Source organism: Flavobacterium sp. W22_SRS_FK3 (genome assembly GCF_052113665.1).
Lineage (GTDB): Bacteria > Bacteroidota > Bacteroidia > Flavobacteriales > Flavobacteriaceae > Flavobacterium.
In genome coordinates this window covers 230,687-288,357 of the sequence record NZ_JBGQOF010000004.1, presented here as the reverse complement: position 1 = coordinate 288,357, position 57,671 = coordinate 230,687, and the positions used below count along the sequence as shown (strand labels likewise).

Below are 57,671 nucleotides of genomic sequence, written 5' to 3'. Positions count from 1 at the left end.
TTTGGGTCGTGAATCCGTTACAGGGTTTGTGGCTTCCGGGTGGCGTTGAACATCAGGTTACTTTTCAGAAAGACGTTAACTATTATAGCGTTTTTATCGATCCGTCGGCAATGAAAGAATTACCTTTAAACAGTTTTTCTTTTGATATTTCGATGTTTTTAAAACAGTTGATTTTTAAAGTAATTTCTTTTGGAACCAAAGGAAATCTAACTACTTCACAAGGAAGAATCATCGATGTTTTTCTAGATGAATTAGCTTTAATTCAGCCAAGCAAAACTTTTTTACCTACAACAAATCATGAAAGATTACAAAAAGTAGTGGATCTTTTACTCAATGATGTTGCCAGTAAAAATACGATAGAGTATTATGCCGAAATTTCTTTTATGAGCACCAGAACTTTATCCAGATTATTCATTAAAGAGTTGGGAATGAATTTTAGCGATTGGCGCACGCGTTTAAAATTATTGGAAGCCATAAAACGTTTAGGCGAAAAACAACCCATAAAAGAAATAGCACTCGATCTGGGTTATGAAACGGCCAGCGCTTTTATTTATATGTTTAAAAAACATTTAGGTACGACACCTTCTAATTATATTTTGGAGGATTAAAATTAGAAGTAAAAAAATAATTAGGTAGTTTATGAAGCAAATATAATGAGAACGCTTTCCTTTTAAGGAGGCGTTTTTTTAGGCATGATCACAAATGAATTGGATTATGACAGAGCTCTTATTGCAGACAGAAAATTAAGAATCCTTGCCAAGGAAGATCTTCATTTTAAAAACCTAAGAACAAAACTTCGTAATCTGATTGAAAAATATGAAAATGCAGAATGGAGTAATGTTGACAAAATTGACGATGCTAAACTGTTAGAAAGCGACAAATCGGAGCATATTGCTGAATTAGAAAGAATATTTCTGGAAAACAGAAAACAAGCCATCAGAAAAAACTTAAGGAATTTGATTTAACTCAGGAAAACCTAGGTTCCATTTTGGGTCATAAAAGCAAGACGCATATGTCAGAACGTATGAACGGTATTAAACCATTTACTTTAAAAGATTTAATTATTATCAATAGGTTATTAAAAATAGAAATAGCGATATTGATACCAGTTTTTCTTTCAAAAGAAGATCAAATTAAGGTAAAAGAAGCTGTGATAAAATTGGGAAAACCAAAGGTAAAATTAGCAAGTGAGGATTTAGTTTTAGGGTAATGGATAATAGTTTAACAAGTTTTGAAAAAAAGTCTGCTGCATCAGTTTTTCCAACATCAAAATCGATATTCATAAAATGAGTATGATAATAAATACTTAGGTTCCCAGCTAGTGCGAGCTTCTAGCTCGTACACAAAGTTAATCAACTCAATTCTATCTTTTTTAAATTAATTTTAGTTCAACATAGTTTCATTGATATTCGAAAATGCTCCTCCAAACCGAGAAGCATTTTTTATTGCCAAACTTTTCCAAACCACTGAATGATAAATCTGACAACAAATTACGACTTCAATCAAAATTCATTTAAAATTTGATAAATTGTATAAAAAAATACACATAAAATTATCTCCAAGATATATTTTGAGTTAAATGAAGTTGTTAAACATGACAGTACAGGTTGTAAAATGTAAAAATAACACTTATCTTTAGGCCCAAATATCTTTATATGAGAAATCGATTTCCAAATTTCAAAAAATTATTTGTTTTTATAGTTTTATTTTCTTCAGCACTTGTATTTGCTCAGGAAAATAAGGCTGCTACCTGGATTTGGTATCCAGGCGATTTCGAAATTTGGTTAAGCAATAAAATGCAGGTGAGACGTACAGAACGCGAAGCGGTATTTCCACCACTTTGGCAATATTACAGTCCTTATGCACTGGTAACTTTTCAAACAGAAGTTGATATTCCGGAACTGGATGAGGTAAAAATCTACTCTGAAGGACCTTTTCAATTACTTTTAGACGGTGTTCAGGTTTACGGGCAGCCGAAATCGATAAAAATTCCTGCCGGAAAACACAAGATTTCCTTTAAAGTGTATAATCAGGAAGTGTTGCCTGCCGTTTATATTTCTGGTCAATATGTTAAATCGAATGCCTCTTGGCAGGTGACCAACGAAGATAAACTTTGGATTGATGAAACTGGAAAAGCTCAACAATCCGGTACACCATGGGTACCTGTTGGTTCCTGGAATTTTAATTCCCCGGAAAATAAACCTTCAGGTTTTAGACTAACAACTAAACCTTTGAGTGCTAAGAAAACAGAAAAAACAGGTGCTGGTCAGTTGGTAGATTTTGGTAAAGAAACTTTTGGTTATATTAAAATTCATGGACTAAAAGGAAAAGGTAAAGTAGCGCTTTATTATGGTGAATCCCGTGAGGAAGCTTTGGATCCTGCCAAATGCGAAACATTAGATCATTTATCTTTTGATGGAAAACAGCCTGAAACTTACACGCATGACGGATCGAAAGCTTTCCGTTATGTTCAGGTACAGGCAGACGCGGGAGTGAAATATGATTCGATATCGATGCTGTATGAATATTTACCATTGGATTATCGTGGCGCATTCAAATCTTCAGACCAGCAATTGAATAAAATTTGGGATGTCTCGGCGTACACAATGCATTTAACAACTCGTGAATTTTTTATAGACGGAATTAAGCGTGACCGCTGGGTTTGGTCTGGCGATGCGTATCAAAGTTATTTAATGAATTATTATTTGTTCTTTGATTCGGCTTCCGTAGAACGAACCTTGTTGGCACTTCGTGGTAAAGAACCTGTGACGGCTCATATTAATATCATCATGGATTATTCGCTATATTGGTTTGTAGGTGTTTACGACTATTATTTACACACGGGCGATACGAAATTCATCAAAACATTTTATCCACGAATGAAATCGCTTATGGATTTCTGCTTGGAAAGAAGAAATAAAAACGGATTCCTGGAACCATTAGAAGGCGATTGGGTTTTTATTGATTGGGCAGACGGATTACCTAAAACAGGTGAAGTTAGTTTTGAGCAAATGCTATTAGCGAGAAGTTTAGAAGCCATGGCAGTCAGCGCTGAAATTGCAGGCAAAAATGAAGATCAAAAAGAATATCAAAAATTAGCAGATGATTTAAAAACTAAATTATTTGATGTGTTTTGGGATAAAAAAGAAAATGTTATGAAGCACCAGCGTATCAATGGTAAAATGCAGAATATTGTCACCAGATACGCTAATATGTTTGGCATTTTCTTCAATTATTTTGATGAAGAACAGAAACAAAGTATAAAAAAGAAAGTGTTGCTCAATGATGATGTACTACAAATTACAACACCCTATATGCGTTTTTATGAGTTGGAAGCCTTGTGCGCTATGGGAGAACAACATTATGTGTTGAAAGAAATGAAAGACTATTGGGGCGGCATGTTAAAAGAGGGAGCAACTTCCTTTTGGGAAGAATACAATCCAAACAAAAAAGGAGCGGAACATTTAGCAATGTATGGACGTCCTTACGGAAAAAGTCTTTGTCACGCCTGGGGTTCCAGTCCAATTTATTTGTTGGGAAAATACTATTTGGGTGTAAAACCAACTGCTCCAGGTTATGCTGAATATGAAATCAAACCAAATTTAGGTGGATTGCAATGGATGGAAGGAAAAGTGCCAACTCCAAAAGGCGAAGTTTCATTGTACGTCAGCAAATCCGAAATCAAAGTGAAAGCGGCTGAAGGCGAAGGTAAGTTAATCATTGAAAGTAAAAGCAAGCCAAAAACAAATTCAGGAACCATTACAACTTTGGCTAAAAATAAATACCAATTAACGGTAAAACCAAATATGGAATATAAAGTAAGTTATAAAGCGATTTGAGTTCTTACTAAATAGTAAATAGTAAATAGTTCTTAGTCCATAGTCTCTAATGTCCAGTTCATTTCGAGGAACGAGAAACCTCCGCGAAAATATTCCGCAAAGATTAGAAATACTTTGCAGGGTTTCTTATCAAGTTTCCTGCTTCGTCGGAATGACAAGTTTGTAGAAATTAAGTTGCCTTTAAAAAATATAAACCATGTTTTCAAAAACGAAAAAATACCACTTTAATCCTTCAACAATAACTTGTGTATTGTTGTTTTTGATGTGCTTTCAATTTTCAGTAAAAGCACAAAATTCGAGATGGCAAGCTGCTTCTTTTGAATTGGTGAAGTCTGACTATAAGACATTCAAGACTACTCAATATGCACATGTTTTTTCGAATAGCAAACACAATGTTGTTAAGCTTGCTCCCGAGTTACAAGGGTTAACAGGAGTTAAACTACCATTTGACAGTTACAAGAACGGAACGAATATCCCTTTGAAATTAAAATTCAAGGAAAATGCGCAATTGCTTATTGGTGTTTTTCAAGAAAAAGACAACAAAGATTATTTTCAAATTTCTGCTGCTGATAATGCCAAATTAGTTTTGGAAAATGGATTGACTGTAACTGGTTTGCCACCGGTAAATGTTTATGCTATTTCATTTTCAAAAGGGGCACACATTATTTTGCCAAATGCAAAAGGATTGTTTGTGGTGTTAGGCGCAGTGAAAAGCAATCAGGATTTGGTTTCTAGAAATGCCGAATTCCCTGACGGGAAATTGTGGAATCCTACCTTTATTATAGAAGCATTTTCAGATGAAAAACCTCTTTTTGATATTATTGGAGGCGAAAATGCACCAGTAATTGATGAAGGTTTTCCGGGGACAGAAGCTATTCAGGGAGGTTTTGAAGGCGGTCGTGTGATAAAAGCAGGTGAAACCTATCATATGTTTCCAACGGAAAGGGCAGGAGAAAAAGGAGTCGATTATTATTACGATCGTGTAAAAACTAAAATTGGTCATTGGACCAGTAAAGATGCCATTCATTGGAAACGAGAATCTACTATTCTACAAGCCAGCGGAACTTATGCTGTTACCGAAGATGATAATCCAATGAACGATCGTCGTGCGGCAATTTGGTCGTATATGCCGGTTTTTAGTGAAAAAGAAAATAAATGGTACGGCTATTATTTGGCTTACACAGTGCACAAAGAAATAGAACCAAATCATTCTTTTGGAAGAATTTGGCGTTGCGAGTCAACGGTAGAAGGCATTGATGGCATTGCAGGACCGTATAAAGATATCGGAATCATTATGGAACCAGGACTGGATTCACAGCCTTGGGAAGGGCGTCAGGGTGTAGCTTCTTTTTTTCCTTATAAAGTCGGCGATAAGTATTTTGGCTTTTACAGCGGTGCATATCCGTTTGCATCTTGGGCCGATTATCCTAAAAGGTCAGGAAAAGGCTGGTTTGTTGCTTTGGCAGAATCCAATAGTTTAGAAGGTCCCTGGACAAGATTGAATAAAGGATTGGAACCGATAAAATCTATTCATCCTTTATTTGTCGAAAATCCGATTGTTAGTCAGTTGCCAAATGGTTTGTACATCGCCATTTTTGATGGAGGTCCTGACGGATGGGGACATCATTTACCGAATATGATAGGATATACACTTTCAAAAGACGGAATCAATTGGGGAGAAGCGCGCTATTTGCCTATAGAAACCAAAGTCGATAAATGGTGGGATATTATGCGAACGCCATTGTGTTTAATCCCCGAAGGAAACGACGTTTACACAATTGTGTACAACGCCATCGATTTGAATAAAAGATTTCATCCCACAGGAATGGTAAAAGTAAAATTGAATAAAGAGGTAATGGAATCGAGATTGAAAGAATTGAAATAGAGCCAAGAGGAAAGAAGCAAGAGAATAGGATAAAGAATAAAGAGAAAAGAAACTTTGCGACTTCGCATTTTGCGAAAAACTATTAAGATAAACCATAAATGAAAAACTCAATTAAGTATCTCATAATTGCGATTACAGTTGCATTCATCAGTAGTTGTGCCACCAAATACAAAAAAAGAGAAATCAACGAAACAGTAATGCAGGAGATTTACAACGAAATCAAAACGCCTTACAAATACGGTTTGGTAATGGTTCCAACCGACAACTCTTATAAAATGGACTGTCCGAGTGTTTTCAGAAAAGACGGAAAATGGTTTATGACCTACCTGATTTACGACGGAAGAGGCTACGAAACCTGGCTGGCAGAAAGTGATGATTTATTAAACTGGAAACATTTAGGTAAAGTAATGTCGTTTTCGAAAGATGAAACCCTTTGGGACGTGAACCAAAAAGCGGGTTATATTGCTTTGCAGGATTACACTTGGGGCGGTTCATACGAATGGAATAAGTATGATGATAAATATTGGATGAGTTATTTTGGAGGAAACACAACTGGTTATGAGGCTGGCGTTTTATCTATCGGAATGGCATATAGTAAAGAATCTCCAACAAAACTGCACGAATTTGAACGTTTGCCCGATCCGGTTTTAACGCCAAAAGACAAAGATGTAAGCTGGTGGGACAATAGTACAATGTATAAAAACAGCGTCATTCGTGACAAAGAGAAATTGACTGGACATAATTTTGTTATGTACTACAATGCAAGAGGTGATAGTTTAAATCCTGCAAAAGGAGCAGAAAGAATTGGAATGGCTGTTTCAAACGATATGAAAACTTGGAAACGTTACGGGAAAAATCCGGTGCTCAACAACCACAGAGGAATTACAGGTGACGCATATATTCAAAGAATCAACAATACCTGGGTGATGTTCTATTTTGGCGCTTTTTGGACGGGTTGGGATCAAGGTGCATTTAACCGATTTGCAGTTTCAAACGATTTAATCCATTGGAACGATTGGAAAGGTGAAAATTTAATTGAGTCATCAGAACCCTATGATAATATGTTTGCGCACAAATCTTTTGTTGTAAAACATGATGGAGTTGTTTATCATTTTTATTGTGCGGTTAACAAAGCTGAACAAAGAGGAATTGCAATCGCGACTTCTAAAGATTTAGGAAAAAGTGAAATGAATTTTGTGGCTCCGCCAGAGAAAAAAGCGAAGAAATAATGAATAAATTTAAAATACTACTTTTTTTAATACTAACAACCTGCGCGATGCAGGCTCAACTCGTTACAGGCGAACCAGCTGGGATTCCTAAAATTCCACAGAAATACACTGATGTTCCTTGGGAAAATCCGATGGTAACCAGCATCAATAGAGCTTCCGCCAGAGCAACGGGCTATTCATATTCGAATGTTGCGGATGCTTTAGAAGGCAATAGAAATAAGAGTCGGATTAAATTATTAAACGGCGACTGGGATTTTAAATTTGCAAAAAACCTGAAAGAAGCGCCTCAAGATTTTTATAAAAAGGAGGTAAAAGGATGGGACAAAATCGAGGTGCCATCTAACTGGGAAATGAAAGGTTACGGAATGGCGATTTATAAAAGTGCTGTTTATTCTTTCCGACCAGTCAATCCGCCGTTTGTTCCTCAGGAGGATAATCCAATTGGGTCGTACCAACGCAAATTTACCGTTCCTGAAAATTGGGATGGAATGACTGTAAGTCTCCATTTTGGCGGAGTCAGTTCAGCTTTTCAGGTTTGGATTAATGGTGATTTTGTAGGTTATGGACAAGACAGTTTCAATTCATCCGAATTTAACATTACACCTTATTTAAATAAAGGCGAAAATATATTATCAGTTCGTGTTTTTCGCTACAGCGATGGTTCTTATTTAGAAGATCAGGACCATTGGCGTTTGAGCGGAATTCAGCGTGAAGTGTACATTATGGCTGAACCGAAATTACGTATCGCCGATTTCTTTTACCAAACCAAATTAGACAAACAATACCAAGATGCCGTTTTCCAATTGCGTCCACGTTTGGATAATTTTACAGGAGATACCATCAAAAATCAGACTTTTGAAGTACAACTATACGATGCTCAAAATAAGCCCGTATTCGAAAAAACATTGGTTCGAAAAGCTTCTGATATTATCAGCGAAGTTTCACCAAGATTAGATAAAGTGCGTTTTGGTTTTTTCCAGGAAACAATCAAAAATCCATTGAAATGGAGTTCTGAAATTCCGAATTTGTACACCTTAGTCATGACGCTCAAAAATCCTGACGGAACTATCAGCGAAGTAAAAGGCTGTAAAATAGGTTTCCGTTCTATTGAATTTTCGAAAGAAAACGGCAAAATGCTCATCAATGGAAAAGAGACTTATGTGTACGGCGTCAATCATCACGGGCATCATCCGGTTCGTGGCGAAGCAGTAAACCACCAAGATGTAGAAGAAGATGTAAAATTGATGAAGAAATTCAACTTCAATTTTGTGCGAACCAGCCATTTTCCAGACGATCCTTATTTCTACGAATTATGTGATAAATACGGTTTAATGGTGATGGACGAAGCTAATTTAGAAACCCACGGATTGGGTGGTTTTTTGAGTAACGACCCGCAATGGACGCACGCTTATATGGAACGTATGACCCGAATGGTAGAGCGCGACAAAAATCATCCGTCTATTGTGATGTGGAGTTTGGGTAACGAAGCCGGAAAAGGACCCAATCACGCTGCAATGGCAGGTTGGACACACGATTATGACATTACACGTCCTGTGCATTATGAACCAGCTCAAGGAAATCCGAGATTGGATGGTTATATCGACCCTTTAGATCCGCGTTATCCAAAAACAGTAGATCATGCACACCGTTTCGAAAATCCACAAGACGAACCTTATGTCGATATGGTGAGCCGTTTTTATCCGGGTGTTTTTACCCCTAAATTTTTAGTAGATCAAAAGAAAGATACCCGTCCGATTTTGTTTGTTGAATATGCGCACTCGATGGGAAATTCTACAGGGAATTTAAAAGAATTATGGGATGAATTCCGTTCAACTCCAAGAGTTATTGGTGGCTGTATTTGGGATTTAAAAGACCAAGGTTTGCTTCGAAAAGATCCGAAAACGGGCCAGGAATATTTTGGTTACGGAGGTGATTTTGGAGAGAAAAAACACGATGGAAATTTCAATATCAACGGAATGGTTTCTGCAGATGGCAGACCTAAATCGGCTATGTATGAAAACAAATGGATTTATCAACCTGCGGTTTCAACTTTAGAAAATAATTCAACTTTAAAAATCCATAACCGTCAAGTAGTTCAAAATTTGAGTGATTTTATTCCGGTTTTGAAAATTTTAGAGAACGGAAATATCATAAAAGAAGTTGTTCTGAAACCGCTTGATATTCCTGCTGGAACTGATTTTGTTTTGGATGTCAATAAATACCTTCCGAAGATGAAACCTGATTCGGAATACTTTTTGAATATTGAATTACAACTTCCTAAAGACGAATTTTGGGCGAATAAAGGATATGCCGTTTCAACCGATCAGTTTTTATTGCAAAAGAAAAAAACGCCAACTGTGATTACAGCTTCTAAAGACAAAATAGAAGTTTCAGAAACGGAAACTGATTTTAAAATTAGTGGAAAAGAATATTCCATTACGATTAGCAAAATGAATGGTGCTTTGACTTCGTATGAATTTAAAAAGGAAAAACAGGTTTTTGCTCCTTTGTTGCCAAATTTTACCAGACCACTTACCGATAATGATCGCAAAGGCTGGAAACCACAAAAAAAATTAAAACAATGGTACACTGCTATTCCGAAATTAAGCAAAGTGACAATGGAAAAATCGGCTGAAGAAATCAAAATCAGCAGTACGTACGAATTAATAAAAGACAGCGCCCAAGTTGAGGTGGATTATTTTATAAAAGCAAACGGAATCATTCAGGTAAATTATAACTTGAAGGCTAGTAAAACTTTACCAAACATTCCAAAAATCGGAATGCAAATCGGTGTTCAAAAAGACTTTGATCAAATATCCTGGTACGGAAAAGGAGAATTAGAAAATTACATCGATCGTAGTTTTGGATTTACTGTTGGGCAATATTCTTTACCAATAGAGAAGTTTATCGAACCGTATGTAAAACCACAAGAGAACGGAAACAGGACCGAAGTAAGATGGATGGCGTTAACGAATGCTTCGAAAAGTAAAGGTCTGTTGGTGGTTCAAGACAGAAAACTGTTGAGCATGAGTGCCTGGCCGTACACTCAGGAAAATTTAGACAAAGCCAAACATACCATTGATTTAATAAATCCCGGATTTATAACGCTAAATATCGACTTAATTCAAATGGGAGTAGGTGGAAATGACAGCTGGTCGCCAGTTGCTGCACCGATAGAAAAATATCAAATTCCTTCGGGAGAGTATGAATACAGTTTTTATCTGGTTCCTTTTGCTCAAGCAAAAAATGGATTGGAGAACAACCTGAAAAAAATTAAATAGCAGTAAAAATATTAAAAAATAATCTGTTAGATCTGCTAGATCTGCGTGCCATAATTTTTCACGCAGATTTAACTGATTCAGCTGATTTTAGAAAAGTTTAATCAATGTTTTCAAAAAGATACCTCTTTCTTCTTTTTCTCTTTGTGGGAATACTTTCCGCACAGGAAACCTATAAGAAAGAAACAAAATCATTTCAGCCCACAATCGAATCCTCAAAATCGTGGGTATATTGGTATTGGATGAAATCGGCCTATTCCAAAGCGGGAATCACAGCCGATTTGGAAGCGATGAAAGAAGCCGGAATTGCAGGAGCATATTTAATGACGATAAAAGGGCCAGACAATACGCCTTTGATCGATCCGCCCGTTTTGCAATTAAGTCCCGAATTTTGGGATATGATTCATTGGGCTTTCGCCGAAGCAAATCGATTGGATTTGAAATTGGCTTTTCACGCTGCCGATGGTTTTGCCGTTGCCGGAGGACCTTGGATTACGCCCGAAATGTCGATGCAAAAAGTAGTGTGGTCGGTTACGGAAATGGAAGGTGGAAAAACAGTAAAAACCAAATTAGCCGTTCCTGAACATTACAAAGAATTCTATAAAGACATTGCCGCTTTTGCGATTCCAATAAAAGAATACGAACTTAATTCGCAAATGCAATTGCCAAAAGTAATTGCTTCTAATAATGTAGACGCTTCTTTTTTGGCTGATAAAACCAAAGAAGGCAATTTTAAATTAGACGAAAAAGGCTGGATTCAATACGAATTTGAAAAACCCTTTACTTGCAAATCGATTGTAATCGAAACCAAAGGCAGGGATTTTCAAGCCCAACGTTTGATCGTAGAAGTTAGCGATGATGGCGTTCATTTTAAATTCCACGAAAGATTAATTGCGCCTCGTCACGGTTGGCAGGATATGGATTTTGCCCACACGCACGCCATAAAACCTATTACAGCAAAGTATTTCCGATTCGTTTACGATCCCGTTGGAACCGAACCTGGTGCCGAAGATTTGGATTTTGCCAAATGGAAACAGAATTTAAAAGTGAGTAAAATTACGCTTTCGAATCAAAGTTTAATCGATAATTTCGAAGGAAAATCAGGGGCAGTTTGGCGATTGAGTCCAGAAACGACAGCAGAACGAATTCCGAATTCTGATTCGTTTCCAAAATCGGAACTTATCAATATTTCAAAACAGCTTGATGCCAACGGAAATTTAAGTTGGAAAGCACCCAAAGGAAAATGGAAAATTATTAGAATAGGACATACTTCTACAGGACACGAAAATGCAACAGGAGGAGCCGGAAAAGGTTTGGAAGTGGATAAATTCAATCCCGAATTAATCCGTTTTCAATTGGATCATTGGTTTGGTGAAGCCGTTCGAACAGCAGGTCCGGACTTGTCTTTGAAAGTATTGAAAATTTTGCATTTGGATAGTTGGGAATGTGGCAGTCAAAACTGGTCTTCGGTTTTTCAGGCAGAATTTCAAAAAAGAAGAGGGTACGATATTGTAGATTATTTACCAGTAATGGCGGGGATTTCAATTGAAAATATTGACACTTCAGAGAAAGTTTTATACGATGTTAGAAAAACCATAGCCGAATTGGTTGCCGATAATTTTTACGGAACGGTTGCTCAAATTGCCAAAGAAAATAAAGTAGAATTTAGTTCGGAAAATGTCGCACCAACGATGATGAGCGATGCCTTGTTGCATTTTAAATATGTGGATTTTCCAAGTGGCGAATTTTGGTTAAAAAGTCCCACCCACGACAAACCTTTTGATATGTTGGACGCTATTTCGGGCGGACATATTTATGGGAAAAATATTATTCAGGCGGAAGCTTTCACCGCTTTGAGAATGGATTGGGACGAACATCCGGGAAATTTAAAAACCCTTGCCGATAGAAATTATGCTTTAGGTATCAATCGATTTTTCTATCACGTTTTTGTTCATAATCCATGGACAGACAGAAAACCCGGAATGACTTTGGACGATATTGGAACTTTTTTTCAAAGAGATCAAACTTGGTGGAAACCCGGAAAAGCATTTTTTGATTATTCTCAACGCGTACAATTGCAGTTGCAAAAAGGAAAACCAGTGATCGATTTAGCCGTTTTTATTGGCGAAGATTTACCTTCTCGTTCTTTTGTTCCCGATCGATTGATGCCTTTTATTCCGAATGTTTTTGGGAAAGCAAGAATCGAAAGCGAGAAAATTCGTTTGGAAAATGAAGGTCAGCCAACTACAAAAATGCCAAAAGAAGTTACGTATTCAAAAAATATGACCAACTTGTCGCAATGGGTCAATTCATTAAACGGTTATCAATACGATTCTTTTAATGTTGATGTGTTGTTGAATTCGGCTAGAGTAGAAAACGGGAAAGTAGTTTTTGAAGGCGGAATGGAATACGGAGCATTGTTATTTCCGGGTAGTCATAAAATGGCACCGAACAAAATAGTTTCTTTGATAGCAGCCGAAAAAATGTTGCAGTTAATTAAAGATGGCGCTACGGTTTTGGTTGGTGATAAACCAACAGCAATGCCAGGATTGCAATTGAAAACTGATAAAGAAAAATGGCAAAATACAATTGATGCGATCTGGAAAGAAAATTCAAAATCCTGGAAAATAGAAAAAGGAACGGTAATTCAATTGCCTTATTTAGGGAATAATTTTTCAGAACTTGGAATATCTCAAGATGTCTTTTTCCCAGAATTGAAAAGAGAAGAGGCGGGAACGATAGCTTGGGCACATAGGAAATCAGCAACCGAGGATATTTATTTTCTTTCGAATCAAATAGAAGCCAAAAGAACTTTACAAGTTTCATTTCGAATTAAAGGTAAAATTCCAGAATGGTACAATCCTGTTACGGATAAAACATTGGCTTTGTCTAATTGGAAAGAAGAAAATGGGCGAACCATTGTGCGTATTTCATTTGCCGAAAACGAATCGGGTTTTGTGATTTTTAAAGAAAAGTCAAATGTAATTGCCAAAGAAATTCAAAATGCATCATTCGAAACAGTTAAAAAATTAGACGACAACTGGCAATTGCAATTTGATTCGGCTTTCAAAGGACCTGAAAAACCATTGCAAATCACGAAGCTTTTCGATTGGAGTACTTCTGAAAATGATAGTATCAAATATTATTCGGGAACGGCAGTTTACACCAAAGAATTTAAATGGAAAGGAAAATCCACAGATAAAATTTGGTTGGATTTAGGAACCATCGCTAATACCGCTGAAGTAAGCATTAACGGAAAAAAGTGTGGTACACTTTGGACATTTCCTTATAAAATAGATATTTCTTCAGCATTAAAAAAAGGCAATAACACAATCGAAGTTAAGGTTACCAATACTTGGGCAAACCGATTAATGGGAGATGAGAAATTGCCAAAAGAAGAGCGATTAACCTGGACAACGGCAAAATACAGATTAGAAGGCAATCCCTTATTGAAAGCGGGATTATTAGGCCCAGTTACTATTGTGAAAGAAAAAATAGAAAATAAATGAAAAATTTTAAAAAAATTATTGCCCTTGTAATGATTATAGCAAGCGTTCAAATGAATGCTAAAATCAAGTTACCTGCTCTGTTTTCGGATAATATGATGTTGCAGCAGCAAACGAACGCGCCAATGTGGGGGTGGGCAGACAAAAACGATAAACTGACTATTACTACTTCTTGGGATTCTAAAAAGTATGAAGTGAAAGCCAACGGCGAAGGCAAATGGAATTTGAATTTGAAGACTCCAATCGCTGGCGGACCTTATACAATCGAAGTAAAACATGAAAAGGAAGTTATTCTCGTTAAAAATGTTTTGATTGGTGAAGTTTGGCTGTGTTCAGGACAGTCGAATATGGAAATGCCGTTGAAAGGTTTTCAAGGGCAACCGGTAAAAAATGGAAACGAAATTATTGTACGTTCAACGAATGCTAATATTCGATTGATCACAGTTCCGAGAGCTACGGTTTTAGAACCAAAAGATGATTTTGAAGGCAAATGGGAAATGGCATCGCCAAAATCGACTTCCAATTTTAGTGCAACGGCCTGGTATTTTGGTTCGCTTTTGCAGGAAGTTTTGAAAGTTCCGGTTGGAATGATTGTGGTTTCGTATGGTGGTTCGAGTATGGAAGCCTGGATGAATCAGGAAATGCTGAAAGATTTTGAAAGTGCCAAAATTCCAACTACAAAAGAAGAATTAGCAAAAGATCCAAATCGTGTGCCGACAACTTTGTTCAACGGGATGCTTTCGCCTGTTATTGGTTACGGAATAAAAGGCTGTATTTGGTATCAAGGCGAATCTAATTATGAAAGAGCTTCCGAATATTCGGCTTTGATGCAAAAAATGGTCGGAAGTTGGAGAGGTATTTGGAAACAAGGCGATTTCCCTTTTTACTACGCTCAAATTGCTCCGTTTAATTATGCGCAATTTCATCCAAAAGATTATTTAGATAAATACAATTCGGCTTATTTGAGAGAAGCACAATTGAAGGCATCGACTCACATTCCGAATTCGGGAATGGCAGTTTTGATGGATGTTGGCGAAGAAAATAGTATTCATCCAATGGACAAAGAAAAAGGTGGAAACCGACTGGCGTTTCTAGCTTTGGCAAAAACCTACGGATTCGAAGGTTTCGAATTTGAAAGTCCGGAATACAAATCGATGGAAATAAAAGATGGTTCAGTAACGGTTTCGTTTGATAATGTCGATAACGGAATCACAGCTTATGAAAAGGAAGTTACAGGTTTTGAAATTGCGGGAGCAGATAAAGTTTTCTATCCAGCTAGAACAGTAGTTCGAAGAAAATCTGTGGTTTTGACTTCGGATAAAGTAAGCAAACCAGTAGCGATTCGCTATTTGTTTAAAGATTTTGCAAAAGCAGAATTGTTTAGTGGTGGCGGTTTGCCAGTTTCGTCTTTTAGAACGGATGAGTGGTAATTTTTAAGTCATAAAGTTGAAAGTCTTAAGTCATAAAGATAGTTTTCTTGAATTAATGATTATAAAACAGGAATAGTTTATAATGAAATACACGATTTACATATTTCTTTTTTTTACGCTTTTAGTCAAAGCGCAAATTCCTACGCTTGATAATTACAACCAAATCTGGACAACTCAAAGTAATAATTCATCCGAATCAATGCCTTTGGGCGGAGGTGATATTGGTGCAAATGTGTGGGTAGAAAAAGGCGATTTGTATTTTTATTTTTCACGAAGCGGCACTTTTGACGAGCATAATACTTTACTGAAATTAGGTCGGATAAAAGTGAGTTTAACCCCAAATCCTTTTAAAGATAACGAAGGCTTTCAGCAGGAATTAGTTTTAAAAGATGGCTATATTTTGATTGCTCAAAAGGATACTAAAATAAAACTTTGGGTAGATGTTTTTAAACCTGTAATTCATTTGGATTTAGAAAGTAAAACACCGCTAAAAATGACGGCCTCTTATGAAAGCTGGCGTTATAAAAACCGAGATTCTAAAGGTAAAGCGAATAATGCGAATTCGTATAAATGGGCTCCTCAAGGCGAAATTGTAACTTTTAAAGATTCAATTGCATTTGAAAATAACGGAGTAAAATTTTATCACAGAAACAAAGAACAAACTGTTTTTGATGTAGCCGTAAAACAGCAAAAAATGGAATCGGTTAAAGGCCAGATGCTGAATCCGTTAGCAAATTTGACTTTTGGCGGAATGATGTGGGGTGACAATTTAAAACCGGCCGGAACTTATGTTGGAAAATATCAAGACACAGATTTCAAAGGATTTCGCCTTTCAACTATAAAGTATTCTAAAAAACATTCTTTAGAAATTCATTTAGAAACAAGTCAAAAAGAGATGAATACTTGGAATTCAGATTTGAAAAATCAAATTTCGAACTATAAAAATAAATCTAAACAGGCAGAAAAAAATACGCTAAAATGGTGGAATAATTTCTGGGATCGCAGCTTTATTTATACACAGAAAAATAATTCAACGGCAAAAGATTCGGTGTATCAGATAGGGCAGAATTATCAATTATTCCGTTATATGCTGGGTGGTAATGCGTACGGAAAATACCCAACGAAATTCAATGGTGGATTGTTTACCGTCGATCCCGTTTTTACGAATCCTGATTTGAATTTTACACCCGATTTCAGAAATTGGGGCGGCGGAACCATGACGGCTCAAAATCAAAGATTAGTTTATTTCCCGATGGTGAAAAGCGGTGATTTTGATATGATGAAATCACAGTTGGATTATTATTTGAGCCTGCAAAAAAATGCCGAATTGCGTTCGAAAGTGTATTGGAAACACGGTGGAGCTGCTTTTACAGAACAATTAGAAAATTTTGGTTTGCCCAATCCAGCGGAATACGAATGGAAACGTCCAGCCGATTATGATCCCGGAATGGAATACAACGCCTGGCTCGAATATGAATGGGACACCGTTTTTGAGTTCTGCCAAATGATGTTGCAACAGAAAGAATATGCCGGGGAAGATATTCAAAAATACAATTCGTTTATCATCAGCTGCCTTCGTTTTTTTGATGAACATTATCAATATCTGGCTAAACAAAGAGGTAGAAAAGCATTGGATGGGAACGGACATTTGATTCTTTTTCCGGGTTCAGGTGCCGAAACTTATAAAATGACAAATAATTCGAATAGCACGATTTCGGCTTTGACGGTAATTTCAGAAAAGCTTTTAAACCTTTCGGAAAAAGATTTGTCCAAAGAAGAAGTGGATTATTTAAAAGTTTTTCAAAAAAGAATACCGCCTTTAAATTTTGGTCAAATAGAAAATCATAAAATTTTACTACCGGCTAAATCTTGGGAAAGAATTAATAATACTGAAGTGCCGCAATTGTATTCTGTTTATCCTTGGGGAATGTATGGTATTGGAAAACCGGATTTGCAAATCGCTTTGAATACTTGGAAATACGATACGGACGCCATAAGATTTAGAAGTCATATTGGATGGAAACAGGACAATATATTTTCGGCTCGTTTGGGATTAACCCAAGAAGCAGCCAAATACAATCTGCTAAAAATGGCGAATTCCGAGCGAAGATTTCCAGCATTCTGGGGACCAGGATTCGATTGGGTTCCAGACCATAACTGGGGAGGAAGCGGTATGATAGGAATGCAGGAAATGCTTTTGCAGGAAGCGAATGGAAAAATTTATCTTTTTCCGGCCTGGCCAAAACACTGGAATGTACATTTTAAATTGCATGCTGGTCAAAATACAACAATAGAAGCGAACCTCGTAAATGGAGAATTGAAAAAGATAAAAGTTTTTCCGAAAGAAAGACAAAAAGATATTATAAATCTGTTAGGGATTTCAATAGAAGAAAAGAAAAAATTATACTAACTATTACCAATCACAATGATAAAGAAATTTATGAGCGCTGCAGTTTTAGCAGTGCTTTTGACAGCAAATGCGAAGGCACAGGGTACCGAAAAACAAACCGTAAAAGTCGATTTAGATTTTGCAGGAAGAAGACTTGAAGAAGTCCATGATAAGACTTATGAATCATGGGTAATCAACGAACAGAGAGAAGCCGAAAAATCATTTAACGGACTCAACTTTAAATTAAAAGGAAACTTTAATTCGAAGTGGTATAAACTTGGAATGAGTGCGCCATTTTACAGCAGATTAGGAAGTGACGGTTTGGTTACAGCCGAAAATTTAGATCTGACTATCACAGGTTTAAAAGAAGGAACACATACGCTTTTGACGTATCATAATGCTTTTGACGTGATTAGAGAAAAGACTTTTTCGCCAATCAAAATTTATGTAAACGGCAAATTAGCCGAAACTGTAAATGCAAGTCAAAGAGCCAATAATCGTATTGATGCGACGATGGCTTATGTTACTTTCAATGTCGATAAATCTCATCAGGCAAATATTCGTTTTGAGATTGATGCCAATTCAAATCCTAATGTGGTGAAAGAAATTGTACTTAATGGATTTGAAATAGATACATCCAATTTAATGAATCAGGCCCGTTCTTCTTTTCCAAAAAGTGGCGACGAGCATGTGGAAGCAGATAAAAAATTAGAGTTGACCTGGGAAGCTTCAAAAAATGCAGTGGCACATCAGTTGTATTTTGGTGAAGACGAAAAATCTTTGGCAGCAGCTAATGAAAATTCGAAGGAATACAAAGGGAAATTTACTCAAAACAAACACGAAGTTTCTAATTTATACAGCGGTACAACGTATTATTGGAGAGTTGATGCCATTGATAACAAAGGAACGGTGACTCCGGGAAATGTCTGGTCATTTAGACCTGCACAATTAGCATTCGTTGGAGCAGAAGGATATGGCCGCTATGCTATTGGAGGTCGTGGTGGGAAAGTTGTGGAAGTAACCAATTTAAATGATGACGGACCTGGAAGTTTGCGTGATGCGATTAGCCAGGAAATTGGACCGAGAACAATTGTCTTTAATGTATCTGGTAATATCGCACTCAAATCAAGATTGGTAGCCAATCAACCGTATATTACTATTGCGGGACAAACAGCTCCGGGGGAAGGAATTACGATAAGCAGAGCGCCTCTTGGCTTGACGGGCAATGACGGCGTGATTCGTTTCTTGAAAGTCAGAATCGGTGGTGGAACAACTTTTGACGGAATGGGTTTGACCGGAGCGAATTACAGTATTATTGATCATTGTTCTATCAGTTGGACCATTGATGAATCGTTTAGTTCTCGTGGCGCACATCACATTAGCTTGCAGCGTACTTTGATTTCGGAAGCCTTGAATGTTGCGGGTCACGATAAATATCCAGCTGGAAAAATGCACGGTTATGCGGCAACCATTGGTGGTGATATCGGTAGTTTTCATCATAATTTACTGGCACATAACGAAGGTCGAAACTGGAGTATCGGTGGTGGTTTAAATGGTGATGGGTATTACTCAGGAAAATTAGATATTCGAAATAATGTAGTTTATAATTGGGGACATCGCGCTACAGATGGTGGTGCTAATGAAGTGAATTTTGTAAATAATTATTATAAACCAGGAGTTTCTACAAAAATATTTGTGGCACTAAACGCCCAACATGAAGGAGTTGGAAAAGGAATGCAGCGCTATTTCTTTGATGGTAATGTAATGCCAGGTTATTTCAATGAAAAAAATCAGGAAAAGGGAAGAAAAGCAACTTTATCGCACGGAGACACTTCCAGTTATGAAACTTTTGTAAATAAGCCATTTTTTGAATCTCATGTAACGACTCAAACAGCTGAAGCAGCCTATAAAAATGTATTATCAGATGTAGGCGCAAATCAACCATTTTTTGATAAACATGATCAGCGAATTATTGATGAAACTTTGAAAGGAACTTATACATACAAAGGAAGTAAAAGTGGTTTAGGAGGATTGATTGATAATGAGCAAGACGCTGGTGGATGGCCAAAGTTTACAAATGAAACGCGTCAAACAGATTGGGATACAGATCATGATGGCTTACCAAATTGGTGGGAAAAAGCCAAAGGTTTGAATGAAAATTCAAAAGCAGATGATTTCTCGGATGCCAATTCAGATGCAGATAAAGACGGTTTTACGCAATTGGATGACTATTTGAACTGGATGGCGCAGCCACATTTCTTTGTAAATTCGGGAGAAAAAATTTCGCTTTCGGCTGTAGATTTTTTTAAAGGATATGAGAAAAAACCGGTGTATACTTTTTCGGATCTTAAAAACGGTAAAATAGTTTTGAAAGGAAAAAGTATTCAGTTTACAGCTGTAGAAAGTGGATTTGCTTCAGTTGTAATTACCGTGACAGATGCTGATGGAGATACTATGAGCAGAACTCTAAATTTCTTTGCTAAATAAACAACAAATCTGCCTTGACTGCTAAAGCTGCTAAAGATTATTTTACGCAGATTTGGCAGATCGAGCAGATAAAAACATATCAAAATGAAAAAGAACATCATTCTATTATCGACGCTATTATTTTCGAGTGCTTTTATGGCTCAAAATAAAGGTTTGGTAGCCAATGCAAACAGTCCTTATTCGAAATTGCAGAGCATAGGTCTGGAGGATGTAAAATGGACAAATGGTTTTTGGAAAGAACAATTTGATATTGAAACCCAAAGTACACTGCCGTATATGTGGGACTTGTATCATAATGATGAGGTGTCTCATGCGTATGCTAATTTTGAAATAGCAGCTGGAGAAATGAAAGGAACTTTTAAGGGACCTTCATTCCACGACGGAGATTTTTATAAGATTTTTGAAGGAATGGCAGCGACTTATGCCGTAACCAAAAACAAGAAATTGGATGCCGAAATGGATGAAGCTATTGCGTTGTTTGCAAAAGTACAGCGTAAAGACGGTTACTTACATACTCCTGTTTTAATTGATGAACGTTGGGGAACTTTAGGGCCAGAAGAAGTTAAAAAACAATTGGGTTTCGAGAAATACAATATGGGACATTTGATGACGGCGGCTTGTATACATTATCGTGTAACTGGAAAAACTAATTTTCTAAATATTGCCAAAGGTGTAGCCGATTATTTGTATGATTTTTACAAAAAAGCTTCACCAGAATTAGCCAGAAATGCGATTTGCCCTTCACATTACATGGGAATCGTCGAAATGTATCGTACCACGAAGAATCCAAAGTATTTGGAATTAGCGAATAATCTGATCGATATTAGAGGAACAACAAATGACGGAACAGATGACAATCAGGATAGAATTCCTTTCAGGCAACAAACCACCGCTATGGGACACGCAGTGAGAGCAAATTATTTGTACGCAGGGGTTGCCGATTTATATGCCGAAACAGGTGAGAAAAAATTATTGAATAATCTCGAATCGATTTGGGATGATGTGGCGTATAGAAAAATGTACATTACTGGTGCTTGCGGCGCTTTGTATGATGGCGTTTCACCAGATGGAACTTCTTATGACCCAACTGTAGTTCAAAAAATCCATCAAGCCTATGGAAGACCGTTTCAATTGCCAAATGCTACAGCACATACCGAAACCTGCGCTAATATTGGGAATGTATTGTGGAATTGGAGAATGCTACAATTAACAGCTGATGCTAAATATGCTGATATTGTAGAATTGGCTTTGTACAATAGTGTTTTGTCAGGAATAAGCTTAAAGGGAACCGAGTTTTGCTACAACAATCCGCTGAATGTTTCAAACGATTTGCCTTTTCAGCAAAGATGGGGCAACGAACGTGAAGGTTATATTGCTTTGTCGAATTGTTGTGCACCAAATGTAACGCGCACTATTGCAGAAGTGAGTAATTACGCCTATAGTTTTTCCAAAGAAGGAGTTTATGTTAATTTGTATGGCAGTAATAATTTGAATTCTACAACTGAAGCTGGAGAAAAAATTGAAGTAGAACAACAAACGAATTATCCTTGGGATGGTAAAATCAATTTAGAAATAGCAAAAGCACCTAAAAAGGAGTATGCTTTTTTCTTGCGGATTCCAGGCTGGAGCCAAGGTGCCGAGGTTATGATTAATGGTAAAAAAGTAAATTCTAAAATTGTTTCGGGTTCTTATGTTCAATTAAACCAAAAGTGGAAAAAAGGTGACGTAATCGAATTGAATATTCCGATGCCGGTTGAATTGATGCAGGCTAATCCTTTGGTGGAGGAAACGAAAAATCAGGTTGCCGTAAAAAGAGGGCCTATTGTATATTGCCTGGAATCGCATGAGCTTCCTGCAAATACAAAAGTGAATGATGTAGTTTTGGATTTGAATTCTAAATTCACCACTGACTTTATTAAAATTAATGACAGAGAATTATTAAGCATAACTGCCAGCTCGTCAATTAATCCCGATAATTCATGGGATAAAAAATTGTACAAACCCATTTCTGCTAAAGACAATAAGAGGCTTACTTTAAAATTAATTCCTTATTTTGCGTGGGGAAATCACGGAAAAGGTGAAATGACCGTTTGGATGGCGCATTAATGCAAGGTTTACTTTAATTTGTAGTATAATGGTTATTTACCCCCTGTCTAATTGCAATATACCTACTGTTTTTAGAATCTAATAGATATAATTTTGCGTTTATAAATACGTGATATTAAATATTTTTTATGAAACATGGATTTATTAGCTAATATTTTTCTTTGGACTTTAGTTAAAAACAACTCCATTTAATAGTGCTTACATTAATTATACAGTAAACCTTTTATGAAAAAAATAATGAACTTCCTGCTGCTATTGGCAATTTTTAATACACAAGCACAAGAATTTATTCCACTTTGGGCAAAAGGCAAATTGCCAAATTCCAAAGGATTAGTTGTAAAGGACAGTATCAATAATGAGCGTGTAATGCGGGTAGGAATGCCGGGTATTCACGCTTTTTTTACTTCCAATCAAGAGAATAAAGGGGCTGCGGTTTTGATAATTCCGGGTGGAGGTTATCATCATTTGTCCTATAATATTAGTGGTTTTCAATTGGCAAAATGGTTTAATACAATGGGGATTAATGCTTTTGTGCTAACACACCGACTGCCAATTTCGCCAGACCTGAAAGAAAGAGAAAAAGCACCACTTCAGGATGCTGAAAGAGCCATGAGGATCATCCGAAAAAATGCTTCTAACTGGAAACTTAATACCAACAAAATTGGTGTAATGGGCTGTTCTGCCGGAGGACATTTGGCGGCAAGCCTTGGGACCATTAAGGATGATTTTGCTAAAATTGGAGATGAATTAGACGGCTTCTCTTTTAAACCCGACTTTATGATTTTGATTTCTCCGGTGATTGATATGGGTAAAGAAACACATAAAGGAAGTTTAGAAAATCTGCTTGGTCCAAATCCTTCTGCAGAATTAATCAAAAAATACTCTTTACAGTTTCAGGTAAGCGAGTATACACCTCCCACTTTCATAGCACATGCTTTTAATGACAAAACGGTATCGCCAAAAAACAGTCTGCTGTTTTATGATGCTTTGTTAGCAAACAAAATTCCTTCGAGCCTTCATATTTTCAATCAGGGAGGTCATGCCATTGCACTAAGAAATAATCCCGGATCAGCAAATTTATGGACTGGTATTTGCGAAGAATGGCTGATGGAAATAAATATCCTGAAAAACTAAAATTATAATCTAACTACATCTATAACTTATGAAATACATTATAACTTTATTTCTGACTTTAAGTACTGTTTTATTATTCGCACAAACAACTGACAATCGGTTTGAATTGACAGTTGCACAAGATGGGTCGGGAGATTTTAAAACCATTCAGGAAGCTATTAATAAAGTACGGGATCACGCTGAAAAACGAGTTGTTATTACTGTTAAGGAAGGTAATTATAATGAAAAAGTAGTGATTCCTTCTTTCAAAAGAAATATTACTTTAAAAGGAGAAGATAGAGAGAAAACCATTATTTCATTCAATGATTACTCTGGAAAACCTTTTAGAGGAATCGATGTTACGGGCGATACAAAATTCAGCACGTATACTTCTTATACTTTATTTGTTCAGGGAAATGATTGCTCTTTAGAAAATTTGACTGTAGAAAACACATCCGGCAAAGTAGGACAGGCAGTAGCTCTGCATGCAGAAGGAGACAGAGTGTCGGTGAAAAATTGCTCAATTCTAGGAAATCAGGATACTTTGTATTTGGCAAAAGGCGGAACCAGAAATTATTTCGAAAATTGTTACATCAATGGTACAACCGATTTTATTTTCGGAGCGGCAACAGCTTATTTTTATAATTGTACTATAGAAAGCCTTAGCAATTCTTACGTAACAGCAGCATCTACTACACTGCAGGATCAATACGGATTTGTATTTGTCGATTGTAAACTAACAGCAAAAGACAATACAGTAGATAAAGTCTTTCTGGGGCGACCATGGAGACCTTATGCAAAAACAGTTTTCATCAATACAGAATTAGGTTCTCATGTTGTTCCCGAAGGATGGAATCCGTGGAAAGGAGATAAAAATTTCCCAGATAAAGAAAAAACTGTTTTTTACGCAGAATATAAAAGTAAAGGAGAAGGAGGAAAAGACTTGTCTAAAAGAGCATCATGGTCACATCAATTGAAAAAATCCGATCTTAAAGAATACGATTTGGATAAAGTATTGAATGGATGGAATCCTAAATTATAAAATTTATAGTTGCTTTTTCGGCCTATTAGTTTTAAATCTAAGCTTACTACTGCCTAGGTTAATATTTCTGTACAAACAAATATCTGGAAAATGTAACTCAAAACGGCATATGATCTTTTAGGAAGATTTTACTAAGTCTTTACTAACGCAACAAATCACAATTATCATTTCTAGACTGCTGAAAGAATATCCAGAAGATTAGTCTTTACAGCAATGATAAAAAGCGAAAACCAACCTTTAGCTTGAATACAATTGGTTTATGAGAATTCTAATCTTATAAATTCTAATATTGAGACTAAGTATTAATAAGAAATTACCCCCGTAAATTTTAATTTTAATTTTTTTTTTAATTTTTTTTATTTTTCTCATAAATTCTATTTTTTGTAAGTTTTTTAGTTTAAAGAAATCGATTTCCTAACTTGTCATCATGTAGAAAAATTATGCATAATTACTATTCAACAAAAGTATTTGACAAAATCCTTATGTTTTTAGGTATTTTTTCTTACTTATCTTCTTAGTATCTTGTTATATTCAAGATTTTACTCTTTTTTTTGATGTAACTTTATTTTGTCTTACATTTTTTTATTGATATAGTTTTTTTATTGATTTTTTTTTGCTGATAAATTTTAAACAGGATACAACAGGACAGTTGTAATTTTCAATCCTTATATTTTTGAAATCAGGTAATAAATGTGTTTTTAACGTTTAAAATTTTGCAACCGTTTAATAGCTTTTAAAAATGGGGCTTTTTCTTTAACAATGAGAATATTTTTTTTATAAACTAACTAACCTAACTATTAATCTAACTAAATCAAACATTTATGAAACAAGCACTTATAAAAAGATGTAGTTTTATTTTGTTTGCATTACTGAGCATTGTCACTTATGCTCAAACTGCAAGCAGTCAAATTAAAGTTACAGGTACTGTTAGTGATCCGACCGGATTGCTTATACCTGGAGTTAACGTAACTGAAAAATCTACCAAAAACTCTGTAAGTACAGATTTTAGCGGTAGGTATGAAATTAATGTCAAGCCTGGCGCAACATTAGTTTTTTCTTTTATTGGAATGAAGAAAATGGAAATTCCATTAAATGGGCGTACCAATCTTGATGCTAAAATGCAAGAGGACTCTAATATATTAGATGACATTGTAGTTGTAGCTTATGGTACACAGAAAAAGAATAATATTACGGGTGCTATTGCTACAATAAAACCAGACGATATTAAAGATTTGCCTGTTTCAAATTTATCACAATCATTAAGAGGTTTAGTTCCCGGACTTTCAGTTAGTGGGGGATCAGGGCGCCCTGGAGATCAGGCATTTCTTCAAATACGTCAAACTTTTAGTTTTTCTAAAGATGGAGGGTCAAATATTCCATTAATTGTTATAGATGATATGGTGCAGGTTGATCCAGAAAATGGATTGCCATCTTTAGAGGCATTTAATCGATTGGATCCAACAGAGGTAGAAAGTATTACCGTGTTGAAAGATGGATCTGCAGCAATATATGGTTCAAGAGCATCACAGGGTGCTATTGTTGTAAAAACAAAAAGAGGTAAAGCAGGTGCAACTAAACTTTCTTACTTAAGTCAATTTTCTGTAAATGACGCAATAAGCCATGCGAAAACTATGGACTCATACGATTATGGACTATGGTCAAATCGATTTTTAAGTGCTAAAAGTAGTGATGTTGCACGTTTGTTCTCTCCTTCTGAATTAGAAGAGATGAAAGGTTTAAATTATGATTGGTTGGAAAAAGCATGGAAACCAGCTATTCAACAAAAACATGCTTTGAATATTAGTGGTGGTACAGAGAAAGCTACCTATTTTGCAAGTGCCACTTACTTTACTCAAGGAGCTAATTTAGGTAAGCAAGAATATGATAAATGGACTTTTCGTACGGGAACCAATATTAAAGTATCAAATTCTTTAGATTTTTCTGCAGCAGTTTCTGCTAATACTACTGATATAGAAAAGTCATTTACTAAAGCCTCTGCAAATATTAGTGATGGAAGTTATGGTTCACTCGCAGGAGGAGGAGAACAAGCTGATTATGGATATTTATTGCATATGCCTAAATATATTCCATGGACAATGGATTACAAAGGAAAAGAATATTATGTATCACCTTTTCCTCGTACAGATCGTAATTTAGGTGCTCCTAATAACAGAACTATCGCTGGCTGGAATTATTTTGCAACTTTGGATAACGGATCAAAGCAAGTTTCAAACGACTTTTCATATAATGTGAATATGTCTTTAAATTATAAAGTACCATTTGTAAAAGGACTGTCTTTTAAAGGTACGTATGCCAGAACTGAATTTACTGATAACTCTGAGCAAGTTCAATTACCTTTTGATTTAGTAAGAATTAAAAATTATGAAAAAGAAGGTTTTCACCTGGCAAGTGAGGCAATAGAGAATAACATGGAAATAAAAACCAATAGTACTAATGCGAGGGTAGCTTATAATACTTCTTTTAACAAAAGTGTTCAAACCAATTTCTTTGTAAACTATAACAGAACTTTTGGGAATCATGATATTGAGGCAATGGGAGGCGTTGAAAAAACAGAATCAGAATACAATAAGAGAACACTTTTGTATGAAAATACCACAGTAGATTATGGTGGTACGTATCAAACAGCTGGAACTCTTTCTACTTCTAACTCAGTAGCCACAAAAGGAGAAGCAGGTACACTTTCTTATTTAGGACGTATTAACTATAGCTTTAAAAATAGATATTTGTTGCAATTGCTTTTCCGTAGTGATGCTTCAACAAAATTTGCTCCTGAAAATTATTGGGGATTCTTTCCATCTGCACAATTGGGATGGATTATGTCAAAAGAAGATTGGTTTAATAATGCGCTTCCATGGGTAGACTTCTTAAAAGTGAGATATTCAATAGGAAAAACGGGTAAAGACAATGTTCAGGCATGGAGATGGGATCAGTATTATGATATTATTACCGATAAAGGTTATCAATTTGGATCAAATGGTGGTCTTTTGGGCAGTGGACTTTCACCAAAAGTTAATCCAAACAGAAATGTAGGCTGGGATACTACAATAAAAAATAACCTTGGTCTTGATTTTAATGTTTTAAAAAACAGATTGCAGGTTAGTATTGATTATTATTATGATAAAAACCAAGAGATGTTAACAACAATGGCTGGAACTGTAGGGGTGCCAATCTCAATAGGGGGGGCTTTTGCTGAACAAAATTATGCTGCTGTAGATGCTTGGGGAACTGAATTTAGTGTAAACTGGAGTGATAAAATTAAGAAAGATCTAAGTTATAATGTTGGTGTTAATTTTGGGTTTAATGGTAATGAAGTTAAAAAATATCCAGAGCCTGCACTTAAACATCCATCTTATAATGTAACTCAGGAAGGCTCTTCTTCTTTCTTTCCTGTATGGGGATTTAAAACATGGAAAGGAACTTCTACTGGAGATGGGATTTTGCGAACAGACCAGGATATCATAAATTATTGGAATTATTTAACAGAAAGAGCAACAGCCGCTGGAACAACGCCTAGCTTTAATAAGATAACTACTATGGAAGGTTTGCAAAAGGGAATGCTGGCTTATCAGGATCTTGGCGGACAATTTGACGGTACTACTGGACAACAAGCCGGACCTGACGGAAGAATAGAAAAAAATAATGATTATGCAAAGTTAGTTAACTCAACGAGGACTTACGGCTTTACAACAAATTTAGGGGTAAAATACAAAGGGTTTTATGCCAGAACTCAAATTGCGACTTCTTGGGGAGGGTATCGAGAAATTGATTTGGTAAAGCAAGGAACCTCATCTTCGCATAATATGTGGTCACATGAGAGTTTCCTTACGGATATGTATGGAAGTGACAATGTAAGTGGTAAATATCCTAACCTTGCTTTTTATGATGACGAAATGGTGGGTGCTCCTTCTGATTTTTGGCAATTGGATACTTTTCGATGTACTGTTAGAAATTTAACTCTAGGATTTTCTCTTCCTAAAGAAGTTTTGTCAAGTATAAATATTGAAACATTCACTATTGGGGTAACGGGCAACAATTTATGGGACTTATACAACCCGTATCCAGATCATTATCGTAATATGTACGATAGCCCTTATATGCCATATCCTACTCTTAGAACTTGGTCTCTTAACGTAAACCTTTCTTTCTAAATTAAATTAATGTCAATTATGAAAATTAAAATAAATTCAATTTTAACACTTACTTTGGCTGTATTGCTAAGTGTTTCTTGTAGTGATAATTTTTTAGAGGAGAAGAAAAACTACAATCAAACTGACGACTCTTTTTACGAAAGTCAAAAACAGACAGAATGGTATGTAAATAATTTATACTATGATTTTTTCTCGGCTTATAAATCACCGATCCTAAATACGACAGGGCTTTATAATGATACAAATTCTAGATTAACAGAAGAAATTGGTGGTGTTTATGATTTAACCAATCCACAAATAAATTTGGTTAATCCAGCCGATGGTTCAGGTTATTATGGTAAAACATTATCAGATAAAACACAACCGGATCCTTATAATAGAATTAGGGATTGCAATAGTTTTTTGAATGATATTGATGTAAAGGGGGCTAGCCTAGATAAAACCTTCAGAGATCAGGCCAAGGGCCAGGTTTATTATCTCAGAGCACTTCAATATTATGATTTGATGCGTGTTTATGGAGGTGTACCAATTGTAATTAGTGTTGAAAACGCAACTTCTACAGATCAATCAATACAATTACCTAGGGCTTCAGTTACTGAAGTAGTAAACCAAATTATAGCAGATTTAGATCAGGCAGCACTATTATTACCTCCAAAATGGGATTCAGGTAACTATGGTCGTTTTACAAGAGGAGCTGCTTTAGCTCAAAAATCTAGAGTTTTATTAACTTATGCAAGTCCTTTATTTAACAAAAACTGGGAAAGTGCAGATAGATGGGAAGTGGCACTGCAGGCTGGATTAGCTGCTGAGAATCAATTAACGGCTGATGGTTTTGGCTTGTATGGTAATTCTGCCAAACAATGGGCGGACATGTTTTTAATAGATAATGCATTTTGCCCGGAAGCTATAACGGTTCAATTAATGGCAACGGGTAATACAAATGTTTATCTTAATAATGCTTGGGAGAAATCAATTCGCTTGGTTAGTCAAGGAGGTACGGGAGGATTAGAAGCACCTAAAGAGATGATTGATTTATTTCCAATGGCAGACGGATCAAAACCAACTGTTGCAAATGGCTATAACCCATTTTTATTTTTCTTAAAACGTGATCCGAGATTTTACAGAACTTTTGCTTTCTCAGGTTCTAAGTGGGGTTATAAAGAAAATACAAATCCGGTTGCCTGGTCCTATCGTTGGTTAGATGCATCTGGCAAAGCATATTATAGTGATAATAATCAGGAAAACAGTCCTGCTTATGTACGAAAAATGTCTAATACATCAGTAACAAATGCCAATTCTTACCAATATTCAGGAACTGATATTTTTGAATATCGCTATGCTGAATTACTTTTGAACATTGCAGAATGTTATGCTGCAAAAGGAGATATTAATAATGCTTTGGGGTATCTTGGAAAAATTAGAGCCAGGGTAGGAATCGCTTCCGCAAATAACTATGGTATTGGGACATTAACAGATAAATATGCGGCCATAGCTGCGTGTTTATATGAGCGCCAAATTGAATTAGCTTATGAAGGCAAACGTTATTACGATGCACAACGCTGGATGTTGTATAGTGACGAATCTCTTGATGGAACAGTAAATACAACCTGTGCAAAATTGGGCTTGAATCCGATTAACGATACGAAACGTACAGGTCATTATTTAGAATACATAAACACAGCTACAGATGCAGATCCATTATTATCTTCTCGAACAGGCATTAGTGTTGATCCTGATGCGGCTAATTTCCAAACACAATTACAAGCTTTAGCTGCTTTTTATACAAGCAATTTTCAATTAACTGATTTGGAAACACCAATGGATAATGTTAATAAAGTGGAAGTCAGTATCAAATTTAGACCTAATTATTATATAATGGGTTTAAACACGGAAGTATTAACGCAAAATCCATGGTTGCAACAAACAATAGGTTGGAATGGAGCTTCAAGTGCAGCAGGAACCTACAACTACCAAGAATAACTTAAAAAATGCCTGATTTTTTCAGGCATTTTTATTAATATCTTAATAAAACGTTAACATTAAAATTAGACTTTTCACCTGTATTCCTCAAAAAGATACAGGTGATTTGTTTAAAAAGAATTACCAAAAATTAAAATTAACATGAAAAAATCCACATTATTAGTCTTGTCGCTGTTGGTTTTGGGAAATGCAAAAAGTTTTGCACAATATCCAAAATTAAGTGCAGAAGTACAGGCAAAAGAAAAAGCAATTAAAGACGAAGCGAACAGACTTTCTGACGAAGCATGGGAAAAGGCCCTTATAATTATTGAAGAAGAAGCCAAACACGGAAAACCTTATATTCCATGGGCATCTCGACCAAACGATTTACCACAGGCGTCTATACCTGCTTTTCCAGGAGCTGAAGGAGGAGGTATGTACACTTTTGGTGGTCGTGGCGGAAATGTTTATACGGTAACTAGCTTAGAAGACAGAGGTCCCGGAACTTTACGAGAAGCTTGTGAAAAAGGAGGTGCCAGAATTGTTGTTTTTAATGTTTCTGGAATTATCAAAATTAAAAGTCCGTTAATCATTCGTGCGCCTTACATTACTATAGCAGGACAGACAGCTCCCGGCGATGGAATTTGTATTGCAGGAGAATCCGTTTGGATTGATACCCATGATGTTGTTATCAGACACATGCGTTTCCGCAGAGGAGAAACTTTCGTAGGTCGCCGTGATGATGCCATTGGAGGAAACCCAGTAGGAAATATTATGATCGATCACGTTTCGGCAACCTGGGGATTAGACGAGAATATGTCAATCTACAGACACATGTATAGTCCGGGTGCTGGTTATCCGGACGAAAAGAAACCCACGGTAAATATCACGATTCAAAACAGTTTGTTCGGAGAAGCATTGGATACCTATAATCATGCTTTCGGAAGTACTTTAGGTGGAGAGAATTGTGCTTTTATTAGAAATATGTGGGCGAACAATGCGGGTAGAAATCCTTCTATTGGCTGGAATGGTATTTTTAACTTTGTAAATAACGTAGTATTCAATTGGTACAACAGATCAACAGATGGTGGCGATTATACAGCGAACTACAATATTATTAATAACTTTTACAAACCGGGGCCTGTTACCGATTTGACACAACCTATTAGTTACAGAATTTTAAAACCAGAATCAGGGAGAAGCAAACTGCCTTATATGGTTTTTGGTAGAGCATATGTAAACGGAAACGTAGTGAACAATAACGAAAAAGTAACCAAAGACAACTGGGATGGCGGTATTCAAATCGAAAATAAAAAAGGCGAGTTGATGACTTATGATGAAGCTACAACTTATTTCGATAAAATGAAAAGTGACAAGCCTTTTCCAATGCCTTGGTTTAATAAATTCATGACGGCAGAAGAATCTTATGATTTCGTGCTTAAAAATGTAGGTGCCACTTTTCCAATAAGAGACAAAGTTGATGAAAGAATCGTAAGAACCGTAAAAACAGGAGTTCCTGAATATGCAAAAGGGCTAGAGAAAAAAGAATTCTATCAGTTTGAGCACCGTCGTTTACCAATGGACTCATATAAACAAGGTATCATAACTGATATTTCTCAGGTTGGTGGTTATCCGGAATATAAAGGAAAGCCTTATGTAGATACAGACAAAGATGGTATGCCGGACAAATGGGAGAAAAAACACGGGTTAAATCCAAAGGACCCATCTGATGCAAAATTAGATTCGAATGGTGATGGTTATACCAATATTGAAGCCTATATCAATGGTATTGATACAGACAAAAAAGTAGATTGGAAAGATTTAACCAATAATAAAGAAACTTTGGTAAGACCTTTGTTAGATTAAAATTTAAATCACAAGTTGAAAGTCGTACGGTCAAGAAAGAGTATTGTTTTTGGCATGCGACTTTTATAAAAAACTAAATATTATGTCAATAAAAAAAACAGCATTTAGTCTATTGTTGCTCCTTTTTGCATTTTGCGAAATCAGCGCACAGCAATATGCAGACCCGGAATATATTAAAGTTACTAACGAAAGAGCAACTAAAATCGTTGAAAAACTTGCCTTAGGAAACAAAGAAAAAGAAACGGCCGTAACCAATATTGTTGCGCAGCAATTTCGTGATTTGAGTAAAATTCAGGATGCAAGAGATGCCGAAATCAAAAAAGTAAAAGACAGTGCTACTTTATCAAAAGAAAAGCAAAACGCTTCAATTGATAAACTAAAAGCGGAAGCTGATAAGGCAATCGGCAAATTGCACAAAGCCTATTTGAAAAAATTAGGGAAGCAATTAAATGAGGATAAAATTACCGAAGTAAAAGACGGAATGACGTATGGTGTTTTACCAATTACTGTAGACGGTTATAATGATATGCTGCCAAATTTAACAGAAGCACAAAAAAAATACATTTATGACGCTTTGGTTGAAGCCAGAGAACATGCCATGGATGGAGGTTCATCAAAAGAGAAACATGCCTGGTTTGGTAAATACAAAGGAAGAATCAACAATTATTTATCCAAAGAAGGTTACGATTTAAATAAGGAAAGTGCTGATTGGCACAAACGTCTGGAAGAAAGAGAAAAAGCTAAATCAGGTAAATAAAATAGTCTCTAGTCCTTAGTAATTAGCCATTAGTTTTTTAATTACAAAAATAATTAATACTAATTACTAAGGTTTAACTACTAATAACTAAGTACTAAAACAAATGCAAAACAATTTCCAAAAGACTGTCCTTAGAAGAACAATAATGATCGCTTCACTATGTTTTATATTCTCAACTACCTACGCACAATATCCAGATATTCCAAAAGAGCTACAGGATAAAACTGATGCCATGATGAAATCCGAAATTGAGCGTTTGGATCAAATTTGGAAAGCCAACGAAAACATTATCAAAGCAGAAGCTTTGCAAGGACGTCCATATGTGCCCTGGGCATCCTTACCTACAGATTTAGTTCATGCTGATATTCCTGCTTTCCCCGGAGCGATGGGTGGAGGGGCGCAAACGCCTGGAGGTCGTGGTGGTAAAATTTTTGTTGTGACAAGTTTAGAAGACAGCGGAAAAGGAACTTTTAGAGAAGCACTCGAAGCGGTGGGAGCGCGTACTATCGTGTTTAATGTTTCAGGGATTATTCATCTGAAAAAACCAATCACGGTTCGCGCACCTTACATTACCATTGCCGGACAAACCGCTCCGGGTGACGGAATTTGTATTGCCGGTGAGTCAGTTTTACTAGATACACACGATATCATTATTCGTTATCTTCGTTTTCGTCGTGGCGAAACCGAAGTAACCCGAAGAGATGATGCCCTTGGCGGAAATGTAATCGGAAACGTGATTATTGATCATTGCTCGCTGAGTTGGGGATTAGACGAAAATATTTCCCTGTATCGCCACCAATTTCAGGTTAACGAAAAGTCGAAATTAGAAAAATTACCTTCGGTGAATGTTACCATTCAAAATACTATTTCGTCAGAAGGTCTGGACACCTACAATCATGCCTTTGGGAGTACTATCGGCGGTTTAAATAGTATGTTTATCCGTAATTTATGGGCCGATAATATTTCTAGAAATGCTTCAGTTGGAATGTATGGAAGTTTTAACTTTGTGAATAATGTGGTTTTTAACTGGTGGAACCGTACTTTGGACGGAGGGGATTATCGCTCCCAATATAATATTATCAATAATTATTTCAAACCAGGACCTATTACGCCAACCGATCAGCCTGTTCGTTACCGAATCATAAAACCTGAGTCGGGTTATATTAGTCCGAAAACCTTTGGAAAAGCATTTGTAGATGGTAATTTTATTGTGGGTTCTCCTGAAGTAACAGCAGATAACTGGAACGGCGGTGTACAACTGGAAGATTTATCACCTGAAGCGACCAAAGATTTCCTGGCACAAATTAAGCAAAACAAAGCTTTTGTAATGCCTCCAATTTTAATTGTAAGTGCAGAAAAGGCTTATGATGATGTGTTGGCTAATGCAGGAGCGACTTTGCCAAAACGTGATGCTGTTGACGAAAGAATTGTAAAACAGGTTCGCACCGGAAAAATTGAGGTTAAAGACGGTCTGGAAAATACAATTGGTAAAGAGTTTATCAAAAGAAGACTTCCGGCAGACTCTTATAAAAAAGGAATTATTACCAGTCCAAATCAGGTTGGTGGTTATCCGGAATACAAAGGAAAAGCTTATAAAGATTCTGATAATGATGGAATCCCGGATGCTTGGGAAAAGAAATATGGTCTAAATCCGAATGATGCAGCAGATGCGAATCAGGATATGAATGGTGATGGATACACCAATATCGAGAAGTATTTTAATGGCATCAATCCAAAAAGAAAAACAGATTGGACAAAAACAGAAAATAATACCGATCCATTGAAAGAAGCATTGTTGCAGTAATTTTGAAAAAAGAATGAAGAGTCTAGAATAAAGAATCTGGATGCTGTTTTAAGTCTTACTTCTTATTCCTTTCTTCTAAAATAAAATAACAAATGAATTTTATTCAACTTAAAAATAGAATTACAAAACAGGATTTACTCGTTTTATCCTGTTTTGTTATTTTCTTTAATATCAGTACAGCCCAAAACCAATTTCCTGATATTACAAAAAACAAAGAAGGAAAACCCGAGCGCACAGCAGATGCAAAAGGAAACCAGATTCCGGATTTTTCTTTTGCAGGTTACAAAGCTTCTTCCGTTGCGATTCCAAATGTTGCTATCAAAGCTTTTGTATCACATATTGAAGGCGATGCAACCAAAACAATTCAATCAGCTATTGATTATGTTGCGAAATTAAAAGCTGATGCAACTGGTTTTAAAGGAACGGTACTTTTAGACAAAGGAATCTTCAAAGTTTCAGGCGAAATCAATATCAAGGAAAGCGGAATTGTACTAAGAGGAAGCGGTTCAGGAAACAGCGGAACGGTACTTTTAGGAACTTCAATCAACAGAAAAGCAATTGTCAATATTAACGGTATTGATAATCGTGTTTTTAAAGATTCTGTAGGAGTAGCTGCTAATTTTACACCATTAGGCGCAATAAAATTATCGGTTAAAAATAATGCTGTTTTTAAAAAAGGCGATCATATTGTAATCAATACTCCCATTTCAAAAAACTGGATTGAGCTTTTGGGAACTGCCGATTTTGGCGGCGAAAGCGGTTGGATTGGATGGAAAGGCTATGATTTTGTCATTCGTGCTGATAGAGAAATTATATCATTTGAAGGAAATAAAATTACCCTCGATGCGCCTTTAACCAATGCTTTGGATGAAGAATTGTCAAAATCGACAGTTGTGCGTTATGTTTGGTTGGGCAGGATCAATAATTCAGGTGTTGAAAACCTGACATTGAAATCAGATTATGATACTGCAAATCCAAAAGACGAACAGCACAGATGGTATGGTGTTTCAGTTGAAAATGCAGAAGATATATGGATAAGACAAGTCAATTTTGAACAGTTTGCAGGAGGAGCGGTTTCAATTTTAAAAACAGCCAAACGCATTACCGTCGAAGATTGTCTGGCACTGAACCCAATTTCAGAAATTGCAGCTTTTAGAAGAAATACGTTTTATACAGAAGGGCAGCAGACTTTGTTTCAGCGTTGTTATTCGGAATTCGGATACAATGATTTTGTAGTTGGAGGTTACGCTACTGCCGGACCAAACGTTTTTTTGCAATGCGAATCACATTTGCCATACAGTTTCAGCGGTTCGGTTGGAAGCTGGGCAAACGGAATACTTTTTGATGTTTCTCTAATTGATGGAAATGCCGTCAGTTTTAAAAACAAAGAACAGGACGGAAGAGGTTTAGGCTGGAATGCTGCCAATAGTGTCATTTGGGAAACATCGGCATCCAAAATAGAAAATTACAATCCGCCAACAGCCAACAACTGGGCTTTTGGAGTTTGGGGACAATGGGCAGGAAACGGACATTGGAAAGACGTCAACAATCACATTAGTCCAAGAAGCTTATTTTATGCTTTATTAGAACAGCGTCTGGGGGAATTGCCTATGGAAGCTCAAATAATGGACTTAGGTACGGAACCTTCTTCGAGTCCGACATTGGAACAAGCAAAAGTTTTAACAGCCGAGGCGTATAAATTAAACGAAACTTTAAAAGAATTCATTACTAAAGCATCAACGAGGAATCCAATTTCTGCGGATTATGCCAAAGTTAAACGAATTGCTGAAGTAAAATCAGATGTGGCTATACAATCAAATACGGACAAAATTGGTTTAACAAACGGGTTTTTAACTTCTTCAAAAGGAGTTTTAACTGGAGAAATTGTAGATGTGCCGTGGTGGAGAGGAAGCTTACGTGAATTGGAAGTTTCTAAATCGAGACCGCATATTACCCGATTTGTTCCGGGACATTATGGTTTGGGTTATACTGATAATCTGGAAGAAACCGTAGCTTACTTAGTCAACAATAACAAATCGGCAATAGATCATAATTACGGACTGTGGTACGAACAAAGAATGGCAGACCACGAACGCATCCGCAGAATCGATGCCGATGTCTGGGCACCGTTTTACGAACAGCCTTTTGACAGGAGCGGAAAGGGAACAGCTTGGGATCATTTGAGTAAATATGATTTGACCCGTTATAATGCGTGGTACTGGAACCGATTAAAAACTTTTGCAGAATTGGCAGCTCAAAAAGATAAATTTTTATTAAATGAAGCTTATTTTCAACATAATATTTTAGAAGCAGGCGCACACTGGGCAAGTTCCCCTTGGCGCCCCGCCAATAATATCAATACGACAGGATTGCCTGAACCACCGCCGTATGCAGGTGATAAAAGGATTTTTCTGGCAGAACAATTTTATGATATAAAAAATGCAGATATAAGAAAATTGCACGTAGCTTTTATCGAGAAAAATTTAGAGAACTTTAAAGATAATACCAACGTTTTGCAACTCACAAGTGCTGAATATACTGGACCATTAAGCTTTATGCAGTTTTGGATTGATGTCATAGCTAACTATGAAAAAAAACATCAAAACGAATCAAAAATCGCTTTAAGTGCTACAAAAGATGTTCAGGATGCCATTTTGAATGAAGTTGAAAGAGCCAAAACCGTTGATGTAATTGATATTAAATATTGGTATTATAAAGAAGACGGAACATTATATGCTCCTGAAGGCGGTAAAAATTTAGCACCGCGTCAGCACGCCCGTAAAATGAAAACCGGAAAAGAAACGGATGATCAGGTTTACAGAGCTGTTCGCGAATACCGCGAAAAATATCCGGAGAAAGCGGTACTTTATTCTACAATGGGAGCACCAAGATTTGGATGGGCGGCATTAATGGGAGGAGCTTCTTTAGCAAATATTCCAAAAATTGAAGTCCCGGGCTTTTATAAGGCACTTGCTGATATGAATTTTGTAGCAGGGACTACTTTTTCAGATGCCCTTTGGACGCTGGAAAATAAAGGCAAGGCTTATCTTTTTTATCTGAAAAACGATCAGGATGTTTCCATTGATTTATCAAATCAGAGCGGAACTTTTGAAGTGTACACAATCAATGCTTCCAATGGAAATAGTGTTAAAAAAACAAATATTAGCGGAGGAAAACAGGTTGTAATTCCACAAGCTGAAATCAAACAAAAAGTACTTTTTGTAGTGAAGAAAAATTAACCAAACAGACCAGAAAGAAATCATTTTAATCTGTGGCAAAAAAGATAAATACATAATTCAAAATAAAATAAAATGAACCTGAAAATTAAATATTTATACGCCCTTTGTATACCCTTTATGTTGACAGCACAAAGCGGATTTTCTCAATCCCAAAAATTGCCAAAACTTAAAGTCTCACCAAACCACCACTATTTTGTTACCGAAGATGGGAAACCATTTTTCTGGTTAGGCGATACAGGCTGGCTTGAGTTCAGTAAGTTGGATAGAGAAGGAGTAAATAAATATTTTGAAGACAGAAAAGCAAAGGGGTTCAATGTGGTTCAGGTAATGATACTGCATAATTTGAATGCTGTAAATGTGTATGGCGATCAGGCATTAATGAATGATAATTTAGCTGATCAAATTACTTCACCAGGCAACGATCCTAATAATGCTCCGGAATACGATTACTGGGATCATATAGATTACACGTTGGATGTCGCTCAAAAGAACGGAATCTACCTGGCGATGGTTCCGGTTTGGGGGACCAATGTTTCAAAAGGCGATAAAGTCAATAAAGATCAGGCTACCCGATACGCCAGGTTTTTGGCAGACCGATATAAAAAAAGAACCAATATAATTTGGTTAAACGGAGGTGATACCAAAGGAAATGAGTTTCAGGACATCTGGAATGCTATCGGAAATACTCTGAAGACCAATAATCCGGATCAATTGGTAACTTTCCATCCTTTCGGCAGAACCGATTCTTCTGAGAATTTTCATAATTCAGCCTGGCTGGATTTTAATATGTTCCAGTCCGGACATAAAACATACGCACAGGAAACCGATCCTACAGCTTTCAAAGAAGACAATTACAAATTTGTACATAGGGACTGGGATCTAAAACCAACAAAACCAACATTGGACGGCGAGCCATCATACGAAGGAATTCCACATGGCCTGCACGATACTTTACAGCCAAAATGGACGGCCAATGATGTCCGACGTTATGGATATTGGTCGGTTTTTGCAGGAGCAGCAGGCTTTACTTATGGTCACAGCGCCGTAATGCAAATGTTCAGAAAAGGCGATAATCCAGCTTACGGTAACAAAGAATTGTGGAATGATGCGATAAATGCGCAGGGAGCAGGACAAATGATACACATTAAAAATCTGATGTTAAAGCATGATTATTTAGATCGTATGCCGGATCAAACCCTGATTGCAAATCAAGGTGAAAAATATGATTATTTGGTTGGAACAAGAGGAGTTAGTTATGCGTTTATTTACACATACAATGGCAGAAAAATGGACATTAATATGGGAAAAATTTTAGGAGATAATGTAATCGCAAGTTGGTATAATCCAAGAAATGGTGAGTATAAATATATTGGAAAATTCGAAAACAAAGGAATTAAGGAATTTCAACCATCAGGAAAAAAAGAAGATGGTAATGACTGGGTACTTATTTTAGAATCTGAGGAATAAAAAATCCGACACAATCTGCAGAATCTGCGTGCCAAAAATAAAACAATATGAAAATCAAAAATATTATAATACTACTCTTCTTCATCACAGGTCTAAACTCCGCTTTCGCAAACGACGGCTGGCTAAACATCCTAAACGAAGGTGGAAACAACAAGGGAATAAAATGCACCGAAGCCATTCAAAACGCTATCGAAAAAGCATCTAAAAACGGAGGAGGAACCATCTTTTTCCCAGCGGGAGAATATCTAACAGGTGCTTTAAAATTAAAAAGTAACATCACCATCCATTTGGATTCAGGAGCACTTTTAAAATTTTCAGAGAACTTCGATGACTACCTTCCGTATGTAGAAATGCGTTACGAAGGCATCGTGATGCAGTCGTTCTCGCCATTATTTTATGCCAAAGACGTTGAAAATATTACCATTAAAGGTAGAGGCGCGATAGACGGACAGGGAAAAGCGTGGTGGAATGAAGTGTACCGAATCGAAACCGCTAAAGGTCCAATTCCGGAAACGAAATACCAAAAAATGTGGACTGAGCAAAATAAAGGAATCGTTTATGAGCCCTATTACAAAAGAACGATTGACAAACACTTTTTCAGACCTGCTTTTTTTCAGGCCTACAATTGCAAGAATATTTTAATCGAAGGTGTAACGTTTCAAAATTCGCCTTTCTGGACGATAAACCCTGTTTTTTGTGATAATGTAACGGTAACTGGAATTTCAATTTTTAATCCGCATTCGCCAAACACAGACGGAATAAATCCTTCTTCCTGCAAAAATGTTCACATTTCAAACTGCCACATCAGCGTGGGTGACGACTGTATCACTATTAAATCAGGACGTGATGCAGATGGGCGTAAATACGGAAGAGCAACCGAAAATGTAACCATCACCAATTGTACCATGTTAAGCGGTCACGGTGGTGTTGTAATTGGAAGCGAAATGTCGGGAGGCATCAAAAAGATTACCATTTCCAATTGCGTTTTCGACGGAACCGATCGTGGAATCCGAATCAAATCGGCACGTGGAAGAGGTGGAGTTGTAGAAGACATTCGCGTCGACAATATCGTAATGAAAAACATCAAGGAAGAAGCCATTATTCTGGATTTGTTCTACGATAAAGACAATCTTGAGGAGCCGGTTTCAGAGCGCACGCCCATTTTCAGAAACATCCATATCAGCAACGTTACGGGTGGAAACGTCAATAAAGCCGGATTTGTTCGCGGAATTGTTGAAATGCCAATCCAAAACATCACGTTCTCGAACATCAATATGGATGGCAAGGAAGGTTTCACCATAAACACGGCAACTGATGTAGAATTTCACGATGTAAAAGTCAACGCAACAGTCGGTTCCTCTTTCAAAATCAGCGATTCAAGAAACCTGATTTTGGACAACGTAGGATCTTCAACACCAATAAAAGGGATTCCGGTTATCAAAATCGATAATGCTTCGAATATGATGATCAACAACAATTTTCCATTCAACGCTACTGATATTTTCCTTGAAGCTGATGGAAAAGAAACGAAAAATATTTTCCTGAAAAACAATGTATTCAAAAATGTTACTACAGTTGTTAAAAAAGGAAAAGACCTGGATAAAAAAGCAATTACAGAATAAGGTAATTATTTCAGGAGCAGAAAAATTGGGTATTTTAGCATGCATCGTCCCGCTCTACGTTACGAAGTTCACTGAACTCCAATGAAAATAAAAGCATAGTGAAGTAATCTTATAAGCCGAACCCCGACTTATAAGGATTTCTGCTTCTATCGGGGCTAAAGAGAGAGATTTTTGCTTTTTTGCAATTATCAAAAAGATAAAATTATTATGAAAAAAATATTCATCATACTAACACTTTCACTTTTTTCTGTAAGCTATTCTCAAAAAAAGAAAGAGATTTATCTTTTTACTTCTTTCAGAGAACCAGCGACAGAAGGTTTGTATCTGGCATACAGCGAAGATGGATACAACTGGAAAGGTTTAGAAGGATCATTTTTAAAACCAGAAGTCGGCGTGAGCAAAATTATGCGTGATCCATCCATCACAAAAGGTGAAGACGGAACGTATCACATGGTTTGGACAACCGACTGGAAAGGCGGAAACGGTTTTGGCTACGCCAGTTCCAAAGATTTGATGCATTGGTCAAAACAGGAATACATTCCCGTAATGAAAAATGAGCCTGAAGTCGTAAACGTGTGGGCGCCAGAAATTTTTTATGATGATGTCAAAAATGAATACATTATTATCTGGGCATCCACAATCCCATTCCGATTCGAAAAAGGAGTAGAAGACGAGAAAAACAACCACCGAATGTATTATGTGACGACCAAGGATTTCAAAACTTTTTCGGATACCAAATTATACTACGATCCAGGTTTCAGTGTCATAGACTGTGTGATTGTAAAAAAAGGCAAAAAGGACTATGTTTTGGTTCTCAAAGACAACACCAGACCCATGCGAAACATAGAAGTAGCTTTCGGAAAATCACCTTTTGGACCATTCGAAAAAAGATCAAAACCCTTAACCGAATATTTATCAGAAGGACCAACAGTCGTAAAAGTCGGTAAAAAATGGTTGCTGTATTATGACAATTACGGTTCAAAAAATTACAAAGCCTTAAGCACTTCCGATTTTGTGCATTTCGAAGATGTGTCATCCAAAATTAGCCTTCCCGAAGGACACAAACACGGAACAATAACAACAATTTCGTCAGCCGTTCTAAAAGGATTAATTGAAAAGAAGTAAAAAAAAAATAATCTGCTAAATCTGCAGACCCGAGCGAAAGCGAACAGGCGAAGCAATCTGCAGGAGTAAATTTTTCACGCAGATTTGGCAGATAAAAAGTTAAAAACAATGATTGCATTTCAAAACATAAAAATGAATATCGTATCAGCAACAACCATTTTGTTGAGCTGTGTCGCAGTCAATTCGGCACAGGCACAACAAGACACGATACGATATACAGGCAAAACACTTTCTAACATCGATTACCACCACGGACAATTGGGTCCTGCAGTTGGTGTTCACGCCACACAAATTATGCGTGCGAGTAGGGAACATCCTGAAAAAGCAGATGGTTTTGGCTGGACCTACAACCATCAGCCTATGATGGCATATTGGAACAACACTTTTTACCTGCATTATTTGAGTGACCCATCCGGAGAACATATTCCGCCAAGTCATACTCTTTTTATGACTTCAAAAGATGGAATAATCTGGACAAAACCTATAGTTATTTTTCCAGTCTACAGAATTCCAGACGGCTGGAAAAAAGAAGGAGTAGACGGTGTTGCTAAAAATTTGGATGCGATTATGCACCAGCGAATGGGATTTTATACCTCTAAGGATAACCGCCTTTTTGCTTTGGGCTATTACGGAATCGCGATGGACAAAAAAGACGATCCGAATGACGGAAAAGGAATTGGTCGCGTGATTCGTGAAATTAAAAAAGATGGAAGTTTTGGTGAAATATATTTTATTCGATACAATAAATCCTGGGATCGGTCTAAGTCATCTTTTCTATTTTACACCAAATCAAAAGATAAAGGTTTGAAAAAAGCTTGCGAAGAAATTCTTTCAGATCCTTTGGTTTTACAACAATGGGTGGAAGAATCAGATCGCGATGACGAATTAATTCCGCTTCAAAAACCCTACAAAGCTTTTAGCTATTACCATTTGCCAAACGGAAATGTGGTAGGTTTATGGAAACACGCCTTAACATCAATTAGCAAAAATGATGGGAAATCGTGGGATTATATGCCTTTGAGAGCTCCGGGATTTGTAAACAGCAATGCCAAAATCTGGGGACAAAAAATGTCTGACAATCGTTACGCAACTGTTTACAATCCATCCGAATATCGTTGGCCTTTGGCTATTTCAACTTCTGACGATGGTTTAAATTACAAAGATTTATTATTGGTTCATGGCGAAATAAGTCCGATGCGTTACGGCGGAAATTACAAATCTGCAGGACCGCAATATGTCCGTGGAATTACAGAAAAAAATGGATCACCTCCAGATGGAAAACTTTGGGTAAGTTACAGCATGAACAAAGAAGATATCTGGGTAGCTTCAATACCTGTTCCAGTGATGAGTGAAGTGGAAGAAAACGCCAATGATGTTTTCAATGATTTGCCAAACGGCGAAGAACTAAAATTATGGAATACCTATGATTTGGCTTGGGCATCCACAAAAATAGAAAAGAAAGAGGATGGTAAAAAGTGGCTGACTTTGAGAGATCAGGACTATTTTGACTATTCACGAGCAGAGCGTGTGATTCCGTTTGCCCAAAAAATGGAAGCTACTTTTACCGTAAAACCAGAACAAAATGATCATGGTTTATTGCAAATTGAATTTCAAAACAAACAGGGGCTGCCGGCTGTAAGGTTAATTTTTGATTCGGATGGAGAATTAAAAGCAAAAAATGGTGCCCGTTTTGGCGGAATTACAAAATACGAAGCCGGAAAAGAATATAAAATTACAGTTAGACTGGATGTCAAAACGCGTTCGTATTCGATAAAAGTAAATGACGGAAAAGAATCAAATCGTATTTTTTATGCGCCGGTAGATGGTTTTGAGCGAATTATGTTCCGCACAGGAAATCAGCGTTACACACCAAATGCCGACACAGAACCGGATACACCAGATTTTACCGATTTGCCGGATACTGGAAAATTGATCCCGGAAGCGGTATTTAATATTAAATCATTGGTTACGAAACAGTTCAATTGAATTGACAATCAACCCGACAGTTTTTTAAAACCTGTCGGGTTTAAACGATCTAAAAATATAAAGTGAAGAATTTCAAAAACATAGTATCCCTATTTTGTCTTTTAGTGACTTTCATTTTTAACGGACAAATTTCTGCCGAGCATTTAAAATGCGAAATGACAGAAAACCCATTGGCTGTTATTGAAAGTCAACCAAGATTAAGTTGGCAATTGGTTTCAAAAGAATTTTATGCCTTACAAATAGGCTATCAGATTTTGGTTTCCTCTTCGGAAGAAAATCTAAAAAATAACAACGGCGATATCTGGAACAGCGGAAGAGTAAATTCAGATAAAAATCTTCAAATTACTTACAATGGAACTCCGCTAAAAAGCGAAACCAAATACTTCTGGAAAGTAAAAGTCTGGAATCAAAAAGGAAAACCTTCTAATTGGAGCAAAACAGCTTCATTCAGAATGTCACCTTCAGCATCAGATTTGAATCCAGTCTGGATTGGTGCTATTACTAAAGCCAACAGTCATTTGCCGGAAGGGAGAAATTATCATACGGCTACTTTTAAAAGAGAAAAAAAATTAGCAATCATCAACGCTTCTGATTCTTTATCCCGTAGAAGTATCATATTGCGTAAACCTTTTTCGGTAAATAAAGCAGTCAAAGGAGCGGTCATTTACATTTCAGGTTTAGGGCATTACGAACTGACTTTAAACAGCAAAAAAGTTGGAAAGAGTCAATTTGCTCCTTTGTGGACAGATTATGATAGATCTGTAAATTATAATAGCTATGAGTTGAGTGCTTCGGAATTGGAAAAAGGCGAGAATGTAATTGGTGTTCTTTTGGGAAACGGGATGTACAATACGGTTGCCGACCGATACACTAAATTTTATGTGAGTTTTGGCCCGCCGACTTTATTTTTCAAAATGAAAGTGATGTATAAAGACGGATCAGAGGAAATTATAAAATCCGATGAGACCTGGAAATATTCTAAAAGCCCGATTACCTATAACAGCATTTTTGGAGGAGAAGATTACAACGCTAATCTAGAACAAAAAGGCTGGAGCGAAACCGGATTTGATGATTCTGCATGGAAAAGAGTAGTAGTTCAGGAAGCGCCAAAAGGTGTTTTACGACCACAAGCTGCCTCTCCAATTACGATCCAAAAACAATACAATGTTAAAACAGCCAAAGAGCTGAAACCTAACTTTTTTGTTTTCAATATGGGACAAAATCTTTCGGGATTCACGACCATAAAAGTCAAAGGAAAAAAAGGACAGAACGTTCGGATTTGGGTGGGTGAAAGCCTGAATGAAGACGGAACTGTCGGTCAGGGAAAAACAGGTAAACCCTATTATTACGATTATACTTTAAAAGGCGATGGCGTAGAAGAATGGCAGCCAAAATTCAGTTATTACGGTTTTCAATATGTGCAGATAGAGAACATCAATTACAAAGAAACTAAAGATGAAAATCTGCCAACTCTTGTTGATTTGAAATCGAATTTCATTTACAATTCGGCTGGAGAAGCCGGAAATTTTGAATGTTCCAATGACATTTTCAACAAAACGCATTTACTGATTAACAATGCGATAAAAAGTAATTTTCAAAGTGTGATGACCGACTGTCCGCAACGCGAAAAATTAGGATGGTTAGAGGAAATACATCTCAACGGGCCGGGCTTGTTTTTTAATTATAATATGGAAAGTTATTTTCCGGCTATTATGCAAAATATTTCCGATTCACAGCGTGACAATGGACTGATTCCGACTATCTCGCCCGAATATGTTGTTTTTGGTGGCGACTTTACCGATTCTCCGGAATGGGGCGTTACCGGAATTATTCTGCCCTGGATGTATTATGAATATTACGGAGACACTTCGTTAATCGAAAAATATTATCCGGTAATGAAAAAATATGCCGATTATTTAGGCACAAAAGCGACCAATCATATTGTGTCACACGGTTTGGGCGATTGGTATGATTATGGAGATCACGCCGCGGGGTATTCTAAAAACAGTCCGATTGCACTTTCCGCCACTTCTCATTATTTTTACGGAGCAAGTCTTGTGGCAAAAGCGGCAAAATTATTGAACAAAACAGAAGATATTGCGAAGTACGAAAAGCTGACGGCTGATATAAAAGACGCTTTCAACAAGGAATTTTTCAATCCAGAAACCAAACAATACGGAACCAGCAGTCAGTTTAGTAACGCTGTTCCTATTTTTATGGATATCGTAGAACCGCAATACAAACAGGCAGTAATGCAGAATTTATTAGCAGATATCAAAGCCAAGGGTGATCGATTGACAACTGGCGATGTTGGAAACCGCTATTTGTTTCAGGCTTTGGCCCAAAACGGCGAAAACGAAATGATGTACAAAATGAACAATCATTACGATGCGCCGGGTTATGGGTTTCAGATTAAATTTGGTTTGACAACTTTGACAGAACAATGGGATCCACGCAAAGGAAATTCGTGGAATCACTTTATGATGGGACAAATTGAAGAATGGTTTTACAAAAGTCTAGCCGGAATCGTTCCAGATGATCAAAATCCGGGTTTCAAACATTTCTTTATTCAGCCGGAAGTTGTGGGCGACATGACTTTTGCAAAAGCAGCTTATCAATCGATTTACGGAAATATTGCTTCTGCATGGGATAAAAAAGAAGGAAAATTAATCTTGAGAGTTGAAATTCCTGCGAATACTTCAGCAACAATTAAATTGCCTGTTCCTAAAAATTCAGAGATCAAAGTCAATAAAAAATGGATGACTTTAGGTTTTGATGAAAAAGATAAGAAACCTACTTTGCAATTAGGTTCCGGAAAATATACAATAGAATGTAAAATTTAAAAATTTAAAAATGATTACTATTAAAAGAATACTTTTTGCTTTTTTGGTTTCAATCTTCGTATTGATACATACAAACGCACAATGCACTTCAGATACCAATTTTAGAAAACCGGTTATCGAAACAATCAAAAACGTTGAAACTATTTTTCATATTACCGTGATTGACGACCGCGGTTTGTTGAAAGGAAAAGAGTTGGATTACGCCGATTGGAGAATAGAACCTGGCAATCTGGAAGTCTCTCTGGCAAATGTTTTAGTACCTTTTGAGCTAACGTATTTCAAACAGCCCAATGGAAGTTATCAAATTCGAAAATATGAAAGTCATAAAGTTTCAGTCGATAAAGGAAAAGAACGTTTAGATTATTTAACCACTTTATATTCTAATGTTTCCGATTGGGAAAAACGAAAAAAGGAGTTAAAAGCATGTATGACTACGTCATTTGGTTTAGACAAGGCGCCCCCAACGCCAAAGTCTAAACCACTTTTAACCCCAAAAAGAATTTACAGTGATTATAGTGTAGAGAATATTGCTTTAGAAATTCTTCCGGGAGTTTACACAACAGGATCAATTTACAAACCGTATCCGTTAAACAAAAAATCAGCAATCATCTTAACACCAGATGGGCATTTTGGTGACGGAAGATACCGAAAAGACGAACAGTACCGTTGTGCTGTAATGGCCAAAATGGGTGCTATTGTCGTGAGTTACGATTTGTTTGCATGGGGAGAATCCTTATTGCAATTTCCTGAAGAAACACACCGAAACAGCATTGCTTCAACTGTTCAGGTTTTAAGCGGAATCCGATTATTGGATTATTTGGCAACCATTAAAAATGCTGATATTTCCAGAGTTGGTGTTACAGGCGGTTCAGGCGGAGGTTCACACACGATGTTTCTGGCCGCATTAGATGACCGAATTACGGTTTCGGCTCCGGTAGTGATGGTTTCTTCGCATTTTTCGGGAGGCTGCCCGTGCGAGAGCGGTCGTGGTATCCACCTTTGCGGAAACGGAACCAACAATGCAGAAATTTCTGCAATGATGGCTCCAAAACCGCAATTAATTGTTTCTGATGGAAAAGACTGGACACTCGCAGTTCCCGAATTAGAATTCCCTTTTATCCAAAGAACCTACGGACTTTACGGCAAGAAAGAATTGGTAGAAAATGCCCATTTTGCGAAGGAAGGACATGATTTTGGCGTTTCAAAACGCATGGCTTTGTACCCTTTTATGGCCAAATATTTGGGCCTGGATTTGAACAAAGTGAAAAACGAAAAAGGCGAAATCGATGAATCAACCTGTGTGATTGAACCTTACGAGAAATTATATGTTTTTGGCAACAAAGCCGAAAATTTGCCTAAAAATGCGCTGAAAGACATCGACAAATTATATGAAATGTTCGGAGAAAAAAATCTGAAAGTATATGAGGTTAAGAAGTAATATTTGGGCGTGACCCAATTTGAAAAAGGAGGCAACATTCGAAACCGCTTAGTCGCCCCCTTTCCCAAATTCGGTCGGGCTATCCGCGCTACTTCGGTAGCCAGCTCTTATCCCTCACGCGCTCTCGTAACTCAAGAATATTTGTTTTTTGATTAGAAATTAAGGAATAAAAAAATATGAATTTAATAATTGATCTGCGAAAATCTGAGGCCATTTTCTAAAAAGAATTAGCCGCAGAAATCAACCAACAACAATCAACGATTAACCATCAACTATAAGATATGAAGTTTAAAAATAAAATAATTACATTTCTAGGAGTTTCGCTATTTGTTTTACAAAACACAACAGCACAAAGCAACAGCGAACTAAAATTGTGGTACGATAAACCCGCCACGATTTGGAACGAAGCTTTGCCTTTGGGTAATGGACGTTTGGGTGCAATGATTTTTGGAGATCCCGCTGTAGAACGTCTGCAGTTGAACGAAGAAACCATTTGGGCAGGTTCGCCAAACAGCAACGCACACAACAAATCAATCGAAGCGTTACCCAAAGTAAGGAAGCTCATATTCGAAGGAAAATTTGATGAAGCGCAAGATTTGGCAACACAGGATATTATGTCACAAACTAACGACGGAATGCCCTACCAGACTTTTGGGAGTGCTTATATTTCGTTTCCGGGACATCAAAAATACACCAATTATTACCGTGATTTGGATATCGAAAACGCTACGGCAAAAGTAAAGTACACGGTAAACGGAGTAGAATTTACCAGAGAAATACTGACTTCATTTTCAGATCAGGTAATTATGGTAAAATTATCGGCAAGTCAACCGGGACAGATTACGGCGAATGTTTTTATGAACAGCCCGATTGACAAAACGGTTGCTTCAACGGAAGGAAATCAAATTATTCTTTCTGGAACGGGTACTAACTTTGAAAATGTAAAAGGTAAAGTAAAATTTCAGGGACGAATCGAAGCCAAAAACAAAGGGGGTGAAGTTTCAGCAAGCAACGGAATCCTAATCATCAACAAAGCAGATGAAGTAACGCTTTATATTTCGATAGCGACCAATTTCAAAAACTATCAGGATATTACAGAAGACGAAATAGCGAAAAGCAAATCGTTTTTAGAAAAAGCTTTACCGAAAAGTTTTGATGAAATCAAAAAAGCACACGTTGCCTATTACCAAAAATTCTTCAACAGAGTGGCTTTGGATTTAGGTTCAAATGATGCCATCAAAAAACCGACAAACGAACGAATACGTGATTTTAAAAAGGAATTTGATCCGCAATTAGCGAGTTTGTATTTTCAATTTGGACGTTATTTGTTGATCTCAAGTTCACAGCCTGGAGGTCAGCCTGCTAATTTACAGGGAATTTGGAATGATATGGTCACGCCGCCGTGGGACAGTAAATACACAACAAACATTAATGCCGAGATGAATTATTGGCCGGCTGAGATAACGAACCTTACCGAAATGCACGAGCCTTTCATACAGATGGCAAAAGAGTTAAGCGTTTCGGGAGCAGAAACGGCAAAAATGATGTACAACGCCAGCGGATGGGTTTTGCATCACAACACTGATATTTGGCGTGTAACCGCTCCGGTAGATTCGGCTGCGTCAGGAATGTGGCCTACGGGTGGTGCCTGGGTTTCGCAGGATTTGTGGGAACGTTATTTGTATACCGGCGATATCAATTATTTAAAAGAAATATATCCGATAATCAAAGGTGCTGCCGATTTCTTTTTGGATTTTATGACTACCGATCCTAAAACGGGATATTTGGTAGTAGTACCATCAAGTTCTCCAGAAAACACACATGCAGGCGGAACCGGAAAATCAACCATAGCTTCCGGAACTACGATGGACAATCAGTTGGTTTTTGATTTATTTACACACGTTATCGAAGCTTCACAATTAGTTGCTCCGAATGCTGATTATACTAAAAAATTAAGCGATGCACTTGACAAAATGCCTCCTATGAAAGTGGGAAAACACAATCAATTACAGGAATGGCAGGACGATTGGGATGATCCAAAAGACAACCACCGACACGTTTCGCATTTGTACGGCTTGTTTCCGAGTAATCAGATTTCGCCAATCAAAACACCTGAATTATTTGAAGCCGCAAAACAATCATTGATTTACAGAACAGATGAATCGACTGGCTGGTCAATGGGGTGGAAAGTGAATTTATGGGCAAGACTTCTGGACGGCAATCACGCCTACAAACTAATTCAGGATCAATTGCATTTGGTGACCGCCGACCAAAGAAAAGGTGGTGGAACCTATCCAAATATGCTCGATGCACACCAGCCGTTTCAGATTGACGGAAACTTTGGCTGTACCGCCGGAATCGCCGAAATGCTGATGCAGAGTCAGGAAGATGCGATTTATTTATTGCCTGCTTTGCCAACGGTTTGGGCAGCCGGAAGCATCAAAGGTTTGGTAACCAGAGGCGGATTTGTAATTGATATGACCTGGAAAAACAACAAAGTTTCGACTTTGAAAGTGTACTCAAAATTAGGAGGAAACTGCCGATTGAAATTGGAAAACACTTTGAAAGCAGATAAAGGAATTGTTCTTAAAAAAGCAAAAGGTAAAAACCCGAATCCGTTGTTTTATGATGTGGAAGTGAAGAAACCGATTATTTCTAAACAAGCGAAATTGACTAAAGTGCAATTGCCGAAGTATAATGAATATGATGTGGAGATGAAAGCGGGACAGACTTATAGTTTTTCTGCGAATTAGTCATTGCGAGGAACGAAGCAATCACATAACGAGAGCAACTACTGTGATTGCTTCGTTCCTCGCAATGACAAAACGTGATTGTTATCCGCGTGAGTGATGGCAGTGGAGCTCTTTTTTTGAGAGGTTTTTTGCCGAACAAAAAAAAGCGGGAACGTACAGCACGACCGGTAGTTTTTACGGAGGGTCACGTCCAAAAAATTAAAATATATAGAATATGTTACACCAATTTAAATACAAAATAATGGCGATTGTGATCCTGATTTCGGCTTTGAACAGCGGATGTAAATCGGGTGCGGGGCATTCTAAAAAAGGAACTTCAGTTGTTTTGAAAGCGGATAATTTTAAGCATTATGTGGATTATTTCAACACGATGGAAGACGAGAACTTGAAATTTGTGATTCCGAATGACAGTGCGTGGGCGTGGATGGAAAAGAATGTTCCGTTGTTTGAATGTCCTCAGCAGAATTTTGAGGAGATTTATTATTATCGTTGGTGGACGGCTCGAAAACACATCAAAAAAACACCGCAGGGTTATGCAATTACTGAGTTTTTGGTAGACCGTTCGTATGCTGATAAATACAATTTGATTGCTTGTGCTGTTGGGCATCATATCAATGAATTTCGTTGGGTGCACGATCCGCAGTACATTGAGCAGGATGTCAAAATTTGGTACCGTGGCAATGAAGGAAAGCCGATGAACAAATTGTATAAATTCAGTAGCTGGACGGCTGATGCTTTGTACAATCGTTATTTGGTGAATAAAGACGAAAAATTCTTGCTCGATATGTACCCGGATATGGTGACCGATTATGCAGTTTGGGAAAAAGACCGTCAGCGCAAGGATGGTTTGTTTTGGCAACACGATGTAAAGGACGGAATGGAAGAATCGTTGAGTGGCGGGCGTAAAGTACAAAATGCAAGACCGACGATTAACAGTTATATGTATGGAAATGCGATGGCGATTTCGAAAATGGCATCGATGAAAGGCGACAAAGAAGCGGAAGCTAAATTTAAAGCCAAAGCCGATGTTTTGCAACAATTGGTGGAAACCAAATTATGGAATCCGAAAAGTGAATTCTTTGAAACGTTTACCGAAAAAGATACTCTGGCACAGGTAAGAGAAGCAATCGGATTTATTCCGTGGTATTTTAACCTGCCACAAAAAGACAAAGGTTTTGAAAAAGCCTGGGAACAGATTAAGGACGAAAAGGGGTTTTCGGCGCCTTTTGGTTTGACAACGGCGGAGCGCAGAAGTCCGCGTTTTAGAACCCACGGAACCGGAACCTGCGAATGGGATGGTGCAATTTGGCCTTTTGCAAGTTCGCAGACTTTGACAGCTTTGGCAAATGTTTTAAATAATTACGATCAGAATTTCGTTGCCAAAACGGATTATTTCAAACAAATGGATTTGTATGTGCAGTCCCAATATTACAGAGGCAAACCGTATATCGGAGAATATCTGGATGAAACAACTGGTTATTGGCTGATGGGCGACAGAGAGCGTAGCCGTTATTACAACCATTCGACTTTTAACGATTTGATAATTACAGGATTGGTGGGTTTACGCCCGAGAGCAGATGAAAAAATTGAGGTAAATCCGTTGATTCCACAGGAAAAATGGGATTGGTTTTGTCTGGATAATTTGCTGTATCACGGGAATATCATTACGATTCTTTGGGATAAAACAGGGGAGAAATATGGTAAAGGAAAAGGGTTTAGAATTTTTAAAAATGGTAAGGAAATTGCGGTTTCAGAAAAATTGGAGAAATTAATTGTGGAATAAAATTGAGACAAGTATGACACAAATTAAAACGTATGAGCACGGATTTTTACTTAGTTTGTCATTCCGAGGAACGAAGAATCTCCACAAGAAACTAACACAAAGTTTATTTAGCATATCGAGCTACTAACGGGGATTCTTCCTCCGTCAGAATGACAAAAATGAGAAAAAAATCTGCCGAATCTGCTAAATCTGCGAGAACAAAAAATAAAAATAAATGAAAAAGTTTTTTTTACATCTTACATTAATCATTACACTTTTTACGTTTTCGGCGCAAGCCCAAAACAAAATCAGCGTCACCAATCTGCAATGCGAAATGCTGAACAATCCGGAAGGAATTGATGTCGTTAAGCCCCGTTTGAGTTGGCAGATAAAGTCGGATGTGAATGATGTAAAACAAACAGCGTATCAAATTATGGTCGCTTCGACTTTGGAAAATCTGAATGCGAACAAAGCTGATTTATGGGACAGCGGAAAAGTAACAAGCAACAAATCTGTCAATATAATTTACAACGGGAAAAAGCTGGGCGACCGACAAAATGCGTTTTGGAAAGTAACTGTTTTTACGAATAAAGGCGAAATCAAATCGGCAGTAACTGCTCATTTCAGCATCGGGATTTTAACCTATGCCAACTGGAAATCGACCCGCTGGATTGGATATGAAAAATTATCGAAAGAGGATAGCGTTTCCCAATATTCGAGATTGTCTGCCCGATATTTGCGAAAAGAAATCAACCTGAAAAAGCAGATCAAAAGTGCTAAAGTTTACATTATGGGAATGGGCTTGTATGAGCTGTACATCAACGGAAATAAAATTGGCGATCAGGTTTTGGCACCTGTTCCTACGGATTACACCAAAAACGTAAAATACAATGTTTTTGATGTGACTTCGCAGTTGAAAGAAGGCAAAAATATGCTGGGAACGATTTTAGGAAACGGACGATTTTTTGCGATGCGTCAGGATTACAAACCTTATAAAATCAAATCATTTGGATTCCCAAAAATGGCTTTGCAGTTATATGTCGAATATGCAGATGGAACAAAAGACATCATCAGAACTGATGATACATGGAAACTAACAACCGACGGACCGATTTTATCGAACAACGAATATGATGGCGAAGAATACGATGCCCGCAAGGAAATGAAAGGCTGGACGACGACCAATTTTGATGATAAAAACTGGGTAAACGCCAGATACGTTCAGGAACCGGGTGGCTTTTATGAAGCGCAGATGACGCCGAATATGAAAATTATGGGCGAGGTAAAACCAATTTCGATCAAAGCGACTGCCAAAGGAACTTATATTTTGGATATGGGACAGAATATGGTGGGCTGGTTGCAACTGAAAGTGAAAGGAAAAAGCGGAGACAAAATCACAATGAAATTTGCAGAATCTTTGCAGGCTGATGGTTCGTTGTATATTGCCAATTTGCGTGATGCGAAAACAACCGATGTTTATACGCTGAAAGGCGAAGGCGAAGAAATTTGGGAGCCTCGTTTTATATTTCACGGTTTCCGATTTGTAGAAATTTCGGGTTTTCCGACCAAACCAACTTTGGATAATTTTGTTGGAAAAGTGGTGTATGACGATATCAAAACGACAGGGACTTTCGAATCTTCGGATGCGACGATGAACCAGATTTTCAAAAATGCCTGGTGGGGAATCAGCGGAAATTACAAAGGGATGCCAATCGACTGTCCACAGCGAAACGAGCGTCAGCCTTGGTTGGGCGATAGAACGACAGGTGCTTATGGAGAAAGCTTTTTATTCGACAACCAGACTTTGTATGCCAAATGGCTGGATGATATAAAATATTCGCAAACTCAGGATGGAGGATTACCAGATGTGGCGCCGGCATTTTGGCGTTATTACGGCGATAATGTAACCTGGCCGGGAACGTACATCACGGTTGGCGATATGCTGTACCAACAATTCGGCGATGCGGAAGTGATTAAAAAGCAATATCCGTCTATGAAAAAATGGATGGTGTATATGGAAGAAAATTACCTGAAAGACAATTTAATGGATAAGGACAAATACGGTGATTGGTGTGTTCCACCGGAATCGTTAGAGTTGATTCGTTCCAAAGATCCTGCCCGTTTAACGGATGGACAATTGTTATCGAGTGCGTTTTATTATAAGTTATTAAACATAATGAAAAAGTTTGCCAAAATTGCCAATGCCGATGCTGACATTGCACATTATGATGATTTGACTGTGAGAATCAAAAAAGCATTCAATGCCAAATTTTTGAATACAGAAAAAAACTATTACGCCAATAATACCGTAACGGCAAACGTATTGCCTTTGGCTTTTGGTCTGGTTCCTGAAAATCTGATAGACAAAGTTTTCCAAAATATGGTTCACGAAGTTGAGGTGACAAAAAAGGGTCATATCAGCACAGGTGTAATCGGAACGCAATTTTTGATGAGAACTTTGACAAATTTCGGAAGAGGGGATTTGGCTTTTAAACTGGCTTCCAACAAAACCTATCCAAGCTGGGGTTATATGGTCGAAAATGGAGCCACTACCATTTGGGAATTATGGAATGGAAATACTGCAGATCCCACAATGAATTCGCAAAATCACGTAATGCTTTTGGGCGATTTGATGATTTGGTACTACGAAAATATGGCGGGAATCAAGAGTAATCCCAAAACTCCGGGGTTCAAGCAAATCATTATGAAACCGGATTTCAATGCGGGACTGACTTTTGTAAATGCTTCATACGAATCGATTTACGGTCTGATTAAAAGTGACTGGAAGAAAAACAAAAAAACTTTAGAATGGAAAATTACCATTCCGGCCAATTCATCGGCTGTGGTATATCTGCCAGTAACGAATGCTTCATTAGTAACTGTGAACAAACAAAAACTAGCTCAATTTTCATCTGCTTATAAAACAGAAAATGACAACATAGTCCTGACTTTAGAATCGGGTTCTTATACAGTTAATCTAAAGCTCTAATAAAAGTATTCGGGACAGTACAGGATGCTTACCTAATTATTTAGTGTTATTTTTACACTTAATGATTTTCTATATTCGGATATTTGTATAACCTATTGAAAATAAACATCATAATATTTCAAAAATAAATAAATAATGAAACTCAAACATATAACTATTACCTTTTTTAGTCTACTCCTTTTAGTAAGTTGTAAATCGGCATTAGAAAAAAAGACATGGAAAGAAGGAATTTTGGTAGATGAATTCATTTACGAAAAAGCACAATATCCTTCCTGTCATGCCGTGACAATTGTGGAAGCAACCAATGGAAATTTGGTTTCGGCCTGGTTTGGCGGTTCACACGAAAGACATCCAGATGTTTGTATTTATGTAGCAATCAAACCAAAAGGAAGCGATAAATGGGGTGAAGGCGTTAAAGTGGCTGATGGTGTAATGGAAGACGGAAAAAGATTCCCGACATGGAATCCGGTTTTGTACCAAATTCCGGGTGGCGATTTGATGTTGTTTTATAAAATTGGACCTAAACCATCTGAGTGGTGGGGTGTTTACAAAACCTCTTCTGATGGTGGAAAAACCTGGTCTGACAAGATTGATATGCCGAGTAAAGATTTTCTGGGACCAATCAAAAACAAGCCTGTTTTATTGAGTAACGGAACCCTATTACTTCCTTCAAGTACCGAAGGAAATGGCTGGCATTTGCGTATGGAATCAACTCCGGACTTTGGAAAAACATGGGTAATGGGTGATACAATTTCAAGAGGAAAAGAAAAGATAAATGCCATTCAGCCGAGTATTTTGTTTCATAAAGACGGAAGCATCCAGGCAATTGGAAGAACCAGAAACAGAGCTATTTTCAGTACGTTTTCTAAAGACAATGGAAAAACCTGGTCAGACTTAGAGTTAATCGGACTGCCAAATAACAACTCCGGAACCGATGCTGTAACATTGAAAAACGGAAAACACTTATTGGTTTACAATCACGTTTTACCTCCAGGAAAAGAAACAAAAGGACCAAGAACTCCTTTAAATCTTTCGATTTCTAATGATGGAATTCATTGGAAAGCCGCTTTGGTTTTAGAAGATTCAAAAATCAGCCAATATTCGTATCCATCGATTATTCAGAGTTCAGATGGAATGGTGCATATCGTGTACACCTGGAGAAGACAAAAACTGAAATACGTAAAAATTGATCCAAGCAAATTGGTGGCAATTCCAATCAAAAACGGAATCTGGCCTGGACAAGAAGGCGTTGAAGTAAAAGCTGTGAAAGCAGAAGAAGAGTAAATATTCACAAGAGATTATCATTGGAAAATTTTTAATCTCATAATCTGCTAAATCTGCTGGAAAAAATTACTCTCGCAGATTTGGCAGATTTAGCAGATTCTTTTTAATCTATGATAATAAAAACTAATAAATATGAAGTTAACTTGTTTTAAAAGAATCTCGATTATTGCACTAATTGTTGCTTTATCGGGAACAATGAATACTACAGTTTCAGCACAATCCAAAAAGCAAAAATATAAAGTGGCAGTTTGCGACTGGATGATTCTAAAAAGACAAAAACTAGGATCCTTTGGTTTGGCAAGCG

At 37.1% G+C, this 57,671-nt stretch carries 31 protein-coding genes (2 of these 31 running past the window's edge); all 31 read left to right on the top strand.

All coding sequences use genetic code 11. The features are described 5' to 3' along the window. Positions 1 to 608, top strand: the 3' portion of a protein-coding gene (locus ACEN2I_RS05885; protein WP_441765161.1) for an AraC family transcriptional regulator. Its footprint begins 184 nt before the window's first position; 608 of the gene's 792 nt are visible here — the last part of the coding sequence; its start codon lies beyond the left edge, outside the window; the stop codon is at positions 606 to 608. A gap of 84 nt (positions 609 to 692) precedes the next feature. Beyond that, entirely contained in the window at positions 693 to 965 is a 273-nt protein-coding gene (locus tag ACEN2I_RS05880; RefSeq protein ID WP_441765160.1) for a hypothetical protein, read from the top strand. A 47-nt stretch (positions 966 to 1,012) separates the two neighbouring features. Further along, positions 1,013 to 1,210, top strand: a complete 198-nt coding sequence (locus ACEN2I_RS05875; protein WP_441765159.1) for a hypothetical protein — start codon at positions 1,013 to 1,015, stop codon at positions 1,208 to 1,210. 445 nt (positions 1,211 to 1,655) lie between these two features. Continuing rightward, on the top strand, positions 1,656 to 3,839 hold the full coding sequence (locus ACEN2I_RS05870) for an alpha-L-rhamnosidase-related protein (RefSeq protein ID WP_441765158.1): 2,184 nt from the start codon (positions 1,656 to 1,658) through the stop codon (positions 3,837 to 3,839). Between the two features lie 196 nt (positions 3,840 to 4,035). Continuing rightward, positions 4,036 to 5,724: a hypothetical protein gene (locus ACEN2I_RS05865; protein WP_441765157.1), complete on the top strand. Its 1,689-nt coding sequence runs from the start codon at positions 4,036 to 4,038 to the stop codon at positions 5,722 to 5,724. A gap of 98 nt (positions 5,725 to 5,822) precedes the next feature. Further along, complete coding sequence (locus ACEN2I_RS05860; RefSeq protein ID WP_441765156.1) at positions 5,823 to 6,953, top strand: glycosylase; 1,131 nt, start codon at positions 5,823 to 5,825, stop codon at positions 6,951 to 6,953. A 47-nt stretch (positions 6,954 to 7,000) separates the two neighbouring features. Next, positions 7,001 to 10,234, top strand: coding sequence for a glycoside hydrolase family 2 TIM barrel-domain containing protein (locus tag ACEN2I_RS05855; protein WP_441765155.1), 3,234 nt, complete (start codon positions 7,001 to 7,003; stop codon positions 10,232 to 10,234). A 104-nt stretch (positions 10,235 to 10,338) separates the two neighbouring features. Next, positions 10,339 to 13,740: a glycosyl hydrolase gene (locus ACEN2I_RS05850; protein ID WP_441765154.1), complete on the top strand. Its 3,402-nt coding sequence runs from the start codon at positions 10,339 to 10,341 to the stop codon at positions 13,738 to 13,740. Further along, entirely contained in the window at positions 13,737 to 15,167 is a 1,431-nt protein-coding gene (locus ACEN2I_RS05845) for a sialate O-acetylesterase (protein WP_441765153.1), read from the top strand. The genes ACEN2I_RS05850 and ACEN2I_RS05845 overlap by 4 nt, the downstream gene beginning before the upstream one ends. A gap of 82 nt (positions 15,168 to 15,249) precedes the next feature. Then, positions 15,250 to 17,577 carry a DUF5703 domain-containing protein gene (locus ACEN2I_RS05840; RefSeq protein WP_441765152.1) on the top strand — a complete coding sequence of 776 codons (2,328 nt, stop codon included), beginning with the start codon at positions 15,250 to 15,252 and terminating at the stop codon, positions 17,575 to 17,577. Between the two features lie 15 nt (positions 17,578 to 17,592). Further along, positions 17,593 to 20,043 (top strand): pectate lyase family protein, encoded by a 2,451-nt coding sequence (locus ACEN2I_RS05835; RefSeq protein ID WP_441765151.1) that lies wholly within the window; start codon positions 17,593 to 17,595, stop codon positions 20,041 to 20,043. 84 nt (positions 20,044 to 20,127) lie between these two features. Continuing rightward, entirely contained in the window at positions 20,128 to 22,149 is a 2,022-nt protein-coding gene (locus tag ACEN2I_RS05830) for an aceric acid hydrolase (RefSeq protein ID WP_441765150.1), read from the top strand. Positions 22,150 to 22,374: 225 nt separating this feature from the next. Further along, positions 22,375 to 23,283, top strand: a complete 909-nt coding sequence (locus ACEN2I_RS05825) for an alpha/beta hydrolase (protein ID WP_441765149.1) — start codon at positions 22,375 to 22,377, stop codon at positions 23,281 to 23,283. Between the two features lie 28 nt (positions 23,284 to 23,311). Next, on the top strand, positions 23,312 to 24,304 hold the full coding sequence (locus tag ACEN2I_RS05820) for a pectinesterase family protein (RefSeq protein WP_441765148.1): 993 nt from the start codon (positions 23,312 to 23,314) through the stop codon (positions 24,302 to 24,304). Positions 24,305 to 25,125: 821 nt separating this feature from the next. Beyond that, positions 25,126 to 28,473: a SusC/RagA family TonB-linked outer membrane protein gene (locus ACEN2I_RS05815; protein WP_441765147.1), complete on the top strand. Its 3,348-nt coding sequence runs from the start codon at positions 25,126 to 25,128 to the stop codon at positions 28,471 to 28,473. A gap of 18 nt (positions 28,474 to 28,491) precedes the next feature. Next, on the top strand, positions 28,492 to 30,453 hold the full coding sequence (locus ACEN2I_RS05810) for a RagB/SusD family nutrient uptake outer membrane protein (RefSeq protein ID WP_441765146.1): 1,962 nt from the start codon (positions 28,492 to 28,494) through the stop codon (positions 30,451 to 30,453). A gap of 141 nt (positions 30,454 to 30,594) precedes the next feature. Beyond that, positions 30,595 to 32,298, top strand: coding sequence for a pectate lyase family protein (locus ACEN2I_RS05805; RefSeq protein ID WP_441765145.1), 1,704 nt, complete (start codon positions 30,595 to 30,597; stop codon positions 32,296 to 32,298). Between the two features lie 82 nt (positions 32,299 to 32,380). Beyond that, the gene (locus tag ACEN2I_RS05800; RefSeq protein ID WP_441765144.1) at positions 32,381 to 33,055 is read left to right on the top strand and encodes a DUF3826 domain-containing protein; all 675 of its coding nucleotides are present in this window, start codon (positions 32,381 to 32,383) and stop codon (positions 33,053 to 33,055) included. A 103-nt stretch (positions 33,056 to 33,158) separates the two neighbouring features. Continuing rightward, on the top strand, positions 33,159 to 34,859 hold the full coding sequence (locus ACEN2I_RS05795; RefSeq protein WP_441765143.1) for a polysaccharide lyase: 1,701 nt from the start codon (positions 33,159 to 33,161) through the stop codon (positions 34,857 to 34,859). A 92-nt stretch (positions 34,860 to 34,951) separates the two neighbouring features. Continuing rightward, on the top strand, positions 34,952 to 38,098 hold the full coding sequence (locus ACEN2I_RS05790) for a DUF6298 domain-containing protein (protein ID WP_441765142.1): 3,147 nt from the start codon (positions 34,952 to 34,954) through the stop codon (positions 38,096 to 38,098). A gap of 72 nt (positions 38,099 to 38,170) precedes the next feature. Further along, on the top strand, positions 38,171 to 39,565 hold the full coding sequence (locus tag ACEN2I_RS05785) for a glycoside hydrolase family 140 protein (RefSeq protein ID WP_441765141.1): 1,395 nt from the start codon (positions 38,171 to 38,173) through the stop codon (positions 39,563 to 39,565). Between the two features lie 47 nt (positions 39,566 to 39,612). After that, a complete protein-coding gene (locus tag ACEN2I_RS05780; protein WP_441765140.1) occupies positions 39,613 to 41,187 on the top strand; it encodes a glycoside hydrolase family 28 protein in 1,575 nt (524 codons plus the stop codon). 207 nt (positions 41,188 to 41,394) lie between these two features. After that, complete coding sequence (locus tag ACEN2I_RS05775) at positions 41,395 to 42,312, top strand: glycoside hydrolase family 43 protein (RefSeq protein ID WP_441765139.1); 918 nt, start codon at positions 41,395 to 41,397, stop codon at positions 42,310 to 42,312. Between the two features lie 132 nt (positions 42,313 to 42,444). After that, entirely contained in the window at positions 42,445 to 44,298 is a 1,854-nt protein-coding gene (locus ACEN2I_RS05770; protein ID WP_441765138.1) for a six-hairpin glycosidase, read from the top strand. Positions 44,299 to 44,360: 62 nt separating this feature from the next. Beyond that, positions 44,361 to 47,141 (top strand): glycoside hydrolase family 78 protein, encoded by a 2,781-nt coding sequence (locus ACEN2I_RS05765; protein ID WP_441765137.1) that lies wholly within the window; start codon positions 44,361 to 44,363, stop codon positions 47,139 to 47,141. 10 nt (positions 47,142 to 47,151) lie between these two features. Then, the gene (locus tag ACEN2I_RS05760) at positions 47,152 to 48,579 is read left to right on the top strand and encodes an acetylxylan esterase (RefSeq protein ID WP_441765136.1); all 1,428 of its coding nucleotides are present in this window, start codon (positions 47,152 to 47,154) and stop codon (positions 48,577 to 48,579) included. A 281-nt stretch (positions 48,580 to 48,860) separates the two neighbouring features. Further along, the gene (locus ACEN2I_RS05755; RefSeq protein WP_441765135.1) at positions 48,861 to 51,332 is read left to right on the top strand and encodes a glycoside hydrolase family 95 protein; all 2,472 of its coding nucleotides are present in this window, start codon (positions 48,861 to 48,863) and stop codon (positions 51,330 to 51,332) included. A gap of 214 nt (positions 51,333 to 51,546) precedes the next feature. Next, a complete protein-coding gene (locus ACEN2I_RS05750; protein WP_441765134.1) occupies positions 51,547 to 53,115 on the top strand; it encodes an MGH1-like glycoside hydrolase domain-containing protein in 1,569 nt (522 codons plus the stop codon). A 214-nt stretch (positions 53,116 to 53,329) separates the two neighbouring features. Further along, positions 53,330 to 56,083, top strand: coding sequence for a glycoside hydrolase family 78 protein (locus ACEN2I_RS05745; protein ID WP_441765133.1), 2,754 nt, complete (start codon positions 53,330 to 53,332; stop codon positions 56,081 to 56,083). Positions 56,084 to 56,218: 135 nt separating this feature from the next. Next, complete coding sequence (locus ACEN2I_RS05740) at positions 56,219 to 57,367, top strand: sialidase family protein (RefSeq protein WP_441765132.1); 1,149 nt, start codon at positions 56,219 to 56,221, stop codon at positions 57,365 to 57,367. Between the two features lie 132 nt (positions 57,368 to 57,499). Next, positions 57,500 to 57,671 carry the 5' end (the start) of a sugar phosphate isomerase/epimerase family protein gene (locus tag ACEN2I_RS05735; protein WP_441765131.1) on the top strand. Its footprint extends 716 nt past the window's final position, so 172 of the gene's 888 nt are visible here — the first part of the coding sequence; it begins with the start codon at positions 57,500 to 57,502; its stop codon lies beyond the right edge, outside the window.

Excerpts from the sequence above, each read along its gene's own strand:
- ACEN2I_RS05880 (WP_441765160.1), top strand. The coding sequence starts at position 693 with ATGATCACAAATGAATTGGATTATGACAGAGCTCTTATTGCAGACAGA.
- ACEN2I_RS05875 (WP_441765159.1), top strand. The coding sequence starts at position 1,013 with ATGTCAGAACGTATGAACGGTATTAAACCATTTACTTTAAAAGATTTA.
- ACEN2I_RS05870 (WP_441765158.1), top strand. The coding sequence starts at position 1,656 with ATGAGAAATCGATTTCCAAATTTCAAAAAATTATTTGTTTTTATAGTT.
- ACEN2I_RS05865 (WP_441765157.1), top strand. The coding sequence starts at position 4,036 with ATGTTTTCAAAAACGAAAAAATACCACTTTAATCCTTCAACAATAACT.
- ACEN2I_RS05860 (WP_441765156.1), top strand. The coding sequence starts at position 5,823 with ATGAAAAACTCAATTAAGTATCTCATAATTGCGATTACAGTTGCATTC.
- ACEN2I_RS05855 (WP_441765155.1), top strand. The coding sequence starts at position 7,001 with ATGCAGGCTCAACTCGTTACAGGCGAACCAGCTGGGATTCCTAAAATT.
- ACEN2I_RS05850 (WP_441765154.1), top strand. The coding sequence starts at position 10,339 with ATGTTTTCAAAAAGATACCTCTTTCTTCTTTTTCTCTTTGTGGGAATA.
- ACEN2I_RS05845 (WP_441765153.1), top strand. The coding sequence starts at position 13,737 with ATGAAAAATTTTAAAAAAATTATTGCCCTTGTAATGATTATAGCAAGC.
- ACEN2I_RS05840 (WP_441765152.1), top strand. The coding sequence starts at position 15,250 with ATGAAATACACGATTTACATATTTCTTTTTTTTACGCTTTTAGTCAAA.
- ACEN2I_RS05835 (WP_441765151.1), top strand. The coding sequence starts at position 17,593 with ATGATAAAGAAATTTATGAGCGCTGCAGTTTTAGCAGTGCTTTTGACA.
- ACEN2I_RS05830 (WP_441765150.1), top strand. The coding sequence starts at position 20,128 with ATGAAAAAGAACATCATTCTATTATCGACGCTATTATTTTCGAGTGCT.
- ACEN2I_RS05825 (WP_441765149.1), top strand. The coding sequence starts at position 22,375 with ATGAAAAAAATAATGAACTTCCTGCTGCTATTGGCAATTTTTAATACA.
- ACEN2I_RS05820 (WP_441765148.1), top strand. The coding sequence starts at position 23,312 with ATGAAATACATTATAACTTTATTTCTGACTTTAAGTACTGTTTTATTA.
- ACEN2I_RS05815 (WP_441765147.1), top strand. The coding sequence starts at position 25,126 with ATGAAACAAGCACTTATAAAAAGATGTAGTTTTATTTTGTTTGCATTA.
- ACEN2I_RS05810 (WP_441765146.1), top strand. The coding sequence starts at position 28,492 with ATGAAAATTAAAATAAATTCAATTTTAACACTTACTTTGGCTGTATTG.
- ACEN2I_RS05805 (WP_441765145.1), top strand. The coding sequence starts at position 30,595 with ATGAAAAAATCCACATTATTAGTCTTGTCGCTGTTGGTTTTGGGAAAT.
- ACEN2I_RS05800 (WP_441765144.1), top strand. The coding sequence starts at position 32,381 with ATGTCAATAAAAAAAACAGCATTTAGTCTATTGTTGCTCCTTTTTGCA.
- ACEN2I_RS05795 (WP_441765143.1), top strand. The coding sequence starts at position 33,159 with ATGCAAAACAATTTCCAAAAGACTGTCCTTAGAAGAACAATAATGATC.
- ACEN2I_RS05790 (WP_441765142.1), top strand. The coding sequence starts at position 34,952 with ATGAATTTTATTCAACTTAAAAATAGAATTACAAAACAGGATTTACTC.
- ACEN2I_RS05785 (WP_441765141.1), top strand. The coding sequence starts at position 38,171 with ATGAACCTGAAAATTAAATATTTATACGCCCTTTGTATACCCTTTATG.
- ACEN2I_RS05780 (WP_441765140.1), top strand. The coding sequence starts at position 39,613 with ATGAAAATCAAAAATATTATAATACTACTCTTCTTCATCACAGGTCTA.
- ACEN2I_RS05775 (WP_441765139.1), top strand. The coding sequence starts at position 41,395 with ATGAAAAAAATATTCATCATACTAACACTTTCACTTTTTTCTGTAAGC.
- ACEN2I_RS05770 (WP_441765138.1), top strand. The coding sequence starts at position 42,445 with ATGAATATCGTATCAGCAACAACCATTTTGTTGAGCTGTGTCGCAGTC.
- ACEN2I_RS05760 (WP_441765136.1), top strand. The coding sequence starts at position 47,152 with ATGATTACTATTAAAAGAATACTTTTTGCTTTTTTGGTTTCAATCTTC.
- ACEN2I_RS05755 (WP_441765135.1), top strand. The coding sequence starts at position 48,861 with ATGAAGTTTAAAAATAAAATAATTACATTTCTAGGAGTTTCGCTATTT.
- ACEN2I_RS05750 (WP_441765134.1), top strand. The coding sequence starts at position 51,547 with ATGTTACACCAATTTAAATACAAAATAATGGCGATTGTGATCCTGATT.
- ACEN2I_RS05745 (WP_441765133.1), top strand. The coding sequence starts at position 53,330 with ATGAAAAAGTTTTTTTTACATCTTACATTAATCATTACACTTTTTACG.
- ACEN2I_RS05740 (WP_441765132.1), top strand. The coding sequence starts at position 56,219 with ATGAAACTCAAACATATAACTATTACCTTTTTTAGTCTACTCCTTTTA.